The 55,715-nt window shown below is 63.8% G+C and carries 52 protein-coding genes; 24 read left to right on the top strand and 28 right to left on the bottom strand.

What is annotated here, in order from left to right; translation table 11 throughout:
* Positions 1-207 precede the first annotated feature (207 nt).
* From H2O77_RS00510 to H2O77_RS00490, 5 genes are all read left to right on the top strand, one after another.
* A complete protein-coding gene (locus tag H2O77_RS00510; protein ID WP_153635052.1) occupies positions 208-852 on the top strand; it encodes a thiol:disulfide interchange protein DsbA/DsbL in 645 nt (214 codons plus the stop codon).
* A 92-nt stretch (positions 853-944) separates the two neighbouring features.
* Positions 945-1,682, top strand: coding sequence for an endonuclease/exonuclease/phosphatase family protein (locus H2O77_RS00505; protein ID WP_240548771.1), 738 nt, complete (start codon positions 945-947; stop codon positions 1,680-1,682).
* Positions 1,683-2,361: 679 nt separating this feature from the next.
* Positions 2,362-2,931, top strand: coding sequence for a TRAP transporter small permease subunit (locus H2O77_RS00500; RefSeq protein WP_215823688.1), 570 nt, complete (start codon positions 2,362-2,364; stop codon positions 2,929-2,931).
* Positions 2,931-4,337 carry a TRAP transporter large permease subunit gene (locus H2O77_RS00495; RefSeq protein WP_043333325.1) on the top strand — a complete coding sequence of 469 codons (1,407 nt, stop codon included), beginning with the start codon at positions 2,931-2,933 and terminating at the stop codon, positions 4,335-4,337. The genes H2O77_RS00500 and H2O77_RS00495 overlap by 1 nt, the downstream gene beginning before the upstream one ends.
* A gap of 260 nt (positions 4,338-4,597) precedes the next feature.
* Positions 4,598-5,644: a TRAP transporter substrate-binding protein gene (locus H2O77_RS00490; protein ID WP_240548770.1), complete on the top strand. Its 1,047-nt coding sequence runs from the start codon at positions 4,598-4,600 to the stop codon at positions 5,642-5,644.
* A gap of 100 nt (positions 5,645-5,744) precedes the next feature.
* Here H2O77_RS00490 and dtd read toward each other — a convergent pair whose 3' ends face one another.
* From dtd to H2O77_RS00475, 3 genes are all read right to left on the bottom strand, one after another.
* Complete coding sequence (gene dtd / locus H2O77_RS00485; RefSeq protein ID WP_131431125.1) at positions 5,745-6,194, bottom strand: D-aminoacyl-tRNA deacylase; 450 nt, start codon at positions 6,192-6,194, stop codon at positions 5,745-5,747.
* 155 nt (positions 6,195-6,349) lie between these two features.
* Complete coding sequence (locus H2O77_RS00480) at positions 6,350-7,624, bottom strand: TRAP transporter large permease (RefSeq protein WP_215823686.1); 1,275 nt, start codon at positions 7,622-7,624, stop codon at positions 6,350-6,352.
* Between the two features lie 78 nt (positions 7,625-7,702).
* Entirely contained in the window at positions 7,703-8,365 is a 663-nt protein-coding gene (locus H2O77_RS00475; RefSeq protein ID WP_159055814.1) for a TRAP transporter small permease, read from the bottom strand.
* 443 nt (positions 8,366-8,808) lie between these two features.
* Here H2O77_RS00475 and dctP point away from each other — a divergent pair, with 443 nt between their 5' ends.
* Entirely contained in the window at positions 8,809-9,900 is a 1,092-nt protein-coding gene (dctP, locus tag H2O77_RS00470) for a TRAP transporter substrate-binding protein DctP (protein ID WP_234368071.1), read from the top strand.
* 242 nt (positions 9,901-10,142) lie between these two features.
* On the opposite strand, the gene H2O77_RS00465 is transcribed toward dctP, so the two are convergent.
* Together H2O77_RS00465 and thiD are read right to left on the bottom strand one after the other, a co-directional pair.
* On the bottom strand, positions 10,143-10,817 hold the full coding sequence (locus tag H2O77_RS00465; RefSeq protein ID WP_215823685.1) for a chalcone isomerase family protein: 675 nt from the start codon (positions 10,815-10,817) through the stop codon (positions 10,143-10,145).
* Positions 10,818-10,910: 93 nt separating this feature from the next.
* Complete coding sequence (thiD, locus tag H2O77_RS00460; protein WP_192839067.1) at positions 10,911-11,711, bottom strand: bifunctional hydroxymethylpyrimidine kinase/phosphomethylpyrimidine kinase; 801 nt, start codon at positions 11,709-11,711, stop codon at positions 10,911-10,913.
* Positions 11,712-11,854: 143 nt separating this feature from the next.
* Between thiD and H2O77_RS00455 the strand changes: the two genes are divergently transcribed.
* Both H2O77_RS00455 and H2O77_RS00450 read left to right on the top strand, forming a co-directional pair.
* Positions 11,855-12,286, top strand: coding sequence for a YqaA family protein (locus H2O77_RS00455; protein ID WP_215824431.1), 432 nt, complete (start codon positions 11,855-11,857; stop codon positions 12,284-12,286).
* 384 nt (positions 12,287-12,670) lie between these two features.
* Positions 12,671-13,903 (top strand): patatin-like phospholipase family protein, encoded by a 1,233-nt coding sequence (locus H2O77_RS00450; RefSeq protein WP_131431122.1) that lies wholly within the window; start codon positions 12,671-12,673, stop codon positions 13,901-13,903.
* Between the two features lie 121 nt (positions 13,904-14,024).
* On the opposite strand, the gene H2O77_RS00445 is transcribed toward H2O77_RS00450, so the two are convergent.
* Both H2O77_RS00445 and H2O77_RS00440 read right to left on the bottom strand, forming a co-directional pair.
* Complete coding sequence (locus H2O77_RS00445) at positions 14,025-14,789, bottom strand: pseudouridine synthase (protein WP_215823684.1); 765 nt, start codon at positions 14,787-14,789, stop codon at positions 14,025-14,027.
* A gap of 3 nt (positions 14,790-14,792) precedes the next feature.
* Positions 14,793-16,727 (bottom strand): ATP-binding cassette domain-containing protein, encoded by a 1,935-nt coding sequence (locus H2O77_RS00440; protein WP_107335718.1) that lies wholly within the window; start codon positions 16,725-16,727, stop codon positions 14,793-14,795.
* A 207-nt stretch (positions 16,728-16,934) separates the two neighbouring features.
* Between H2O77_RS00440 and H2O77_RS00435 the strand changes: the two genes are divergently transcribed.
* Positions 16,935-17,540 carry a TIGR02444 family protein gene (locus H2O77_RS00435; RefSeq protein WP_215823683.1) on the top strand — a complete coding sequence of 202 codons (606 nt, stop codon included), beginning with the start codon at positions 16,935-16,937 and terminating at the stop codon, positions 17,538-17,540.
* A gap of 139 nt (positions 17,541-17,679) precedes the next feature.
* Entirely contained in the window at positions 17,680-18,387 is a 708-nt protein-coding gene (locus tag H2O77_RS00430; protein WP_043333314.1) for an FKBP-type peptidyl-prolyl cis-trans isomerase, read from the top strand.
* 538 nt (positions 18,388-18,925) lie between these two features.
* On the opposite strand, the gene H2O77_RS00425 is transcribed toward H2O77_RS00430, so the two are convergent.
* Both H2O77_RS00425 and H2O77_RS00420 read right to left on the bottom strand, forming a co-directional pair.
* Positions 18,926-19,642 (bottom strand): SCO family protein, encoded by a 717-nt coding sequence (locus tag H2O77_RS00425; RefSeq protein WP_215823682.1) that lies wholly within the window; start codon positions 19,640-19,642, stop codon positions 18,926-18,928.
* A 63-nt stretch (positions 19,643-19,705) separates the two neighbouring features.
* Complete coding sequence (locus H2O77_RS00420; RefSeq protein ID WP_215823681.1) at positions 19,706-20,299, bottom strand: hypothetical protein; 594 nt, start codon at positions 20,297-20,299, stop codon at positions 19,706-19,708.
* 267 nt (positions 20,300-20,566) lie between these two features.
* Between H2O77_RS00420 and H2O77_RS00415 the strand changes: the two genes are divergently transcribed.
* A complete protein-coding gene (locus H2O77_RS00415) occupies positions 20,567-21,496 on the top strand; it encodes an AEC family transporter (RefSeq protein WP_215823680.1) in 930 nt (309 codons plus the stop codon).
* Positions 21,497-21,758: 262 nt separating this feature from the next.
* Here the strand turns inward: H2O77_RS00415 and H2O77_RS00410 are convergent, their stop codons facing one another.
* The 4 genes from H2O77_RS00410 to thiS form a co-directional block, all read right to left on the bottom strand.
* Positions 21,759-22,676, bottom strand: a complete 918-nt coding sequence (locus H2O77_RS00410; RefSeq protein WP_240548659.1) for a putative RNA methyltransferase — start codon at positions 22,674-22,676, stop codon at positions 21,759-21,761.
* A gap of 189 nt (positions 22,677-22,865) precedes the next feature.
* Positions 22,866-23,705: a tRNA (guanosine(46)-N7)-methyltransferase TrmB gene (trmB, locus tag H2O77_RS00405; protein ID WP_215823679.1), complete on the bottom strand. Its 840-nt coding sequence runs from the start codon at positions 23,703-23,705 to the stop codon at positions 22,866-22,868.
* A gap of 60 nt (positions 23,706-23,765) precedes the next feature.
* Positions 23,766-24,599, bottom strand: coding sequence for a thiazole synthase (locus H2O77_RS00400; protein ID WP_052384900.1), 834 nt, complete (start codon positions 24,597-24,599; stop codon positions 23,766-23,768).
* Between the two features lie 79 nt (positions 24,600-24,678).
* A complete protein-coding gene (gene thiS, locus H2O77_RS00395) occupies positions 24,679-24,879 on the bottom strand; it encodes a sulfur carrier protein ThiS (protein WP_215823678.1) in 201 nt (66 codons plus the stop codon).
* Between the two features lie 99 nt (positions 24,880-24,978).
* Between thiS and H2O77_RS00390 the strand changes: the two genes are divergently transcribed.
* Entirely contained in the window at positions 24,979-25,398 is a 420-nt protein-coding gene (locus H2O77_RS00390; protein WP_043336980.1) for a DUF423 domain-containing protein, read from the top strand.
* Between the two features lie 38 nt (positions 25,399-25,436).
* Here the strand turns inward: H2O77_RS00390 and H2O77_RS00385 are convergent, their stop codons facing one another.
* Together H2O77_RS00385 and H2O77_RS00380 are read right to left on the bottom strand one after the other, a co-directional pair.
* Positions 25,437-25,853 carry a PaaI family thioesterase gene (locus tag H2O77_RS00385; RefSeq protein WP_043336979.1) on the bottom strand — a complete coding sequence of 139 codons (417 nt, stop codon included), beginning with the start codon at positions 25,851-25,853 and terminating at the stop codon, positions 25,437-25,439.
* 197 nt (positions 25,854-26,050) lie between these two features.
* Complete coding sequence (locus H2O77_RS00380; RefSeq protein WP_215823677.1) at positions 26,051-28,231, bottom strand: malate synthase G; 2,181 nt, start codon at positions 28,229-28,231, stop codon at positions 26,051-26,053.
* Between the two features lie 462 nt (positions 28,232-28,693).
* On the opposite strand from H2O77_RS00380, the gene H2O77_RS00375 reads away from it, so the two are divergent.
* From H2O77_RS00375 to H2O77_RS00360, 4 genes are all read left to right on the top strand, one after another.
* Positions 28,694-29,632 carry an alpha/beta hydrolase gene (locus H2O77_RS00375; protein WP_240548769.1) on the top strand — a complete coding sequence of 313 codons (939 nt, stop codon included), beginning with the start codon at positions 28,694-28,696 and terminating at the stop codon, positions 29,630-29,632.
* Positions 29,629-30,156 (top strand): hypothetical protein, encoded by a 528-nt coding sequence (locus H2O77_RS00370; protein WP_215823676.1) that lies wholly within the window; start codon positions 29,629-29,631, stop codon positions 30,154-30,156. The genes H2O77_RS00375 and H2O77_RS00370 overlap by 4 nt, the downstream gene beginning before the upstream one ends.
* Before the next feature lie 98 nt (positions 30,157-30,254).
* Positions 30,255-31,406 carry an aminotransferase class I/II-fold pyridoxal phosphate-dependent enzyme gene (locus tag H2O77_RS00365; protein ID WP_215823675.1) on the top strand — a complete coding sequence of 384 codons (1,152 nt, stop codon included), beginning with the start codon at positions 30,255-30,257 and terminating at the stop codon, positions 31,404-31,406.
* 24 nt (positions 31,407-31,430) lie between these two features.
* Positions 31,431-32,516: a DUF4105 domain-containing protein gene (locus H2O77_RS00360; protein ID WP_215823674.1), complete on the top strand. Its 1,086-nt coding sequence runs from the start codon at positions 31,431-31,433 to the stop codon at positions 32,514-32,516.
* A 33-nt stretch (positions 32,517-32,549) separates the two neighbouring features.
* Here the strand turns inward: H2O77_RS00360 and H2O77_RS00355 are convergent, their stop codons facing one another.
* Positions 32,550-34,094, bottom strand: coding sequence for a YifB family Mg chelatase-like AAA ATPase (locus H2O77_RS00355; RefSeq protein ID WP_131431108.1), 1,545 nt, complete (start codon positions 34,092-34,094; stop codon positions 32,550-32,552).
* A gap of 1,164 nt (positions 34,095-35,258) precedes the next feature.
* Here H2O77_RS00355 and H2O77_RS00350 point away from each other — a divergent pair.
* Positions 35,259-35,537: a hypothetical protein gene (locus H2O77_RS00350; RefSeq protein ID WP_043331581.1), complete on the top strand. Its 279-nt coding sequence runs from the start codon at positions 35,259-35,261 to the stop codon at positions 35,535-35,537.
* 94 nt (positions 35,538-35,631) lie between these two features.
* On the opposite strand, the gene H2O77_RS00345 is transcribed toward H2O77_RS00350, so the two are convergent.
* Entirely contained in the window at positions 35,632-36,006 is a 375-nt protein-coding gene (locus tag H2O77_RS00345) for an accessory factor UbiK family protein (RefSeq protein WP_215823673.1), read from the bottom strand.
* 437 nt (positions 36,007-36,443) lie between these two features.
* Between H2O77_RS00345 and H2O77_RS00340 the strand changes: the two genes are divergently transcribed.
* From H2O77_RS00340 to glnK, 3 genes are all read left to right on the top strand, one after another.
* Positions 36,444-36,782, top strand: a complete 339-nt coding sequence (locus tag H2O77_RS00340; protein ID WP_043331582.1) for a P-II family nitrogen regulator — start codon at positions 36,444-36,446, stop codon at positions 36,780-36,782.
* 31 nt (positions 36,783-36,813) lie between these two features.
* On the top strand, positions 36,814-38,061 hold the full coding sequence (locus tag H2O77_RS00335) for an ammonium transporter (RefSeq protein WP_043331583.1): 1,248 nt from the start codon (positions 36,814-36,816) through the stop codon (positions 38,059-38,061).
* 149 nt (positions 38,062-38,210) lie between these two features.
* Positions 38,211-38,549, top strand: coding sequence for a P-II family nitrogen regulator (gene glnK, locus H2O77_RS00330; RefSeq protein WP_024951507.1), 339 nt, complete (start codon positions 38,211-38,213; stop codon positions 38,547-38,549).
* A 162-nt stretch (positions 38,550-38,711) separates the two neighbouring features.
* Here the strand turns inward: glnK and H2O77_RS00325 are convergent, their stop codons facing one another.
* Positions 38,712-39,488 carry a ferredoxin--NADP reductase gene (locus tag H2O77_RS00325; RefSeq protein ID WP_043331585.1) on the bottom strand — a complete coding sequence of 259 codons (777 nt, stop codon included), beginning with the start codon at positions 39,486-39,488 and terminating at the stop codon, positions 38,712-38,714.
* Positions 39,489-39,774: 286 nt separating this feature from the next.
* Between H2O77_RS00325 and H2O77_RS00320 the strand changes: the two genes are divergently transcribed.
* Positions 39,775-40,722 carry a LysR family transcriptional regulator gene (locus H2O77_RS00320; RefSeq protein WP_107335730.1) on the top strand — a complete coding sequence of 316 codons (948 nt, stop codon included), beginning with the start codon at positions 39,775-39,777 and terminating at the stop codon, positions 40,720-40,722.
* A 146-nt stretch (positions 40,723-40,868) separates the two neighbouring features.
* Here H2O77_RS00320 and H2O77_RS00315 read toward each other — a convergent pair whose 3' ends face one another.
* Both H2O77_RS00315 and H2O77_RS17825 read right to left on the bottom strand, forming a co-directional pair.
* Complete coding sequence (locus H2O77_RS00315; RefSeq protein ID WP_043331587.1) at positions 40,869-41,297, bottom strand: host attachment protein; 429 nt, start codon at positions 41,295-41,297, stop codon at positions 40,869-40,871.
* A 255-nt stretch (positions 41,298-41,552) separates the two neighbouring features.
* The gene (locus tag H2O77_RS17825; protein WP_240548658.1) at positions 41,553-43,496 is read right to left on the bottom strand and encodes a methyl-accepting chemotaxis protein; all 1,944 of its coding nucleotides are present in this window, start codon (positions 43,494-43,496) and stop codon (positions 41,553-41,555) included.
* 335 nt (positions 43,497-43,831) lie between these two features.
* Here H2O77_RS17825 and H2O77_RS00305 point away from each other — a divergent pair, with 335 nt between their 5' ends.
* Entirely contained in the window at positions 43,832-44,380 is a 549-nt protein-coding gene (locus tag H2O77_RS00305; RefSeq protein WP_215823672.1) for a hypothetical protein, read from the top strand.
* A gap of 143 nt (positions 44,381-44,523) precedes the next feature.
* Here H2O77_RS00305 and H2O77_RS00300 read toward each other — a convergent pair whose 3' ends face one another.
* The 7 genes from H2O77_RS00300 to hemE all read right to left on the bottom strand — a co-directional run bounded on the left by H2O77_RS00300 (position 44,524) and on the right by hemE (position 52,155).
* Complete coding sequence (locus H2O77_RS00300; protein WP_043331784.1) at positions 44,524-45,252, bottom strand: amino acid ABC transporter ATP-binding protein; 729 nt, start codon at positions 45,250-45,252, stop codon at positions 44,524-44,526.
* A 78-nt stretch (positions 45,253-45,330) separates the two neighbouring features.
* Positions 45,331-46,455: an amino acid ABC transporter permease gene (locus H2O77_RS00295; protein ID WP_043331588.1), complete on the bottom strand. Its 1,125-nt coding sequence runs from the start codon at positions 46,453-46,455 to the stop codon at positions 45,331-45,333.
* A gap of 10 nt (positions 46,456-46,465) precedes the next feature.
* Positions 46,466-47,656: an amino acid ABC transporter permease gene (locus H2O77_RS00290; protein ID WP_043331589.1), complete on the bottom strand. Its 1,191-nt coding sequence runs from the start codon at positions 47,654-47,656 to the stop codon at positions 46,466-46,468.
* A gap of 283 nt (positions 47,657-47,939) precedes the next feature.
* Positions 47,940-48,965: an amino acid ABC transporter substrate-binding protein gene (locus tag H2O77_RS00285; RefSeq protein ID WP_215823671.1), complete on the bottom strand. Its 1,026-nt coding sequence runs from the start codon at positions 48,963-48,965 to the stop codon at positions 47,940-47,942.
* A gap of 430 nt (positions 48,966-49,395) precedes the next feature.
* A complete protein-coding gene (gene speE / locus H2O77_RS00280) occupies positions 49,396-50,259 on the bottom strand; it encodes a polyamine aminopropyltransferase (RefSeq protein WP_043331591.1) in 864 nt (287 codons plus the stop codon).
* 287 nt (positions 50,260-50,546) lie between these two features.
* Positions 50,547-50,933 carry a VanZ family protein gene (locus H2O77_RS00275; protein ID WP_215823670.1) on the bottom strand — a complete coding sequence of 129 codons (387 nt, stop codon included), beginning with the start codon at positions 50,931-50,933 and terminating at the stop codon, positions 50,547-50,549.
* A gap of 124 nt (positions 50,934-51,057) precedes the next feature.
* Positions 51,058-52,155 (bottom strand): uroporphyrinogen decarboxylase, encoded by a 1,098-nt coding sequence (hemE, locus tag H2O77_RS00270; RefSeq protein ID WP_215823669.1) that lies wholly within the window; start codon positions 52,153-52,155, stop codon positions 51,058-51,060.
* Between the two features lie 324 nt (positions 52,156-52,479).
* Between hemE and ribA the strand changes: the two genes are divergently transcribed.
* Together ribA and H2O77_RS00260 are read left to right on the top strand one after the other, a co-directional pair.
* Positions 52,480-53,115 (top strand): GTP cyclohydrolase II, encoded by a 636-nt coding sequence (ribA, locus tag H2O77_RS00265; RefSeq protein ID WP_043331593.1) that lies wholly within the window; start codon positions 52,480-52,482, stop codon positions 53,113-53,115.
* 134 nt (positions 53,116-53,249) lie between these two features.
* Positions 53,250-54,074 carry a hemolysin III family protein gene (locus H2O77_RS00260; protein ID WP_215823668.1) on the top strand — a complete coding sequence of 275 codons (825 nt, stop codon included), beginning with the start codon at positions 53,250-53,252 and terminating at the stop codon, positions 54,072-54,074.
* A 143-nt stretch (positions 54,075-54,217) separates the two neighbouring features.
* Here the strand turns inward: H2O77_RS00260 and H2O77_RS00255 are convergent, their stop codons facing one another.
* Entirely contained in the window at positions 54,218-55,519 is a 1,302-nt protein-coding gene (locus H2O77_RS00255; RefSeq protein WP_215823667.1) for a DUF4172 domain-containing protein, read from the bottom strand.
* Positions 55,520-55,715 lie beyond the last annotated feature (196 nt).

The following is a 55,715-nucleotide window of genomic DNA, read 5'->3' as shown; positions in this document are numbered from 1 at the left end:
GCGTGTTCGAGCGACGCCTTGTTCTGGGCGTGATCGAACGGCGTTCATCCAACGGTCAACCTTGTCACGCTAGGCTGGCCCGAGAGTGATCCGCCGTGTCCCGCCCGGCAGTCTCGACAGCAGTGGTGGCTGACACGCATACTCGATGCATCACTAATGTTGCCGGGTATCATGCCCGGGCATGCCTCAATCCGATGGAGATGTTCCATGAAGTGGAAACCCCTACTGACTCTGGTGGCGGGCCTTGGCCTGTCAGCAAGCGTGTTCGCCGCTGAAGCTGGCAAGGACTATCAGGTACTCGACGAGCCGGTGAAGACCGACGCGCCGGCGGGCAATGTCGAAGTGGTCGAAGCGTTCTGGTATGGCTGCCCGCACTGCTACAAGCTGGAATCCAGCCTCGAGCCGTGGGTCGATGAGCTGCCGAGTGACGTGACCTTCAACCGTCTGCCGGCCACCATGGGGCAGGACTGGGTCAAGCACGCCTATGCCTTCTATGCCGCCAAGGACCTGGGCATCCTCGACGAGACCCACAAGGCCTTCTTCGATGCCATCCATCAGGACCACCAGCGCCTGACCGATCCGGATGATATCGCCAAGTTCTACAGCGACTACGGCGTCAGCGAAGAAGACGCCAGGAAGTCGCTGACCTCCTTCGGCGTGAAGAGCCAGGTCAATCAGGCCCACGCCCAGATGCGCGCCTACAAGATCATGGGCGTACCGGCACTGATCGTCGATGGCCGCTATGTCATCTCGCCGAGCACGGCTGGCTCACTGCAGAACATGCTCAAGATCACCGACGAGCTGGTCGAGCAGGTGCGTGAAGAGAAAGCCGGCAGCAAGGACGCCGCTTGATGGCAGCGGCTGCTGACCCAGTGGCCGCCAGCGCCGCGGGAGGTGCCGGACTCGACGAGACGGCACCTCCCCTGCGTCTGCTGACCTTCAACATGCAGGTCGGCATCCATACCGCGGCGTGGCATCACTATGTCACCCGCGGTTGGCAGCATGTGCTGCCACACCCGATGCGTCGCAAGCGTCTGGAGCTGATCGCCGCCGCCATCACGCCCTACGATATCGTCGGGCTGCAGGAAGTCGACGGCGGCAGTTTCCGCTCCGGCAACGTCAATCAGGTCGATTCACTGGCCGAGACGGCCGAATTCCCGCATCGCTATCAGCAGCTCAACCGCAACCTGGGCCGCCTGGCTCAGCACAGCAACGGCCTGCTGTCGCGCCTGCCGATCAGCCATCTCGAGGAGCACAGTCTGCCCGGTACCCTACCGGGACGCGGGGCCATCCATGCCCGCTTCGGCGAGGGCGAACACGCCCTGCATGTCTTCGTGACCCACCTGGCACTCGGCGCCCGTATCCAGCATCGTCAGCTGCAGTACCTCGGCGAGCTGATCGCGCCCCTCAAGCATGTCATCGTGATGGGCGACCTCAATTGCACGTTGTCCCAGCTTCGTCAGCACAAGGCGTTCAGCGAGGCACTCGACTCCCGTCCCAGCAAGGCCATCAACAGCTACCCAGCCTGGCAGCCACGCCGTGGGCTCGACCATATCCTGGTCTCCTCGACGCTGCGCTTGAGCAACCCGACCACGCTGTCGCACCTGTTCTCCGACCATCTGCCGCTTGCGGTAGAAGTCCATCTGCCAGCCGCATGCCGCAAGGCGATCGGGCTCGCCTGACGCCTGCCTCTCTTGCATAAGCATCCCTGACGCCTGCCCCTCGGATATCGATCCCTCGCATATCGCCCCTCTACTGCCTGGCTCTCCCGCCTGGCTTTCTCGCCTGGCTTTCCCGCCTGACTTTCCCGACCCAGGCTTCCCTCAGCTACGGCTTGCCGGCAGCTGTCTGCGCCATGATGCTCACCCCTGCCGCCGCGTCTGCGACGCATCGCTTGCGGACTGTTGGATGCGCATAACGCGATCTGCCGCGCCCTTACTTGTCCGTTTCCTTGCCTGCCTGCCGGTATTTCTTCGCCTATCTCACTGTAAGCAAAGACAAAAACCGCCTGTCAGACCAATGATCCATTTGTTGTTGCGGCGCCGCTCGCTACTCTTTGTCTGCCAATGACGTGGATTAATCGTTGACTTAGCGATGACTGATGGCATGCCGCATCCGAGCGACGTCACTTACAGGGATGAAGCGTGGAATAGCGTTGTTCAAAGCGATGCCATCACGGCTTGCTGGACGCCGCGACTGACCACAACATGAGCAACATCTGAATTGGCGACCTTGCCAGCAATCGCTTGCAACACAACTGCTTGCAACACAAGCGCTTGGCAAAGACACAGCAGACGCTGTCGGCAAAGCAACAACAACACCAACAATCATCACCTGCTACCCGCAGGCCAAGGGGACTCCATGTCTGCCAATGCCTCTACCCCCGGCTGGCTCACAGGGCTCGACCGCATGACCGAGGGGCTGGGACGCTGTGTGTCCTGGCTGGTCGTCATCATGATGCTGGTCGAATTCACCATCGTGATGCTGCGCTACGCCTTCAACATCAACAGCATCCCCATGCAGGAATCCGTGATGTACATGCACGCGGCCGTCTTCCTGCTCGCCGCCAGCTACACGCTCAAGCACGACGGCCATGTGCGGGTGGATATCTTCTATCAGCGCATGTCGCACCGCGGGAAGTCGTGGGTCGATCTCGGCGGCACCCTGTTCCTGCTGTTCCCGGTGATGACCTTCATCCTGCTCTCCAGCCTCGGTTACGTAGGCGATTCCTGGGGCATCAATGAAGCCTCACCCGAATCCGGCGGCCTGCCGGGCGTCTACCTGCTCAAGACCCTGATTCCGGCCATCGCCATCCTGATGATGCTGCAAGGCGTGGCGGAAGCCGGCCGCCATCTGCTGTTCCTGATGGGCCGCCTGCCCTCTCCGCATGCGAGCGATGACACCCCTGACCACGATGAGGAGCTGGTGTAATGCTCGAGATCATGCCACTGCTGCTGTTCGTGTGTATCTGTATCGTCTTGATGCTGGGCTATCCGGTGGCGCTGTCACTGGCCGGTACCGCGCTTGCCTTCGCCGGACTCGGCATGGGGCTGGATGCGCTGGGCATTACCCAGGGCGTATTCGATGCCAGCTTCCTGTCCGCGATGCCCAACCGCCTCTACGGCACCATGACCAATCAGACCCTGCTGGCCGTGCCATTGTTCGTGTTGATGGGCGTGCTGCTGGAGAAGTCCAAGGTCGCCGAGACGCTGCTCGACGCCATGGCGCTGATGTTCGGCTCGCTGCGTGGCGGGCTGGGGATTTCCGTGACCATCGTCGGCATGCTGCTGGCCGCCTCCACCGGTATCGTCGGCGCGACCGTCGTCACCATGGGCCTGCTGTCACTGCCGACCATGCTCAAGCGCGGTTACGACCCGTCACTGGCCACCGGCGCCATCTGTGCCACCGGCACCCTGGGGCAGATCATTCCCCCGTCCATCGCGCTGGTCCTGCTGGGCGACGTGCTGTCTTCCGCCTATCAGCAGGCGCAGCTGTCGATGGGCATCTGGAGCCCGAAGACCGTCTCGGTAGGCGACCTGTTCATCGGCGCGCTGATTCCGGGCCTGATCCTGGTACTCGCCTATATCGTCTACATCGCCATGGTCGCCTGGCTGAAGCCGGAGAAGGCGCCGGCCGTCGATCGTGATGCGCTGATGGAAGAGCTCGGACATACCGGCAGCATCTTCTGGCTGCTGATGAAGGGGCTGGTGCCGCCGATCGTGCTGATCGTCTGTGTGCTCGGCTCGATTCTCGGCGGTCTGGCGACCCCGACCGAAGCCTCTGCCGTGGGTGCCTTCGGTGCGCTGATGCTGGCCCTCGCCAACCGCAAGCTGAGCCTAAAGACCCTGACGGAAGTGGTGCGCTCCACCACCAATGTCACCTCGATGGTGTTCCTGATCCTGATCGGTGCGGCGCTGTTCTCGCTGGTGTTCCGCGGCTTCGGCGGCGAAGAGGTCGTCACCGAGATCTTCGAGAACATGCCCGGCGGCGTCATCGGTGCCACCCTGGTGGTGATGCTGGTGATCTTCCTGCTCGGCTTCATCCTCGACTTCATCGAGATCACCTTCGTGGTGGTGCCGATCGTCGGTCCGGTGCTGCTGGCCATGGGCCTCGACCCGATCTGGCTGGGCATCATGATCGCCATCAACCTGCAGACCTCCTTCCTGACACCACCATTCGGGTTCGCGCTGTTCTACCTGCGCGGCGTGGCCCCCAAGGAAGTCAGCACCAAGCAGATCTACAAGGGCGTCATCCCGTTCATCCTGATCCAGCTGTGCATGCTGGGAGCACTCGCCGCCTTCCCGGGCTTGGCCACCTGGCTGCCGGCCCAGTTCTAGACGACGACTAACGGGCCAGAACCAAGAGCAGGACAAGAAACAGAACAAGGACAGAGCAGCAACTGAATTGGCGGGGCCTGCCCCGCCAGCTGATGGGAGAGCCGCCAGCCGGCTCATGCAGATGCATCATTTCCGGGGGTCGTTCGCGGCCCACCTCTTGCCCAGCGCCAGTTCATGACCGGTGCACAACAACAATCGGGCACTTCAAGGAGCATGCCATGCAACTCAACAAACTCGCCTTCGGCATCGCCGTCGGCACCATGACCGCCATGGGTACCCTGCCGGCCGTCGCCAATGCCGCCGATACCTTCACCTGGAAGATGGTCACCTCGTGGCCGAAGAACTTCCCGGGGGTGGGCCAGGGGCCGGAACGCCTCGCACGTCTGGTCGATGAGATGTCCGACGGCCGTCTCAAGATCAAGGTCTATGGCGCAGGCCAGCTGGTCCCGGGCTTCGAGGTCCTCGACTCCGTGTCTTCCGGTACCGCGCAGATCGGTCACTCGGCTTCCTACTACTGGAAAGGCAAGGCGCCGGAAGCCCAGTTCTTCGCCGCCGTGCCCTTCGGCATGACCGCGCAGGAAATGAACGCCTGGCTGCATTACGGCGGCGGTCTGGAGCTGTGGAACGAGGTCTACGACAAGTTCGGCGTCGAAGTCATGGCGGGCGGCGCCTCGGGCGTGCAGATGGGCGGCTGGTTCAACAAGGAGATCAACTCGGTCGCCGACCTCGATGGCCTGAAGATGCGTATCCCGGGTCTGGGTGGCGATGTCATGCAGCAGATGGGCGTGGCGACGGTCAGCATGCCCGGCGGCGAGATCTTCACCTCGCTGCAGTCCGGGGCCATCGATGCCACCGAGTGGATCGGGCCGTACAACGACCTGGCCTTCGGTCTCTATCAGGCCGCCAAGTACTACTACTATCCGGGTTGGCACGAGCCGACCGTCACCTTCGAGGCCATCGTCAATGACGACGCCATGGCCGAGCTGCCCAAGGACCTGCAGGCCATCCTGCGTTCCGCGGTACGTGACGTGAACCAGGACATGCTCGACGAGTACACCGCGCGCAACAACGACGCCCTCGAGACACTGCTCAACGAGCACAAGGTCGAGCTGCGCCGTTATCCGCAGGACGTGCTCGACAAGGCGCGTGAGCTGTCCGGCGAAGTGGTCAAGAAACTCGGCGACTCCAACGATCTGGCCGGCCGCATCTACGAGTCCTACACCACCTTCGAAGGCAAGGTCGAGAAGTGGCATGAGGTCTCTGAGCAGGCCTACCTGAACGCACGCAATCCGGAAGGCGTGCAGTAAGACTGCGTTACCTGCGCCGCGCTCCCGCGAGACGGCGCAGTCCCGTCATCCAATGCTTGCAGCCGCCCCCCTCGGGGGCGGCTTTTTTGGGCCTGCGCGATCAGCTCTCGAGCAGGAAGGTCACCGGCCCGTCATTGAGCAGCGAGACCTGCATGTTGGCACCGAAGCGTCCGGTCTCGATCCCTACGCCCAGTTCTCGCCCGCGCTCACGCGCCTTGTCGACCAGATAGGTGAACAGCCGCTCGCCCTCCGCCGGTGGCGCCGCCGAGGAGAAGCTGGGGCGCATGCCGCTGCCGGTGTCCGCCGCCAGCGTGAACTGCGAGACCAGCAGCAGACTGCCGCCCGCCTGCTGGACGTTGAGGTTCATCTTGTCGTTCTCGTCAGCGAAGACGCGGTAATGCAGCAGCTTGTGCAGCAGCTTGTCGGCACGCGCCTCATCATCGCCCTTCTCGACGCCCACCAACACCAGCAGACCGCCCTCGATGGCGCCGACGCTCTCGTCCTCGACCACGACTTCTGCCCGTGTGACGCGCTGGATCAATGCTCGCATGCCGCTTGCTCCTTCAAGAGATGGATGATGTTCATGACATTTCGTGTTCGGGAGCATACCAGACGCGAACGCCCCGCAGACTGAGCCTGCGGGGCGCGACAGGTGCTACTTGAGCGGGCGAGCTGCCAGTTGGCGAGCTTCTAGTTGACGAGCTGCTAGTTGGCGAGGCCGGGCAGGAACAGCGCGATCTGCGGGAACAGCATCAGCAGCACCGTGGCCAGCAACAGCAGGGCAATGAAGGGCGGCGTCCCCCGGATGACCTCCATGTAGGGTTTTCGGAACACCGCCACCGCCGTGAAGATGTCGCAGCCGAAGGGCGGGGTCGCCGAACCTATCGCCGCCTGCAGGGTGACCAGGGTGCCGACCAGCACCGGGTCCAGCCCGGCGGCATCGACTGCCGGCGCAAACACCGGCGCCAGAATCAGGATCACCACGATGGGGTCCACGAACATGCAGCCGACGAAGTAGGCCGCCGCGATCACCGCCAACAGCGCCAGCGCATGCTCCGACAGGTAGGGGATGTAGCCGCCGAGGATGGCATCCGGAATCTTGGCGAAGGAGATCATCCACGAGAAGCCCGCACCCGCCGCCACCAGGATGAACACCACCGCGGTGATCAGCCCCGTGGAGAAGGCCACACTGGGCAGGTCCTTCAGGGTCACGCCGCGATAGATCAGCATCTCGAGAATCAGCGCGTAGATCACCGAGACCGTGGCGGCCTCCGTCGGCGAGAACATGCCCGAGTAGATGCCGCCGATGATGATCACCGGGAAGCCCGCCGGCAGGCTGGCGCGCTTCAAGGCCTTGAGGCGTGCGGGCCAGTCCGCCTTGGGCTGCGGGGCGATGCCCAGCTTCCACGACTTCCACATGCAGTAGAGCGAGAACAGCACCAGGATCATCAGCCCCGGGCCGATACCGGCGATGAACAGGTCACCCACCGAGGTACCGGTCGCGACGCCATAGATGATCATGCCGATGGAGGGCGGAATCAGCAGCGCGATATCGGAGGCATTGATGATCAATGCGATAGTGAACTTGTCACTGTAACCGGCTTCCAGCAGCCGCGGGCGCAGCGGGCGCCCCATCGCCACCACCGTGGCCTGGGTGGAGCCGGACACCGCGCCGAACAGGGTGCAGCCCAGCGCGGTGGTCACCGGCAGGCCACCGCGCCAGTGGCCGACGAAGCGCTCGACCAGATCCAGCAGGCGCTGGGCAGTAGAGCCCTTGAGCATGATATCGGCCGCCAGAATGAACATCGGCACCGCCGTCAGTACCACCGGCTGCAGGCCACCGATCATCTGCTGGATCACCAGCTCCGGCTTGAGGAAGGGAAAATCGCTGAACAACAAGAAAAAGGTGCCGACGCTCAATGGCACCATCATGGGTACCCCAAGCAACAGCAGCCCCACCATCACGAGCAGAATCCACATCGCAGCTTCCGTCCCTGGGTCAATGAAGTGTGATCAATCGTCTATCGAGGCATCGAGAAGACATTCCCGACGCAGTGGCTAGAGCGCGCCGCTGCCGTCGACTTCCTCGTTCTCGTCCATCTCCGCCGTACGCCATGACAACCAGGCGCCCTGCGCCAGCAGGTTGCGCAGAATCGCCATCAGGTACTGGAGCGCCCCGAGCGCCAGTCCCAGCGGGACCACGGCATAGAGCGCCGCCAGCGACCAGCGCAGCGACGGCGTGACACGCCCGGACTTGGCCAGGCTCTGCAGGTAATCCACCGCCAGCCAGGCGAGGTAGGCCAGCAAGGCACAGGTGATGACCTGTCCGGCGATCAGCAGCACCTTGCGCAACCACGGCGGCATGAAGTCCAGCAGCGCCGTCACGCGGATATGACGCCCGGCGCGCGCGCCGTAACTGATGCCGAGGAAGGTCAGCCACAGCTGCAGGATCTGCATCAGCTCTTCGGTGAACGGCAGGCTGTAGTTGAAGACGTTGCGCCCGATGACGTTGGCGATGCTGGCCGTCGCCATGCCCAGCACGCACAGGGCGATCAACCAGCGCTCGACATGCGCCAGGCCCTGATCACCACGTTCGAACCAGGCGGCCAGACGGCGCAGCGGCGCAGGCAGATGTGCGAGGGGGTCCTGAGCGCCATTCGTCTCGGCCGGGGCAGGGCGGGTCTCGTCAGCGGAGGGAGACTTGGAGGGGGGCGAGTTCATGAAGCGGCTTCCTGTTGATGTGGCATCCTGCCAGATAGGCTTTCTACCAGACGTCATGAGCGCAGTGGTTTGCGCCAGACGGCCTGCATTTGCCAGTACGATCCATTGAAATTATCCACGGCGCCGCCGTGATTTTCACTTTGGCTACTCTTGTTCTAGCTTTATTAGCGGTGCTTGAAATCAGTATGCGGCCGACGCGCGGCATGTCGGTCTGGCGAGCGACGGACAGAGCCTCAAGTACCCGAACTCAAGCATCAGAGCTCGAGTACCAGAGACTCATGCGCACAGGCTCAGCTTATTCATAATAAATTCTAATCATACTATCCAATTTGGTAATTTTTTTATTATATTAAGAATGGCAATATTATCTAAATGATGCAAGTTGCACGCCGGGTATGCCCAGAGCCGCCCGACGCTGATGGAAACCACACAAGGAGAACAAGATGACGATGCAATGGAACCCGTCACCCGAGCAGAATCGCGAGACGTCCAGGACTCCTGTTCCCCTTTCTCGTCTCGCCGCGTTCATCAAGGGAGGCGCCCTCGCGTCCGGCCTGGGCATGGCGGCGCTGGCCTCCGCGGGCGTGCAGGCGGACACCTGGCGTTTCGCGCTGGAGGAGGTCTCCGGCAGTGTGCAGGATGCCTACGCCCAGGAATTCAAGAAGCGCATCGAAGAGGCTTCCGGTGGTGACATCGATGTCGAGATCTATCCCTACGGTGCACTGGGTACCTCCTCACAGCTCACCGAACTGGTGCAGAGCGATGCCATCCAGCTGACCTTTGCCTCACCGGGTCACCTGGCCTCGGTGATTCCGGAGTCGGGCGTCTTCACGCTGCACTTCCTGTTCTCCGACGACAATGCCGTCAATGAAGAGGTACTCGGCAACTCCAAGGCCATCGACATGCTGTCCGAGGCCTACACCGAGCAGAATCTCCAGCTGCTGGGCGTGATTCCGGAAGGCTGGATGGTGTGGACCGGCAACCGTGACATCAAGACACCCGAGGACATGGAAGGCTTCAAGATCCGCACCATGACCTCGCCGATTCTGGTCGAGAGCTATCGCGGCTACGGTGCCAACCCGACGCCGATGCCCTATTCCGAGGTCTACTCCGGCCTGCAGCTGGGCCAGATCGACGGCCAGGTGAACCCGGTGTTCGCCATCCAGGAAATGAGCTTCTACGAAGTTCAGGACTACATGATCCAGGCCAAGCAGGCGCAGTTCATCACCACGCTGGTGGCCTCCAGTGACTTCTATTCCGGACTGGATGACGAGCAGCAGCAGATGCTCGACAAGGTCACCAACGAGATGCGTCCGTACATCTTCGAGAAGCAGGAGGAGTACAACGCCGACCGTCTGGAGAAGATCAAGGAAGACAGCGACATCGAGATCATCACGCTGACCGATGAGCAGCGCGAAGCCTTCCGCCCGGTCGGCGAGAAGGGCTGGGAAGTCTATCGTGAGCAATCCGGTGAGCGCGGTAGCAAGATCCTCGACACCCTGCAGGCCGACATCAAGGCTGCCGAAGGCAAGTAAGCCCAGGCAAGCGCGTCAGCCCCGCCAGGTAGATAGCAAGGATCGAAAGAGTGATGCAAAGTTAGAAAGTTAGAATGTTAGAAAGAGAGAAAGACGAGCATGAAAAAACGCCCCTGCCGGGACTCCCGGCAGGGGCGTTTTTCGTGGTGTCTCGATAGGGGCGCGATAGAGGCGCAAGGCGAGAGCGATACCGCGACAGATGGGCCAGATAGGCTAGAGAGGGACCAGATGGAGAGTGCGCGCTACTGCCCCAGCAGCTGGGTACGGAAATCCTGCTGGGCCGGCTCGTCGCCAAGCCAGATCGCGAACAGGCCATTGGCCAGCGCCAGTGAATCGCTTTCGAAGATGACCTGCCCGTTCAGCACCAGCGACAGCGTGCCTCTGCCCCCACCGGCGGGCAGCCATTGCAGCGCATAGCGATCCCCCGGCACGACGTCCTGATAGGCACGATTGAAGCGCGTCAATTCAGGCTCGATCGCCGCGAAATCCGCCGCTGACAGGTTCTTGCGCACGCCCTTGGTGGTCGCCTTGGCGAAGTCCTCGGCATCGATGGCATGGAAGTACTCCAGCACCAGACGGCGCGAGACATCCTTGAGCGGCGCCGGGCGCGGGCGACGCGCATCCTGATAATAGGCGCCGACATAGGCGTCCCACAGCAGGTAGGTGAAGAGCCCACTGCCAATCAGCGTCAGCGGCTGGCCGGACTGCGTGGTCACCTGATCCGCGAAGGTCACCCCCTTGATCTCGACGGCGAGCGCCGCCGGGCTGGTGGTGGCAAGCAGCGCCCCCATCACGCCCGCGGCCAGCCAGCGCGGCGCACTCACCACCGGCAGGCTGACGACACGACAGGCGGCGTTCAGGCAGCAAACGGCGCCACGGACAGCAGACACGGACAAGCGATAAAGCGATATAGGCATGGCATCTACTCGTTGGCTGGCAGTGATCAAGGGGGAGCTTGCGGGGTTCATCACTCCTGCAGACTGGGTTACACAGGCCTGGCTCTGACTGGCTTACCACAGGGCGTGGAAATGATGCACCGGCCCACGGCCCTTGCCGACGCTGAGCTGGTCGGAGGCGCGCAGCGCGCCCAGCAACCATTCGCGCGCCTCGACCACCGCCTGCGGCAACGGCAGGCCGTTCGCCAGTCGCGCCGTGATGGCGGAAGACATCGAGCAGCCGGTGCCGTGCAGGTTGTCGGTCTCGATACGCGGTGCGCACAGCCATTGCTCGCCGGCATCGCTGACCAGCAGGTCATCGCAGGCCTGCCCCTCAAGCGCCCCACCCTTGATCAACACCGCCTTCGCGCCTCTGGCACGCAGCTCGCGGGCGACCTCAGGCATGTCGGAGCGCCCGATCAGGCGCCGCTCTCCAAGCAGCACGGCCGCCTCGTGCAGGTTGGGCGTGATGATGTCGGCCAGCGGCACCAGGTGCTCGGCCACCGACTGGATGGCAGCATCATTGACCAGCGCATCGCCACTCTTGGCGACCAGCACCGGGTCCAGCACGACCCAGCGCGGGCGACGCTGCTGAAGGCGGTCGGCGAGCATTTCCACCACCAGCGGATCGGCCACCATGCCGATCTTGGCGGCGCGGATATCGAGATCATCCAGCACGGCGTCCAGCTGTGCGGCGATGAATTCCCGCGAGACCGCCTCCACGCTGCGCACGCCGCAGGTATTCTGCGCCGTCAGCGCCGTGATCACGCTGGCCCCGTAGGCGCCCAGCGCAGAGAATGTCTTGAGGTCCGCCTGAATGCCGGCTCCCCCGGAGGGGTCTGAGCCCGCTATCGTCAGGACGCACGGAATATGCATGCAGGAAGCTCCCGAAATATGGCTTTGACGTGCCAACAGCATACCCGAGCTGAGGAGGGAAGAAAGCCACCCCCAGCGCCCTGCCACCGTGAAAAACAGAAGAAAGTGATATGAGTGAAGTGGCCCTACTGTCATTGCCGGCATTGACCTCGCTCGCCGTGATCTCGCTGGCCAGCGCCACCCTGCTGCCCGGCGGATCGGAGGCGGCCTTCGCGGGGCTGTGGTGCCAGGGACATGCGCCCTGGGCGCTGTGGGTCGCGGCGACGCTGGGCAACACGCTCGGCAGCCTGGTCAACGTCGCCCTGGGGCGTGGCGCCCGTCGTCTGCGCACACGGCGCTGGTTTCCGGTCTCGCGGCGCGCATTGGCGCGCGGCACCCTGTGGTATCGCCGTTTCGGCGCCTGGAGCCTGCTGCTGAGCTGGGCCCCGCTGATCGGCGACCCGCTGACGGTGCTGGCAGGCGTCTTCCGGCTGGCGTGGTGGAAGAGCATCGTCCTGATCGTGATCGCCAAGGGCGGACGCTATGCCCTGTTGTTGCTGGCAGCCGACCTGTGGCTGACGCCCTGGTGCCAATGACCGCCGCACGGCTGCTGCCCCTGCTCCTGCTCCTGCTCCTGCTCCTGCTCCTGCTCCTGTTCCTGTTCCTGACCTCTCCCTCGTCTTTTCCCCTGCCGCCTCAGTCAATCGCTTGAATGAGATCGCAGACACGCAAGGCGAGGATGCGTGCTATGCTGACAAGCGCCATGCTGCACTGCACAATAAAAGCACTTCGATTGCTTTTCACCAGTGCCTCATTGCCTTGATCAGGTGCTTCGCTGCCCTTGATATGCACCTCGTCACCCTTTCGCCGCCTCCACGAGCCCACGCCTCCCCCATCACATGGCGTCACGCTCGCGACGGTCCCCCTGACCTCGGGCATTCCTCGGCGGAGTGCTGCACTGCTAGAGAGGAGAAGGTTTCATGCGTGATACATCCTGCGACTTCTGCGCCGATGCGCTCAATATTCTGGTGCTGCAAGGCGGTGGCGCGCTCGGCGCCTACCAGATCGGTATCTTCGAGGCGCTGGCCGAAGCCGGCATCCAGCCCGACTGGGTGGTCGGCACCTCGGTCGGCGCCATCAATGGCGCCCTGATCGCCGGCAATCCGGAGGGCGAGCGCCTCAAGGCCCTCGAGTCATTCTGGTATGGCATCGCCCAACCCGCTGCCAGCATGGGCCCCGCCTTTCATCCGTGGGAGCGCAGTGTCGCGCGCACCTCCGCCATGCTATGGGGCATTCCAGGCTTCTTCCGCCCGCGCCCACTGTGGACGGTACCAATCTGGCAGAGCTTCTTCGGCGAGCCGCCCAGCCTCTACGACACCGAGCCGCTGGGCGACACGCTCAATCGGCTGGTGGACTTCGAGCGCCTCGATGCCCGCCACCCAGAGAACGTTCGCCTGTCGGTCGGGGCGGTGAATATCGGCAGCGGCGCGCTGCGCTACTTCGATTCCTCGCATGAAGCGCTGGACCACCGCCATATTCTGGCCAGCGGCGCCCTGCCACCGGCCTTCCCGCCGGTGTGGGTCGATGGCGAAGCCTATTGGGATGGCGGCCTGTACTCCAATACGCCCGTCAGCTGGGTGCTGTCGGAGCGTCCGCATGGCGAGACGGTGGTCAACTGCTACGTGATCGACCTGTGGAGTGCCGATGGCAAGGTGCCGGAGACATTGCAGGAGGCGCAGCTGCGCGAGAAGGATATCCAGTATTCCAGCCGTGCCGGCGAGCACCTCAATCTGCTGGAAGAGAATCAGGCGCTGCGCATGGGAATCGAGAATCTCGCCGACCATCTGCCGGAGGAGCTGCGCCAGTCGCCGAAGATCCAGCGCATTCTCGCCATGACCCAGCAGCCCTCGATCAACGTGGTGCGTCTGCTGGCCTCGGCGCGCCCGGGCGAGACCTCACTGAAGGATATCGACTTCTCGCGCGCGACCATCGACTCGCGTCGCGACAGTGGCTATCAGGACATGCAGGAAGTGCTGAGCCGCTGCAGCCAGTTTGCGCCGCTGCCGGAGGATATCGGGGTCATCGTGCGCAACTTCACGCGCAACGCCGAGGGCGAGCTGGTCAGCCTGTCGACGCCTGATGCCAGCCCCGTCGACGATGACCAGGCGAGCATCACGGCAGAGGACCTGCCCAGTCAGGCGACCGGCAGCTGAGCAGCGCTGACGACGATTCAGAACGATCTATCCACACCCCATCGCAGCCGTCACGCGCTGGCGGCGCACCAGGCGGGTGTGGATAACCCGGTGTCGGCAAGACGCCACCCGCCGGGTGGCCTCACCCGCGAGGCTGCGCGGCCCCCAGCCGTGAACACTCCTCGCGGGTAAGCTCGCGCCACTCCCCCGGCGCCAGCCCCTCGAGACTCAAGCCCGCCACCGACTCACGGTGCAGCCACACCACGCGATTGCCCAAGCTACGCCACAGTCGCTTGACGTGGTGATGGCGTCCCTCGTGCAGCGTCAGGCGTGCCTGGTTCGCGGTGAGAAACGCAAGCTTTGCCGGCAGTGTCGGGCGCGGATCATGTTCGAGCAGCACCCCCTGGCGAACCTGTGCGATGGCGCTTTCCTGTTCGGCCTCCGTCAGGGGCCGCTCCAGCCCCATGCGATAAAGCTTGGCGGGGCCCTCGAGCCCGGCATCGCTGATGCGCGCCGAGACATCGCCGTCGTTGGTCAGCAGCAGGGCACCAGTCGTCGCACGGTCGAGACGCCCGACATGGTGGATCTCGGCCAGCCAGCCGCTGTCCTCGCCGCGTGCATTCAGCGTGTCACGCAGCACATCGATCACGGTGGGGTGTTCGGGGTCATGACAGGCCGTCACGACCCCGGCGGGCTTGTTGAGCAGGATATGACGCGGACGCCGCGCGATCTGCAGGCAGATGGTCGCGTCAGGCGCTGACAGGTGGATGTCATCGAAGGGGCCGACCTCATGCAGCGGGTCACTGATCGTCGCGCCGTTGACCCGCACGCGCCCCGCCGCCAGCGCCGAGAGCGCATGACGACGGTTGAGCTGTGGCTGACGTGTCAGCCAGCGGTCCAGCCGCATGACCTAGTCCGCCGCCTTGAGCTGGGCTTCCATCTCTTCCAGCGCTTCCTGAGCCTCGAACCATTCGGCTTCGGCCTCATCAAGGCGACTCTTGATCTCGCCCTGGCTGGCCAGCAGCTTGGTCAGCTCCGCCTTGCGGTCCGCCTCGTAGAGCGTGGCATCGCCCAGCGCTTCCTCGATCTTGTCCAGCTCGCCCTGCGCCTTGCTCATCTTCTGCTCGGCCTTGTCGCTGACCTTCTTGAGCGGACGCAGCTTCTCGCGCAGTTCAGCCGCCTGACGGCGCGCTTCCTTGCGGTCCGGCGTGCGCGTGCTGTCTGTCCCCGCATCGGCATCCTTCTGGGCGCGCGCTTCCCGCCGCTCGCCCTCGACCCGCGCCTTGAGCCAGGCACGGTAGTCATCCAGGTCACCATCGAAGGGCGTCACGCGGCCATCGGCGATGCACCAGAATTCATCGACACAGGCACGCAGCAGGTGGCGGTCGTGGGAGACCAGAATCACGGTGCCCTCGAAGGTCGCCAGTGCATCGGTGAGCGCCTCGCGCATGTCGAGGTCCAGGTGGTTGGTCGGCTCATCCAGCAGCAGCAGATTGGGCTTCTGCCACGCGATCAGCGACAGCGCCAGACGCGCCTTCTCGCCACCGGAGAACGACTCCACCGTGGCGTAGACCTCATCGCCGTGGAAGCCGAAGCTGCCGAGGAAGGTGCGGATCTCCAGCTCGCCCGCCGACGGTGACAGGCGCAGCACATGATTGAAGGGCGTCGAGGACAGGTCGAGCCCGTCCACCTGATGCTGGGCGAAGTAGCCGATGGCCAGATGCTCGCCGGCGGTCCGCTGGCCCTCGACCAGCGCAAGCTCGCCGGTGAGCGCCTTGATCAGCGTCGACTTGCCGGCGCCGTTGGGGCCGAGCAGACCGATGCGCTGTCCCGGCAGCAGCGAGAAGCGCACCCCGGAGAGCTGCGGCGGCTGACCGGGATAGCCGATCACCGCGCGGTCCAGCCCCAGCAGCGGATGCGAGATCTTGTCGGAGCACGGGATGGTGAAGTGGAACGGGGAATCGGCCTTGACCGCCGCCGTCTCTTCCATGCGCTCCAGCATCTTCATGCGACTCTGGGCCTGACGCGCCTTGGTGGCCTTGGCCTTGAAGCGGCGCACGAAATCCTCGATCTCGGCGCGCCGCGCCATGGTCTTCTCGTGCTCGACCTGCTCGCGCACCAGGCGCTCGGAACGCGTGCGTTCGAAGCGGCTGTAATTGCCCTTGTAGACCACCAGCTTGCGGCGATCGAAGTGGATGATGTGATCACACACCGCATCGAGGAAGTCGCGGTCGTGGGAGATCAGCAGCAGCGCGCCGGGATAACGCGCCAGCCATTGCTCCAGCCACAGCAACGCATCGAGATCCAGGTGGTTGGTCGGCTCATCCAGCAGCAACAGGTCAGAGGGCGTGAACAGGGTGCGCGCCAGATTGGCACGCATGCGCCAGCCACCCGAGAAGGCCGCCAGCGGCTGACTGAGCTGCGCCTGACTGAAGCCGAGGCCGACCAGCAGCTGCTCGGCACGTGCCCGCGCGGTGTAGCCATCGAGGGTGTCGAAGTGGGCGTGCAGCTCGGCCTGACGCTGGTGCTCGCCGCTCTCTTCGGCGGCTGCCAGGGCGCGCTCGGTCTCGCGCAGCGCGTGGTCCCCGTCCATGACGTAGTCGACGATCGGACGCTCCAGCGCATCGATTTCCTGCGCCATGTGCGCGACACGCACGCCACCGGCCAGCGATACCGTGCCGCTGTCGGGCGTCAGCTCGCCGAGGATCAGGCCGAACAGGCTCGACTTGCCGGCGCCATTGGGGCCGACGATACCGGCCTTGTGACCGGCATGCAGCGTCAGGTCCGCTTCGTCGATCAGCGGTGCTCCGCCGCGTTGCAGGGCGAGCTGGCGCAGTGCAATCATGACAACCTCGATCAGAAAATACGGGGGACGTCGGGCTCCCGTTCACCGCCACCGACACGAGCGCTACGACTCAGCAAGCTGCTGGGCGCGACTCGCGCAGAGACATCATCAGTGGCACGTGAAGAGACATCATCCGTGACACATGAAGAGACATCATCCGCGACACACGAAGAGACATCATCCGTGACACACGAAGAGGCCGACTTGATGGGCGCATATTCTATCGGATTGTGGGACTACGCGCTGTCTCTGTATGCCCTGCCCGGCGAGGTCGGCTCTGCGGGCAACCCTCAGCCGACGCCGGACATGATGAGTACCTGCCTGCTGCTGCAGGACGAGGCAGGCCTCGATGTCTGCGAGCTGCTGTGGATTCACTGGCTGTCCGCCCACGGCATCGCCCTCGCCGCCTCGCCCACTCGCCTGCTGGAAGACGTGCGCGACTGGCAGGGCTGGATGACCGGCATGTTGCGCGAGCGCCGCCGCCAGCTGAAGCAGGAGCTGACGACGCTGCCCGCCACCCAGGCCCCGGCCGCGGTGCAACGCCTGGAACGCCTCTATCAGCAGCTCAAGGCCTGCGAGCTTTCCGCCGAGCAGGAGACCCTCGCCCAGCTGGAAGAGCTGAGCCCTGCGCTGTCGTCAGCCGAAGGCGCGACCGGCCTGCGGGCGCCCTTCGCGCATGTCGCGGACCCGCTGCAGGCCTTTCAGCAATCGCTGGCCCTGCTGAGCGGCAAGACGACCCTCACCGTGGGGGACCACCCGTCGGCACGTGCCCTGCGCAGACTGGCACTGGCCCGCGTGCCCGCCGGCGCCTGACAACGCCAGCGAGATGCGGAACTTGTACGCGGCTGGTAGAGTCGGAGTAACACTAGTGCCCGAGGCAGGCCATGCCGCCTCGGTGCCAATTGCGTGTTTCGGGCCCGTCTCAGGCCCATTCCATCCTGAAGGAGTTTTCATGAAACAGCTGGTCAGTGCCGTCGCGCTCGGCGCCCTCCTGGTCACCCCGTTCAGCTTTGCCGCCGATGACAGCCTCGCAGACGAGCAGGCACAGCTCAGCTATGGCATCGGCGCAACTCTGGGCAAGAGCCTCTCCCAGGACATCACCGATCTGGATCTCGACGCCTTCACTCAAGCCGTGCGTGATGTCTACGCCAAGGGCGACATGAAGATGAGCGACCAGGAAATCGCGGATTCGCTTTCCCGCTTCCAGCAGAAGAAGATGGAAGAGCAGAAGAAGATGGTCGAGCAGGAAGCGACCGACAACAAGGCAGAGGGTGACAAGTTCCTCGCCGACAACGCCAAGAAGGACGGCGTGAAGACACTGGATTCCGGCCTGCAGTACAAGGTGCTGGAATCCGGTGACGGCGCGACCCCGTCCGCTGAAGATACCGTCAAGGTGAACTACGAAGGCAAGCTGCTGGACGGCACCGTCTTCGACAGCTCCTACCAGCGTGGCGAGCCGGTCAGCTTCAAGGTCAACCAGGTCATCAAGGGTTGGCAGGAAGCACTGCAGGAAATGAGCGTCGGCGACACCTGGATGCTCTACGTCCCGGCTGAGCTTGCCTACGGCAAGGCTGGCACCGGCGGCCCGATCGGCCCGAACGAGACGCTGACCTTCAAGGTCGAGCTGCTCGACGTGACCAAGGCCGACGCCAAGCAGTAATGGCGGCGTGAGCCTCCCCTGCTGGCAACCGGCAAGCACTGCTGCCGGTAGCAACGAAAGAGCCGCCCATCGGGCGGCTCTTTGCGTTTCTGGCAAGGCCGGATGAGGGCCAGCGGCAAGCTCATCCAGGCGCATGCTGCGCACAGGACAACGGTGCATGCCATCACTACAGCAATGGCTGATGTCCGCTGATTCTCCCCTCCAGAAGGCCCGGTGCGGACGCCGCCAGCCTGTGGATAAATCTGTGGGGAAGCTATTGACCACAGGTTGACAACCGGCCTTTCTGGTGCCTGTCGCGGCAGTGATGCTGGTTGAACGCAAAGCAACCACTGACTTGATATTTTTAGTCGATATCGCGTAACAGTTTGTTTTTACTAGTCTTTATAAATCAGCACTTGACGGCACTGCGTTGCGCGTTCGAGGCGTCATGATTATCCACAAAATTTTCCTCGAGCGCTTGCCAACTTGTGGACAATGTGTATTTCACCTCTGAGAAAGGCCTCAAGAGGCGGCGCATTCAGTGGGTGCCACACAGCGCTCAATCAGCGGTCGCGCTCAGGACGCGCGTCACGCCAGCGCGAACACCGGCCGGCCCCGGCGTGAACGGAATGCGATCGTAGATGCGCCCCTGGGCAGAGACGAGATAGAGCGCGGCGCCATGATCGATGGTGTAACCCAACGCGGAGTCCTGCGCCTCGACACGCAGATAGCTGACGCCATAGCGCCGCGCCACATCGGCGAGTGCCGCCTGACTGCCGGTGATGCCCTGAAAGCGTGGCCCGAAGTGCCCGGTGTATTCGGCCAGCCGAGCAGGGGTGTCGCGCTCGGGGTCCAGCGAGACCATCACCGGCACCACGCGCGCCGCCGCCTGGGGTGGCAGTTCAGACATCACCTGACGCAGCGCCGCCAGCGTCATCGGGCAGACATCCGGGCACTGGGTATAACCGAAGTAGAGCGCGACGACCGGCGTGGCCTGCGCGTCTGCGGCCTCGCCCATCGTCACCTCCGCGAGCGTGAAGTCACCCTGCTGTGATTCGAGCTGGATGGGGCCGCCCAGGCTGGCCCAGGCCTGCATGCCCGCGACCGGTGCCAGGTCCTGCTGCGCCTGCTGCCAGGCGACACCGGCACCGATCACGGCCGCCAGGCCGACGGCACCCAGCAGCCACCAGCGTCTGGCGACGCCCTTGTCCAGCTGATGGCTCTCTTGTCGGCGAGTGCCTGCCTGCCCGTCCTGTGACTTTCGCTCTGCGCCCATCCCTGCCTCCCGGTGCCTTCTGCCTGAAACGACGTCCCTGCCGGCCGGGCTCAGCGCCAGCGGCTAGCTGCCCTGATGCGGCGGGCGGGTATCACTGCGAAACAATTGATCGACCGAGCTTTCGAGCTGCTCCGCCGTGGTGGCCTGCGGGTGGCTATCGAAATCGAACCAGCTGCCCAGTCGGCCACGCTCGGTAGTCACGATCACCTGCGCACGCCACGCCATGGTCGCGCTGCTGCAGAACCCCAGCTGCCCTTCCCCCTGCCAATGCTGGCGCTCGAGGCTCTGGGCATCGGTGGTGTTCAGCACGCTGCGCTTCACGCCCATATCCATGTGGCGGCCGATGAAGTCCACCTCGACCCCCTCCGGTGAGACGCCTTCCGTCATCACGCGAATGCCCAGCGGCGTCAGCGGACTGATATCGCCCTCCAGCGCCAGGGTAATACGCCCGAAGCGGCCCAGCTCGGCAGTACAGGGGGCATGATTGAGCTCGCAGGACTGATTGGGCGCAAACCAGGTCACCTTGCCGTTGCTGCCGTCGCGTACCAGGTAATAGTCGATCAGGTAATACAGCGAGACCACGATGGTGATCAACGTGACGATGATCAGCAGATTGAGCAGCCGCGGGCGGGCATTGTCTTCTTCTACGCGATACATGGCAGTTCCGGCAACGGTCCGGCAGCGCATCGACAGGCAAGGCGCCCCGAATGGGAAAGAAAGTGACTTGATGGGAATGGTCTGCGCTCAGCCACGACATGACGCCAGCGCGTGACCGGCGAACAAGACCTGAGTCCAAGTGCAGCGCTGAGCGAGTCATGACAAGCTTACCAGCCCGCCTCACCGCGGCAGCAGGCGAGACATCATGTCACGCGCACGCCACATCGCTCTCAAGGCATTCGCACTCAGCCCCGACAAGGAGTCAGCATGGCAAGTGTACAGCAGGCGCTCGGCCCCCTCTTCCTGTTGATCCTCGCGGGGGCATTGCTCGGGTGGAAGCGCTTCCCCGGCGAAGGCTTCTGGAGTGAACTGGAACGCCTGATCTATTACGTGCTGTTCCCCGCCATGCTGGTGTCCACGCTGGCACGCGCCGACATGGCCAGCGTGCCGGTCGTGGCGCTGGCCAGCGTGATGCTGGGCGCGATGCTGCTGTTCGCCGCCGCGCTATGGCTGAGCTGGCGTCACGCGCCGGACTGGCTGAGCCGTCATATGGGCGACGCCGCCTCCTTTACCTCGCTCTTCCAGGGCAGCATCCGCTTCAACAGCTACGTCGGTGTGGCCGGGGCAGCAGCGCTGCATGGCAGCGCCGGGGCAACCGTCGCGGCCGTGGCGCTGGCGCTGATGGTGCCTGCCGCCAACCTGCTGTGCGTGATGGCCTTCATCGGGGCAGGCACCCTGGGCGAAGGCGGCCTGCTGCGCTCGCTCAAGGCGCTGACCCGCAATCCGCTGGTGCTGGCGTGTCTGGCCGGCACGGCGCTCAACCTGAGCGGCATCGGCTTGCCGGGCTGGAGTGGCGATGCCATCAGCCTGCTGGGGCGCGCCGCCTTGCCGCTCGGCCTGGTCGCGGTAGGCGTGGCACTGCGTCCGCGTGTACTGGTGAGCAGTGGCAGCGTGGCGTGGCTGGCAAGCCTGCTGAAGCTGCTGGCGATGCCGGCACTGGTGGTCGTGCTCTGCCGGTGGTTCGGCCTTGAGGGAGTGGCGCGCGATGTGGCGATTCTGTTCGCGGCGCTGCCCACCGCGACCTCCGCCTATATTCTGGCCCGCCAGCTGGGCGGCAATGCCGAGCTGATGGCGGCGTTGATCACCGCCCAGACGCTGCTGGCGATGCTGACCCTGCCCCTGTGGCTGTCGACCTGAGCTCCTGTCGAGCTGTCGAGCTGTCGACCGCACATCCGAACGCGATGTGAGAGTTCGCAGCGTGCGTAGCGCACAACAAAAAGGACATCCCCAGATGAGGATGCCCAAGACCGTGACTAGCTTGATGAGGAGAAACACCGTAGCGGGGGCCTGACTCCGCCGCTACGGCTGGGCTTGCGCCCTGCGATGTCTGCCCGGACACCGCACAGATAAGATAATCATTCTCATTTGCTTTTGCAAGGCAAATGCGAAGAATTTCTATTTAAGCTTTATCTTGTGCACCCTCGAGCGAGAACACCCTCAGCTCCGCATGCAATTCGACCTCCAACGCCGTCATGGCTTCCGCACGCGCCAGGCCATCACGCTCGGCGCGATACAGGTGCGGGGTCATGGTCAGCAGGTCCCGAATCTGCTCATTGCTGGTCAATGACAGCCCCGCATGCAGATGCTCGACCTCGCCACTGATGGCGAAGCCAGCGGACTCGGCAGCGCTCAGTCCGGCCTCGCCACGCGCGGGCTTCAGCTCACGGTAGAGAATCTTGCGCAACGCCAGCAGATGCTCGGCCCCCGCTTCCAGCAGCACGACGTGGCCACTGGGCTTGAGGACACGCGCGAATTCCTGCCAGACAGGGAAGCCGAAGGCGCAGATGACGACATCCACACACGCATCCTCCAGCGGCAGAGCGGCGTTGGTGCCCACCAGCCAGGCGGCATCACGTGACTGCTTCGCCGCGGCCAGCACCGCGTGCTTGGAGATATCCAGCCCCGCCGCCGTCAGCGAGAGATTCTGCTCACCGGCAGCGCACGCCAGCTGACGCAGATAGAAGCCTTCGCCGCAGCCGGCATCCAGCACGGCCAGCGGCGCCTGAGTCGACTGGGCCGCTGCCAATGCCAGCACACGACTGGCCAGGGCCGCCGCCAGCGGCTGATAGCCGCCCAACGCGAACAGACGCTGGCGGGCACTGACCATCGCCTTGCTGTCGCCGGGGTCCAGGCTGCGCTTGCGCTGCACCGGCAGCAGATTGACATGCCCCTGGCGTGCGATATCGAAGCGATGCCCGTCGGCACAGCACCAGCTCTGGCCGTCATGTACCAGCGGCTGGGCATCCAGCGGACAGGTCAGGGCCGTCAGCGGGGTCATGGTCGGGCGATCAGCCGAATCGGCGGTAAGCGTCGTCATGGTCAGCAACTCTCGGGACGAGGAAAGAAAGGGACAGCAAACACAGCAAGCGGCACAGACCGCCACGCAGGCAAATGGCCTTGGCACGCAGAACCGCGCCATGGCGATGGGCCTCACACGCAAGCGGCCACCCGAAGGCGGCCGCGATGCAGCGTCATGAAGACGCCGCCACTGCGCACGAGGCGCTGATCAGTCCTGCTTGACGAAGATCAGGTCCCACACGCCGTGGCCGAGACGCTCGCCGCGCTGTTCGAACTTGGTCAGCGGACGGAAGTCCGGACGCGGCACGTAGGGTGCGGTTTCCGCCGGAGCGGTGTTGGCAAAGCCCGGTGCTTCGGCCATCTCTTCCGCCATCGCTTCGGCGTAGTTGGCCCAGTCGGTCGCCATGTGGAAGTGGCCGCCCGGCTTGAGCACACGACGCACCAGCTCGACGAAGGCCGGCTGAACGATACGACGCTTGTGGTGCTTCTTCTTCGGCCACGGGTCCGGGAAGAACAGCTGGAAGGTGTCGGCGCAACCGGCCGGCACGCAATCCGCCAGCACTTCCAGCGCGTCGTGACGATAGACACGCAGGTTGGTCAGGCCCAGCTTGTCGACATCATCCAGCAGCTTGCCGACGCCCGGCGCGTGCACTTCGATGCCGATGAAGTCGGTGCCCGGGTTGGCCTGCGCCTGTTCACACAGTGACTTGCCCATGCCGAAGCCGACTTCGATCACCAGCGGTGCCCGACGCCCGAACAGCGCTTCGAGATCCAGCTCGCCCTGCTCGTGACGCAGGCCAAGGCGCGGGAAGACCTCTTCGAGCCCGCGGGTCTGGGCCTGGGTCATGCGGCCACCACGAATCACGTAGCTCTTGATGCCACGCTTGCGGGCGACGGCTTCATCGGCAACGGAAGGGGTCGCTGGCGCGCTTTCGGTCTGCACGCTCTCGGGCTGCGCGCTCTCGTTCTGCACACTTTCTTGCTGCGCGTCGTCAGCGGGAGCAGAAGTGGACGTGTCGTCCTGCGGCTTGGAAGTCTCGTCAGTCATGGGGTCGTCTTGGTCTTTGCATGAACGATGCGCAAGCATCGGATTCGAATGTTTCAGGGCTCAGCCGGTGATCAGGCCAGCGCCCGGTGAAGAAGCACGTGCCGTCAGGCGCGTCGGCATGCGGCCGGCCAGGAAGGCGCCACGGCCGGAAATCACGGCCTGACGCATGGCATCTGCCATCAACAGCGGCTGGCGTGCGTGGGCGATGGCGCTGTTCATCAGCACGCCATCACAGCCCAGTTCCATGGCGAAGGCGGCTTCTGACGCCGTACCCAGACCGGCATCGACCAGCACCGGCACATTGGCGCGCTCGATGATCAGCGATAGGGTGTGCGGGTTGAGAATGCCGAGGCCGGAACCGATCAGCGAGCCCAGCGGCATGATGGCGCAGCAGCCGATTTCCTCGAGCTGGCGCGCGACGATGGGGTCGTCGGAGGTATACACCATCACGTCGAAGCCATCGGCGACCAGCTCTTCAGCGGCCTTGAGCGTCTCGACGATATTGGGATACAGCGTGTCCTGATCGCCCAGCACTTCCAGCTTGACCAGGTTGTGGCCATCCAGCAGTTCACGGGCCAGCTTGCAGGTACGCACCGCGTCACGCGCGTTGTAGCAGCCGGCGGTGTTGGGCAGGAAGGTATAGCGATCCGGTGACAGCACGTCGAGCAGGTTCGGCTCGTCAGCGTTCTGACCCAGGTTGGTACGGCGGACCGCAAAGGTGACCACTTCCGCGCCGGACGTCTCGATGGCGGAGCGTGTCTCGTCCATGTCCTTGTACTTGCCGGTACCGACCAGCAGGCGCGAGGAGAACTCGCGACCGGCGACGATCAACGGGCTGTCGCCGGCGACCTGGGTGACGGGGTTGTTCAATGTCGGGGCAGAACTGTCTGTCATGATGACCTCATCGAGCTGGACGTGAACGCGCTGAGCGCGAGCGAGTAGTGAAAAGTGTCAATCCTGGAAACAGGACGGATCAGCCACCACCGATGGCATGGACGATCTCGATGCGGTCACCGGCATGCAGACGGGTGTCGGCGTGCGCGCTACGTGGCACGATGTCTTCATTGCGTTCCACTGCCAGTCGGCGGCCCTGAAGACCGAGACTCTCGACCAGAGCGGCAATCGTCGTGGCGTCCGCTACCACGTGGTCTTCACCGTTGAGCTGTATCTGCATGCTGTCCTCCCGCGAAAAGAGGCCGCTATTGTAGCGGCTTTACGTGGACAGGCGTAGGCACATCGTGCCGCGCCACCTGCCCTCAAGGAATTATTGTCTATGCGTCACAACGACTCCCACTCCCGCCACTGGTGGCTGGCCATGGGACTGGCCGGCATGTCCACCGTCGCGCTGGGTGCCTTCGCCAGTCATGGTCTGCGCGGCACCCTGAGCGCGGACATGCTGCGCGTGTTCGAGACCGGCGTCCGCTATCAGATGTGGCACGTGCTGGCGGCGGTCGGGGTACTCGCCTGGCGCTCGGTGCAGCCGCTGCGCGGCCAGATGCTGACGCTGGGGCTGTGGGCCGCAGGCATCCTGATGTTCTCGGGGTCGCTGTATGCCCTGGCGACCACGGCGCGCACCCAGCTGGGCATCATCACGCCCATCGGCGGCCTGCTGCTGATCGCCGGCTGGCTGAGCCTGGCCGTCACCGGCTGGCGTCAGCGCGGCAGCGAAGAGAAGGATATCAACAAGCTGTAGCGGGCTGGCCCACGGCGTTGCCCACGACCGTTCCGGAGTCAGTCATCGCTGTCCGGCAAGGTATAGGTCGCGGTCACGATGGCGACCGGGTCCGTATCACCGTGGCTGAAAAGCTCGATCTCGCCGACGGCCAGTCGCCGGCCCAGCTTGCGGATACGCGCGGTGGCCATCAGGTCGCGGTCGCCGCGCGCGCGACGCAGGAAGTGGATGCTGAGGTCACTGGTGACGGCCATCGGCTCCGGGCCGATCTCGCCGAGAATCGCGACATACAGGCAGACATCCGCCAGCGCCATCATCGTCGGTCCGGACACACAGCTGCCGGGACGCAAGTGCTCGTCCTCGATGGCCAGCCCCATGGTCGCCCAGCGATCGCCGACGGCCTCGATGGTACCCAGACGCTGGGGGAAGACTTCATCGAGGAAATCCTCGATGGCGGCGGCGCTCATCACGGGCATGACATTCTCCTCGACACACTGGGTCCGATCGCGCGGTTACGCGGTTTCTGGGGCAAGGCTAGCGGCAAATGCGGCCTCGGGAAACATGCGCCTGGCAAAATAGTGGCCGGGCAATTCCTGCTCGGCGACAGACGACAACGGCGACCCAAGGTCGCCGTTGTCGTGCTCAGTGTTTCCTCAAGCCAGCCGCCCTGCGATCAGCGCGCCTGCTGCTTTTTCTCGAGACGACGGCGATGCAGGACCGGCTCGGTGTAGCCGCTTGGCTGCACGCGACCCTGGAAGACCAGCTCGCAGGCGGCCTGGAAGGCGATGGAGCCCTCGAGGTCATCCGTCATCGCCTGATAGCTGGGGTCCGCGGCATTCTGGCGGTCCACCACGCCGGCCATGCGCTCCAGCGTGTCCTGCACCTGAGCGCTGTCGACGATGCCGTGATGCAGCCAGTTGGCGATGTGCTGGCTGGAGATGCGCAGCGTGGCGCGGTCTTCCATCAGGCCGACATCGTGGATGTCCGGCACCTTGGAGCAGCCGGTGCCGTGATCGATCCAGCGCACCACATAACCGAGGATCCCCTGGGCATTGTTGTCCAGCTCGGCCTGGATCTCCTCGGCACTCCACTGGGGGTCGAGCTCCAGCGGGATGGTCAGCAGGTCATCGAGGCTGGCACGCGGACGGCTGAGCAGATCATGCTGCACGTCCTTCACCGAGACCTGATGATAGTGCAGCGCATGCAGCACGGCGGCGGTCGGTGACGGCACCCAGGCGGTGTTGGCACCGGCGCGCGGGTGGCCGATCTTCTGTTCGAGCATCGCGGCCATCAGGTCGGGCATGGCCCACATGCCCTTGCCGATCTGGGCGCGGCCCCGCAGACCACATTCCAGGCCGACATCCACGTTCCATTTCTCGTAGGCCTGAATCCAGGCGGCGCCCTTCATGTCGCCCTTGCGCAGCATCGGGCCGGCTTCCATCGAGGTGTGCATCTCGTCACCGGTGCGGTCCAGGAAGCCGGTGTTGATGAAGGCCACGCGGGAACTGGCGGCCGCGATGCAGGCCTTGAGGTTGACGGTGGTGCGGCGCTCCTCATCCATGATGCCCATCTTGAGCGTGGAGTCCGGCAGCCCCAGCAGCTGCTCGACCCGCGCGAACAGCTCATCGGCGAAGGCGACTTCCTCGGGGCCATGCATCTTGGGCTTGACGATGTAGACGGAGCCGGTGCGCGAGTTGCAGATGCCGCCGCGGGCCTGCTTGTCGCCCTTGAGGTCGTGCAGCGCGATCAGGCTGGTGAAGATGGCATCCATGATGCCTTCCGGCGTTTCGCTGCCGTCCTCGAGCAGGATGGCCGGGTTGGTCATCAGATGACCGACGTTGCGAATCAGCATCAGCGAGCGACCATGCAGCACGCGCGTGGTGCCATCGGCGCCGGTGTATTCGCGGTCCGCATTCAGCTTGCGCGTCATGCTGCGGCCATTCTTCTCCAGCGTCTCGGTCAGATCGCCCTTCATCAGGCCCAGCCAGTTGCGATAGACCGTCACCTTGTCTTCGGCATCGACGGCGGCTACCGAGTCCTCGCAGTCCATGATGGTGGAGAGCGCGGCCTCCATGATCAGGTCACTGACATTGGCGGGGTCGGTCTTGCCGATGGGGTGCTCGGCATCGATCACGAGCTCGGCGTGCAGGCCGTTGTGGGCGAAGATGATCGCGCTCGGCGCGCTTTCATCGCCGCGATAACCGAGGAAGCGTTCCGGCGACTTGAGGCTGAGGTCACGTCCTCCGGCACGCACCAGCAGATGACCATCACGAATCGTGTAGCCTTCGCTGTCGTGGTGACTACCACCGGCCAGCGGCGCGATGGTATCCAGCACCTGGCGCGCATAGGCGACGACCTTGGCCCCGCGCGCCGGGTTGTAGTCCTTGCCACGCTCGGCGCCATCTTCCTCGCTGATCGCGTCGGTGCCGTAGAGCGCATCATAGAGGGAGCCCCAGCGCGCATTGGCGGCATTCAGGGCGTAGCGGGCATTCATCACCGGTACCACCAGCTGCGGGCCGGCCTGCTGGCAGATCTCGCTATCCACGAAGGCGGTGCTGGCTTCGACCGTATTCGGCTCCGGCAGCAGATAGCCGATCCTGTGCAGAAATGCCTTGTAGGCCTCGAGGTCTACCTTGCCCGGATGCTCGCGGTGCCAGGCATCGATCTCGCTCTGCAGCTGCTCGCGGGTCGCCAGCAGTTCGCGGTTGCGCGGCGCCAGTTCGTGCAGCAGTGAATCGACACCCGCCCAGAAGGTCTCCGGCGCGATCCCTGTGCCCGGCAGCGCTTCCTGCTCGATGAAGCGGTGCAGGCTGGCGTCGATGGCCAGGCGCTGAAGTTGAATACGGTCGGTCATGCGTTTGCTCTCCCTGAAAACGAATCGCTGGAAACCCTCAACGGCTGACAACACTGCAAGCAGTGGTGTTCAAAAGGATTTTCGCCAGACGGCACTCACTGGCGCGGCGTTTGACGCGACTGCTGACGCGCGACTGCCCGACCAGCGTGAGCCATCGAGGTGCCGGGCAGGAAGACGCTGTCACCTGCCCGGCGGGGACGAATCCCATCACCATACCCGATGGCGAGGCCGGCGAAAGGACTGCTATGACCAATGAACAAGCTCATGGAGCCCGATTACCCGCCCAGCGTTGATTCCGCGTCGCTGTTGTTGCTCGGCGACAGGCGGGGAAAACAGTGAAGAAACACTGTTCTTTGTGTAGCTCGCAGCCGCGCCAGCCGCTAGCATGGCAGCATTATGGAGATGACCATGCCCGATTTCAGTGAACTGCTCGACCACGGCCCCTTTATCCGCCTGCCTGACATGCTGCCGGGCCAGACGTCCAGTCCACTGGAGCGTTACCTGGGCCATTATGGTCTCGATGCGCTGCGCAGCGAGGACATCGCCGTGCATGCCGGCCACCTGGAGGCCGGAGGCTTTCGCCTGTGGGCCCAGCTGTGGACACCGCGCAAGCCGCGCGGCACCGTCTTCGTGGTCCACGGCTACTTCGATCACCTCGCCCTCTATCGCCATCTGCTGGCGCACCTGCTGCGCAACGGCTGGCAGGTCGCCTTGTGGGACCTGCCGGGCCATGGCCTGTCATCCGGCGAGCCCGCCTCCATCGATGACTTCGGCGACTATGTCGGCTGCCTGCAGGCCTTCCAGGATTACCTGGAAGACCACAGCCTGGCGCCGCACCCGTGGTTCGGCATCGGCCAGAGCACCGGCGGCTCGGTGCTGGCTACCGACGCCCTGATGCGTGGCGATGAATCGCGCTGGCAGGGTATCGCCCTGCTCGCACCGCTGGTGCGGCCGTGGGGCTGGTCGCAGTCACGCTGGCTGCACAGCATGGCGCGCCCCTTTATCGATTCCATTCCACGCAAGTACCGCGCGAATACCAATGACGTGGCCTTCTACGAGTTTCTCAGCACCAATGATCCGCTGCAGGCCGATCGCCTCGCGGTGAAGTGGGTAACGGCGATGCGGGAGTGGATTCCCCGTCTGCGCGCCCTGCCCCCTTGCTCACTGCCGACCCTGATCCTGCAGGGCGAGCAGGACACCACCGTCGATTGGCAGTGGAATCTCGGCGTACTGGCCAGCAAGTTCCCCAATGCGCGCATCTACCGCCATCCCGAGGCCCAGCACCATCTGGTCAATGAAGCCGAGCCGATTCGCCAGGAGCTGTTTGCCGAGCTGGACGCCTTCCTCGATGCCCTGTCGCAGCGCCCGTCAGACCTGCCGCAGCAGGGGCGCACGGCATGATGGCCATGCATCGCCAGCGCATGCTGGCCGCGACCCTGCTACTCTCCACGCTGGCGGGCTGCATGAGCCTGGACCAGGTGCCGCGTGCCGAACGCGACCCCATCTATGGTCTCGGCCAGAGCGCGGCGCGCCTGATCGCCGAGCAGCCCTGGACACCCCCGCTAGAGCAACAGGTATTGCTGCTCGCGCCGCCCGAGGTGGATGCCACGCTGCAGGCCAACCCGGGCGCGCTGAACGAGGCGCTGACCCGCGCACTGCTGGCGCTCAAGAACGGGCCTCAGGTGCTCAACTGGAGCACTGACCGCCCCGCCGTCGACAGCCGCCAGTGGCGTCTCGAGACCACTCTCGAGGCCAGTGGCGTCGCACTGACCCTGTCAGACCGCACGCTGCAGCCGTATCAGCTGCAGCTGACGCTGGTCCGCAGCGCCAGTGCCGAGCGCAATGAGACGCGCACCTTCACCCTGAGCGGTGCCTTCGACCAGGCGGCCCTCGAGTCGCTGGCGCGCAATCACCCTGCGCCCTGAGCTGTGAGCCCTGAGTCCTGAGTCTTGCGCCCAGCTGCGCCGAGGTCCCCGCCACCCCTGATTCACCCTTTACCGTTTTCTGCTTTTCCGGAGCCAACATGACCACCGCCAGTCCCCGTCGCTTTCTTGCCCACCTCTATCAGGATGGGCCGCATAACCCGTTCCCCGGCATCAAGGCGCTGGAACGCAGACTGGGACACGCGCTGCCATATCAGTATGGCTCCAACGAAGGGCTCGACATGCCGCACCACACGCTGGGCGGCACGCTGGGCACTGCCCTGGCCGACCTGAGCCGCAGCTATGCCGACGCCGATGCCTGGCAACTGCGCCAGCAACTGGCTGAGCGCCTGGGAGTCGCCTACGAGAACCTGCTGGTCGACGCCGGTGCCGACAGCCTGCTGGCACTGGTGATGCGCGCCACCGTCTGTGCGGGCGAGCGCGTGATCACCAGCGCCGGCACCTATCCGACCCTGGCGTACTTCGCCCGCGGGCTGGGTGCCGAGGTCATCGAGGTGCCCTACAGCGAGAGCTTCGCCACGGCCGATGACGCCTCATCGTCGCGACTGGCACCGGACCTCGCGGCGCTGCTCGCCGCGGCAAGGCAGCATGAGGCCCGCGTCGTCTATCTCGCCAACCCCGATAACCCCAGCGGCCACCTGCATTCTGACGCCGATGTGCGCGCTCTGCGCGACGCCCTGCCGGATAACTGCAGCCTGCTGCTGGACGAGGCCTATCACGACTTCCGCCCGGACGCCGCCCACGCCGACCATGCGCCGATGGCACGCACCTTCCGCCTGCGTACCTTCTCCAAGGCCTATGGGCTGGCGGGCCTGCGTCTCGGCTTCATGATCGCCGAGCCTGACGATGTCGCCATGCTGACCAAGGTGCGGATTCACTTCGCGGTCAGCGCCCCGGCAATGGCGGCAGGTGAGCTGCTGCTGGCGCACCCTGAAGAGGCGGCAGCGCACGTCGCCGGCGTGATCGACTGTCGCGACCGTCTCGCCGAGCACCTGCGCTCGCTGGGCGCGGAAGTGCTGCCCAGCGCGACCAACTTCCTCTGCGTGCGCCTCAAGAGCGCCGAGCTGGCAGCGCAGGTGCAGCAGCAACTGATGGCTCAGGGCGTGCTGATCACTCGCTCCCCGCATCCTTCACTTGGCCATATCCTGCGCATCTCGACACTCGAGGACAGCCTGGTGCCGGGCCGTCTGGCGCGTCTCGAGCAGGCCATCGCCGAAGAGCGCCGTTCATGAACGATTTATCGTGAGGGCCTCGCGATGACGCTGGTCAGCCTCGCGGCCCGCGCCTTGAGCAGCCTCGCCGTGGTGGGCGCGAGCCTCTGGCTGGTGCCCGCACTGTGGTTCCGCCTGCCGGGGCCGGAAGGGCTGCGCACCACCGTGGCTGCTCTCGCAGCGGTGCTGGGCCTCGTGTGCGTGATTGTCCTGTGGTGGCCGCAGGCCAGCGCGATGCGATGGCGGCTGATGGGCAGCTACCTGATGCTGCTGGTCGCAAGCCTTGCCTGGTGGGCCAGCATCACGCCACGGGCGGACCGCGACTGGGCGCCGGAGGTGGCACATCTGGTCGAGGGGCAGGTGGTCACGCCAGCACGGCACGAGGCATCGCCGGCAAGCGCCAGGACCGAGGCTGCCACGCAGGGTGAAGTGCTGCATCTCGAGCAGGTACGCAACTTCGTGTGGCACAGCGCCGAGGATTACACGCCGCGCTGGGAAAGCCGCGACTATCCGCTGGAGGAGCTGACCTCGGTGGACCTGCTGACCAGTCACTGGATGGGCCCGCAGATCGCCCATACGCTGGTCAGCTTCGGCTTTGCCGATGGTCGCTATCTGACCTTCTCGGTGGAGATCCGCAAGGAGCGCACCGAGCAGTTCTCGACCCTCGGCGGCATGTTCAAGCAGTACGAACTGGCGGTGATCGCCGCCGACGAACGCGACATCATCCGCGTGCGCAGCAACGTGCGCGGCGAGCAGGTACACCTCTATCGGGTGCAGATGCCGCGCGAGATGATCCGCGAGCTGTTGCTGGCCTACGTCGACGAAGCCGAGACATTGCGCACTCAGCCACGCTTCTACAACACCGCCACCAGCAACTGCACCACCCTCGTCTACGCGATGATGACGCGCCTGACTGACGGTCTGCCGCTGGACTACCGTCTGCTGCTCTCCGGTTATCTGCCGGAATATGTCGCGGACCAGGACGCCCTGAGTGACGCTGCGCCCTTCGCGGAACTCAAGGCCAGCAGCCTGATCAATCCCGCCGCCATCGCCGCCGACGAGCATCCGGACGGCGACTTCTCACGTCTGATTCGTGAGGGCATTCCCGGCGCGGACAGACCCTCCTACTGAGCCCGTGCAGGGCTGACGTCCTGCCCCCCGGCATCAGGCGCTGCGCTGCTGGGCACCGGCGCCCGGGCGAGCCGGATCCCTGCCCATCATGCGGTCCAGCTGGCGATAGCCGATGGCCTCCATCAGCTGCGGCCGCTGCACACCGTCCTGGTCGATCAGATCACTCAGTGTCAGCGCGACACGCAGCACCCGGTGATAGGCGCGCGCCGAGAGATTGAGGCGTGACAGCACACCGGCCAGCCACTGGCGCTCGCCGTCTTCCAGCTGACAGGCGGCTTCCAGCGCGTGGGTATCCAGATGAGCATTCAGGCCGCCGCGTGCCAATTGGCGCGCGCGAGCGGCCAGCACTCGTTCGCGCACGCCGGCCGAGGCCTCGCCGGGAGTGGCGGACGTCAGCTCCTCGGCGGGCAGGCCCGGCACCTCGACCTGCAGGTCGATGCGGTCCAGCAACGGGCCGGACAGACGCGCCTGATAGCGCTGGATCTGCGCCGGGGTGCAGCTGCAATTGCGGCGGCTGTCACCGAGGTAGCCACAGGGGCAGGGGTTCATCGCCGCGACCAGCTGGAAGCGCGCCGGGAAACGGCGTTGATGGCTGGCGCGCGAGATCAGGATACGGCCACTCTCCAGCGGCTCGCGCATCACTTCCAGCACGCCACGGTCGAACTCCGCCAGCTCATCCAGAAACAGCACGCCATGATGCGCCAGCGACACCTCGCCCGGACGCGGCTTGGAGCCACCTCCCACCAGCGCGACCCCACTGGCCGTGTGGTGCGGGGCGCGGAAAGGCCGCTGACCCCAGCGCTCCATGATCGGCAGACCACATACCGAACGCACCGCCGCGACTTCCAGCGCCTCACCTTCGCCCAATGGCGGCAAGATGCCGGACAGGCGACTGGCCAGCATCGTCTTGCCGGTGCCCGGCGGACCAGCGAACAGCAGGTTGTGGCCGCCGGCCGCGGCGATCTCCAATGCCCTGCGTGCCTGATGCTGGCCACGCACCTCGCTCAGGTCGGGCTCCGGCAGGCGCGCCTGGGGAATGATCGAACACACATGCGGCGTGAGGCGCTCGCGCCCCAGCAGGTGAGCCACCAGCTCCAGCAGATGGCCCACCGCCAGTACTTCCAACTCCTCGGCGAGTGCCGCCTCGTCGGCATTGCCGCGCGGCACCACCAGCGTCCGCCCCGCCTTGCGACAGCAGAGTGCGGCTGGCAGCACGCCGGTCACGGCACGGATGCTGCCATCCAGCGCCAGCTCGCCGAGGCACTCCATCGCTGCCACGGCCTCTTCCGGTATCTGCCCTGAGGCGACCAGAATCCCCAGCGCGATGGGCAGATCGAAGCGTCCGCCTTCCTTGGGGAGGTCCGCTGGCGCCAGATTGAGAGTGATGCGTCGCGCCGGAAACTCGAACCCGGCATTGAGCAGCGCACTGCGCACCCGCTCGCGGCTCTCCTTCACCGCCGCTTCCGGCAAGCCGACGATGGACAGCCCCGGCAAGCCGTTGGAAAGGTGTACCTCCACCTGAACTTCCGGTGCCTCGAGACCAAGTGACGCGCGCGTGCGCAACATTGCCAATGACATGAGCCTTCCCTGCGTGATGCCGCCTCTCAGTTGCACGGCGCAATCGGAGCAGGCACTGGCCTGCCATGAGCGCGAAGGCACACACCGCTGCCAACCCTCCCAGCATGGCAAACCTCATACTCCCCAGAAGGCGAGCGCCTCAACGCTCGGGCGCTCGACAATTGCCGCAAGGCTTCGCATACCCCCACGACACTGCCATGCGCCGCCTGGAAATACGTGTTCAGGTGACGATTCTCGCGTCTATAACGTAAATTTCCTTACGCCCCAGACTCGCGCAATTACTGGATACGTAACAAACAGACAGGCTGTGGATAAGATTACATAATCATTGCGTGTGGACATTTCTTGAGCGCTCAAAACTTCATCATTCGAGGCACTGATGCCATCGATGATCAAGCGAGCCAACGTCGGACCAGGACACCCACAGCCCGATCTCAACTCACAGGCACCAACAAACAGAAATTAAACTCAATAACTGCAGGCAGGGTACTTCGACGATCGACTCAGTCGAGTGATGAAAGCCATGTCAGAGATCAGATTGAGCCAGAGGAGCTCATGAGGCGCCTGGCGGAAAGGAGTCAGAGAAGGTGCATGCGCTGCGTTCGAGGACTTTGCACGAGCATCGGGTCGTTGATGCCGGGGGTTGGCGCCTGAGGGCCTGGCGCTGGGTGACGGCTTATTGCTGCCTGGTGATTGAGAGCGTCTGGTGCCCTGAGGCTGCGGCTGCCATTCAGCTTCACCCACAGCGGCGCGCCCAGGTGCTGACGCTGCGATCACTCACCGGCATGATGCTTACGCTGCCAGCATTGCCGACAAACGCTCGCGGCGAGTTAAAAGTAGCGGTTTTGGCAGCATTTTCCACGCAAAAGCGCCTGTTTTGGCGCCTTTCAGCGCCACCATTCGTCACATGGGCAAGGTGTGAGACCAGCTCGAGACCTGCCTGCACCAAGAAAGTGCTCATACAGGGGCGATAGCGCCCTCGAGAGAGCCACAAGAGTGCCGCCGGACGGGGACTGCTGTATATTTGATCGGTTGTCCCGGCCTTGCCGGGATGACCGCCAAGCTGTCTCACGGAACGCCGCCGCTGCGCGGCAGAGAATCGTCCAACCCACGGAAAGGGCCAGCCATTCAGGACGACTTCGGCTTGTTTCAGGAGCACTACCCATGCAAGACATGCTTGCCCCGCTGGCATCCCTGGCGGATGTGATCGGCATGCTAGGCACCACTCTGGTCGTCGGCGCCTTCTTCCTGCTGCAGATCGGCAGACTCGATGCCCGCAGCCTGACCTACAACCTGATGAATCTGAGCGGGGCGATCCTGCTGTTGATCAGCCTGTGCATCAATTTCAACCTCGCCAGCTTCGTGATCGAGATCTTCTGGATCATCGCCTCAGTGGTAGGTCTGGTGCGCTGGATGCTGGGCACTCGTCCCCAGACTGCCTGAGGCCGCTCCTCAGAATCAGCGGCGCCCATGACGCAAAAAACCGCCACGCCCCGAAAGGGCGTGGCGGTTTTGGTTCAGCCGTCACCTGACGGGATCAGGCGTCGCGCTGGCGCTCGATTTCCGCGGCGTGACTGGCGGCTTCACGCTTCGCTACCGCGGCTTCCCCCTCGTCATCCACTGGCGTGACGGGCTCGGCAGCCGGCGCGTTGCCCGCTACCAGCCCCTGCTTTTCCAGCAGTGCCTCGAGGGCGATGACCTGCTTTTCCAGCGACTCGACGCGGCTGCGCGTACGCGTCAGCACATCCATCATGATGTCGAAGTCTTCACGCGAGACCAGTTCCATGCGGTCGAAGGCACCGCGCATCACCCCTTGCACGGACTTCTGCAGCTCTTCCGGGCCATGCGAGGCATCCTGCAGGCGCTCACCGATCTGCTGGGCCATACGCCCGATGACGTCATTCTTGAACATGCTGCACCTCAGCCGTTGCGGGCCGGCAACCGCGTCGTGCGGACTGCCGGTCAGAAAATGATGACACCCCTGTACATGGGGCCGTCGTGTCCTGCTGCAAGGATACGCAACCCTGGAGTCGGGTGCATGCCCCGCATCGTCCTGCACCAGACAATCCTCATCGGCAGGCACACACCTGCACCACATTAGCACTTGCCCCCACACCCAAAGGCGCAGAAACAGCACCATTACGGTGCATGCCAGGTGACCTTCGGATTCAGCCATCTTTGCACAGGCCGAAAGACTGTCAGCCAACCTGCGATAACCAGATGAGTTACAAGGATTTTCAGCCGCATGGCACATCTCGTGCGATGCACTTGTCAGGAACAGGCCGCCAGCTCATCTGACTGGCCATGCTTAACAAGAATGATCATTCCGGTAGCGAACGGGGGCAGCACATGAAACTGATCACCGCCATCATCAAACCCTTCAAGTTGGACGACGTGCGAGAAGCACTGGCCGACAACGGCGTGCAGGGGATTACCGTCACCGAAGTGAAGGGCTTCGGACGTCAGAAGGGGCACACCGAGCTGTATCGCGGTGCCGAGTACGTCGTCGACTTCCTTCCCAAGGTCAAGATTGAAGTGGCTGTCGATGACAGCAGTGTGGAATCGGTACTGGACGCCATCACCCAGGCGGCCAACAGCGGCAAGATCGGCGACGGCAAGCTGTTCGTCACTCCGCTGGATGATGTCATCCGTATCCGCACCGGTGAACGCGGCGCCGACGCTGTCTGAGCCCCGCGCACAATAACAAGGAGAACCCCGCATGAACGAGATCATCGAGGTCAAGTACGCACTTGATACCTTCTACTTCCTGGTCTGTGGCGCCCTGGTGCTATGGATGGCAGCCGGCTTTGCCATGCTCGAGGCCGGTCTGGTCCGCGCCAAGAACACCACCGAGATCCTGACCAAGAACGTGGCGCTGTTCGCCATCGCCTGCACCATGTACATGGTCGTCGGTTACCACATCATGTACTCGAGCGCCGAAGGCGGCTTCCTGCCGAGCCTGGGCTTCCTGATCGGTGCCGAGAATACCGCTGAGGAAGCGCTCGCTTCCGGTGGCGACATCTACTACAGCGCACGTTCCGACTTCTTCTTCCAGGTGGTGTTCGTGGCTACCGCCATGTCCATCGTCTCCGGTGCGGTCGCCGAGCGCATGAAGCTGTGGGCCTTCCTGGCCTTCGCCGTAGTCATGACCGGCGTCATCTACCCGGTGCAGGGTTACTGGACCTGGGGTGGCGGCTTCCTGAGCGCAGCGGGCTTCAGCGACTTCGCCGGTTCCGGCATCGTGCACATGGCCGGCGCTTCCGCCGCCCTGGCAGGCGTGCTGCTGCTGGGCGCTCGCAAGGGCAAGTACGGCAAGAACGGCGAGATCAATGCCATCCCGGGCGCCAACCTGCCGCTGGCCACGCTGGGTACCTTCATCCTGTGGCTGGGATGGTTGGGCTTCAACGGCGGCTCCGAGCTGGTGCTGTCCAACATCGATGAGGCCAACGCGGTCGCTCAGGTCTTCGTCAACACCAATGCCGCTGCCTGTGGTGGTGTCATCGCCGCGCTGATCCTCGCCCGTCTGTGGTTCCGCAAGGCTGACCTGACCATGGCCCTCAACGGCGCGCTGGCTGGCCTGGTCGCCATCACTGCGGGTCCGCTGGCACCGAGCGTCGGTGCTGCCACCCTGATCGGTGCCGTCGGCGGTCTGCTGGTCGTGTTCTCCATCGTCGGTCTCGACAAGCTGAAGATCGATGATCCGGTCGGCGCCATCTCCGTGCACGGTGTGGTCGGTCTCTGGGGTCTGCTGGCCGTGCCGCTGACCAATGACGATGCCACCTTCTCCGCACAGCTGCTGGGCGCCGCCTCCATCTTCGCCTGGGTGTTCATCGCAAGCTTCGTGGTGTGGCTGATCATCAAGGCCATCATGGGGATTCGCGTCAGCGAGGAAGAAGAGTACGAAGGTGTGGATCTGGCCGAATGTGGTATGGAGGCCTATCCGGAATTCACCTCCAGCCGCAAGTAAACCTGGACGCGACAGCACCTGCAGCATCAAGACTCCCGCCACCTGGCGGGAGTCTTTTTTCCTGACTGGATAAGCGGTGTATGCTTGAGTCAGAGACCGGCGTGACGAGCAGGCCTCGTTACCCGCACCATCACCCAAGGAGAGACACGATGAAACTGGTCACTGCCATCATCAAGCCATTCAAGCTCGACGACGTGCGCGAATCCCTGTCGGAGATTGGCGTGCAGGGTATCACCGTGACCGAGGTCAAGGGATTCGGCCGCCAGAAGGGCCACACCGAGCTGTATCGGGGTGCCGAGTACGTGGTCGACTTCCTTCCCAAGGTGAAGCTGGAAGTCGCGGTGGATGACGCCATGATCGATTCCGTGATCGAGGCGATCACCAATGTCGCCAACACCGGCAAGATCGGCGACGGCAAGATCTTCGTCTCGCCGCTGGAGCAGGTCATTCGCATCCGTACCGGCGAGACCGGCAAGGACGCCGTCTGAGCCTCTGGCGCAAGCCCCTGGCACTGACGTGCTGCCCCGACGGGTGACATGAGCACAAAAAAACCGCAGGCCATCGGCCTGCGGTTTTTTTCGTTTCAGCACTTGCCATTCATGCGTGATGCTCGCGGGTCATGCTCTGCTGAGCCTCACTGCTCGACAAGCTTACTTCTCGACGAAGGCACGCTCGATCACATAGTCACCCGGCACGCCCATCTTCGGCGAGATGGCGAAGCCGCGCGCATCCAGCATGGCGCTGATGTCGTCGAGCATCGCCGGGCTGCCGCAGATCATGGCGCGATCACGCTTCGGGTCCAGCGGCGGCAGGCCGATGTCCTCGAACAGCTTGCCGTTCTCGACCAGATCCGTGATGCGGCCCTGGTTGCGGAACTCCTCGCGCGTCACGGTCGGGTAGTAGATCAGCTTCTCGGCGATCTCTTCGCCCAGATACTCGTGCTTGGGCAGCTCTTCCGCGATCATGTCGGCATAGGCCAGCTCGGAGACATGGCGCACGCCGTGCATCAGGATGATCTTGTCATAGCGCTCATAGGTTTCCGGGTCCTGGATGACGCTCAGGAACGGCGCCAGGCCAGTGCCGGTGGAGAACAGGTAGAGGTTCTCGCCCGGCAGCAGATCGTCCAGTACCAGCGTGCCTGTCGGCTTGCGAGAGACCATGATCTGATCGCCCGGCTGCAGGTGCTGCAGGCGTGAGGTCAGCGGGCCGTCCTGCACCTTGATGGAGAAGAACTCGAGGTGCTCCTCGTAGTTCGGGCTGGCGATCGAGTAGGCGCGCATCAGCGGCTTGCCTTCGACTTCCAGGCCGATCATCACGAACTGGCCGTTCTTGAAGCGCAGGCTGTCTTCACGCTGAGTGCGGAAGCTGAACAGCGAATCGTTCCAGTGATGGACGTCGATGACTTCGGTTGTGGTCAGACTGCTCACCTGATGGCCTCCCGGGGCGTGGCCCCTCGAATTCGATATTCTCTATTGGCATAAACAAATAACAGCTTATGACCCAATGAACTATGCAGCGATTGTAGTCACTGTAGGGTTATGCGTTAAATGGTTTATCTGGATATAGGTTATCTAGTTTACCAATATTGGTTGCGAATGAATCGCATTTCAACCTTGATCGTGCAGGGACCGCCCGCTCTGACGGCGAATCCTGCGTTGCGTTCACTTTCGCCTCCTCATCTCTGCCCCTTCACTGCATGCCCCGGGAGGTCGAATGCGCTACAGCCTTCGCCAGCTGGCCGTCTTCGTGGCGGTCGCGCGGCATGACAATGTCTCGCTGGCCGCCGACAGTCTGGCCATGTCGCAATCAGCGGCCAGTACGGCACTGGCCGAGCTGGAGCGTCAGTTCGATTGCCGGCTGTTCGATCGCCATGGCAAGCGCCTGCGGCTCAATGGCCTGGGGCGTGAGCTGCTGCCCAAGGCGATCGCGCTGCTGGACCAGGCCGAGGAGCTGGAGCAGCTGCTCGGTCAGCAGGACGCCACCGGCTCGCTGGAGATCGGCGCGACGCTGACCATCGGCAACTATCTGGCGCCTCAGATCATCGGTGACTTTCTGCACCATCACCCCGCCAGCCGCGTCGAGCTGCACGTGCACAATACCCATCAGCTGATCGACAAGCTGGTGCACTTCGAACTGGATATCGGGCTGGTGGAGGGCGAGGTGGAGCACCCGCTGCTGGAGGCGACCCACTGGGTCAGTGATCGGCTGAGCATCTTCTGTGCGCCGTCACACCCGCTGGCACAGGGCGAGGTCACGCTTGAGCGCCTGCTGGCGGCACGCTGGATCATGCGCGAGCGTGGCTCCGGCACACGCGGCACCTTCGAGCAGGCATTGCGCCCACATCTGGACGGGCCTTCGACCAGCGTCTCCCAGCGCCTCGACATCATGCTGGAGCTGGAACACACCGAAGCCATCAAGCGTGCCGTGGAAGCGGGGCTCGGCATCGGCTGCATCTCGCGCCTCGCGCTGAGAGATGCCTTTCGGCGCGGCAGCCTCGTCGAGCTGCCCACTCCATGGCTGGAGCTGACGCGCGCCTATCGCTTCGTCCACCATCGTGATCGCTTCATCACCCAGGCGATGCGCGAATTCGTCGCCGGTTGCCGCAACCTGAGCGGCAGCGCCTCACGCAGTGACGAGATCATCCTGCCGCAGGTGCCGTGATTCGCACATGCACGGCCTTCAGCAACCGAGCCTGATGGCACTATTTCCTCACGTCATGAGGCTCACAAGAATAGCGAGCACTCACACACAGACGCCGCCAGCGTTTCCGCTGGCGGCGTCCTGGTCTCTGCATGACGGGGGAGTGATCAGTGAGTCAAGCCGGTGAAACGTGCCTTGATCTCATCAGCGCTCTCATGGGAGAGGTCCTTGTCGACGGTTTCCGTCACCAGCTTGGCGACCGGCTTGTCGAGCTTGTCGCGCAGCGCCCCCAGGAACTTGGGCGCGGCGGCGATGATCAGCTGATCGAACTTGCCGTCATTGGCCGTCTGCTTGAGGTATTGCGCGACTTCCTTGGCGAAGAAGTCCTGATGCTTGTCGGAGGTCGCGCCATCATCGCCAGTCTGATGCAGGCTGCCGTGCCCGCCGCTGGATTCACCCTTGCCACCGGTTCTCAGGTCACCGGTATGCTGGCGGCTTTCAGGATGTACGAGACTTTCCACTTCGGTGACCTTGCCAGCGGCACGGGCAAAGATACGTGCACGTGCGGCGTCGGCAGCAACGATGTAAGTAACCATTTACACACTCCCTGTCTCTCGTGAGGCGTCGTTGATGAAGAATGACGATCATCGCTTCGCTTTCAATTGACTACATGCTGGCACCCTTGCGCACATTCAACCCTTGCCGCTCATTTCCCGTACACCACCCCGCCAGCCCGACGCTTGAAGGTCGAAAGGAAAGCAGACAACCAAAAACGCCAGGGCCGCCCCGAAGGGCGGCCCTGGCGTCTGATGCCTGTCACTCGCGACTGACAGGCCCGCGTGCTGACGGCCTTACCAGGCTTGCCAATCCAGCTCCTCCGATGCGACGGGTCTGGCAGCGCGGGGACTGGAGCCCTGTGAGGCCAGGGTGCCTGCGCTGCGCGGCGCCATTGCGGGCGGCTGTGCAGGGCCATCCAGACGGAAGCGGCCCACCATCTCGGCCAGACGCGCCGACTGCTCGGAGAGCGCATCCGCTGCCGCGGCGGATTCCTCCACCAGCGCCGCATTCTGCTGTGTCACCTGGTCCAGCTCGGCCACGGCGCTGGAGACCTGTCCGACACCGTGATTCTGCTCCTGGGTGGCATGGCTGATCTCGCCGATCACCTCACTGACACGCATGACGCTGGCGACGATCTCGTTCATGGTGCTGCCGGCCACCCTGACCTGTTCGGCACCATTGCGCGTGCGCTCGTTGGCGGAGCTGATCAGCGTGGCGATTTCCCGCGAGGCCTCGGAAGAGCGCTGGGCGAGGGTACGTACCTCACCGGCCACCACCGCGAAGCCACGTCCCTGCTCGCCGGCGCGGGCCGCCTCGACGGAGGCATTCAATGCCAGCAGGTTGGTCTGGAAGGCGATGGAGTCCATGACACTGACGATCTCGGTGATCTTGCGCGAGTCGTCATCGATGCCCTGCATGGTGGTGACGACCTCTCCGATCACCTCGCCGCCGCGACGCGCGACCTCACTGGCCGACTTGGCCAGCCCGTCAGCTTCATGTGCGGAGTCCGCGGACTGGGCGACGGTGCCGGAAATCTGCTCCATCGAGGCCGAGGTTTCCTGCAGATTGGCCGCCGCCTGCTCGGTACGTGACGACAGATCCTGACTGCCCTGGCTGATCTCGGCGGCGGCGGTCTGCACCGCACCACTGGCGAGACGAATCTCGCTGAGCACGCCATTGAGGGTCGAGACGAAGCGATTGAAGGCATTGCCGATCTCGGCGACTTCATCACGCCCGCTGACTTGAATGCGCCGCGTGAGATCGCCCTCGCCTGCAGCGATATCCACCAGCGCATCACGCACCAGTGCCAGGCCGCGCAGACTGCGGCTGGCGATCCACGACATCACGGCGGCCGCCCCCAGCAACACCAGCAGCGTCATGGCCAGCGTGGTCCACAGCTGGGCATAAAGCGGTGCATCCGAGTCGGCCACATCCAGGGCCAGCGCCAGACGCCAACCGGTGTCTCCCAGCCCTGCCGAATCCAGCTCGGCACTGAACATGCGGTAATCACGCTGCTGGATATCGACCACCAGTGCCGACTGGCCAGCGGCCACCAGGCGATTGCTGCTGGCCAGGGTCTCGGGCGTCAGGGCCGATGCGAGTGCACTCATCGGCTTGAGCACCAGGGCATCATCCGGGTGGGCGATCAGCGTGCCGGTATCGTCGATCAGGAAGGCGAAGCTGTTGGGCGTCGGCGAGAGTTCGGCGACCGTTCGGGTGATGAACGCCAGCGGCAGATCACCACTGACCACGGCGACCAGCCGTGAGCCGCGATAGACCGGCGCCGCCACACTGATTTCCAGTTCGCCACTGGTGGCACCGACATAGGGCGCCGTGATGACGGGCTTGCCGGTCGCCACCGCCGCCTGATACCAGCCACGTTGGCGCGGGTCATAACCTGCCCGCCCCGGGCGCCCATCGAAGTAACGGAAACGACCATCCGGGAAGCCGACATAGGTCTTGCTGAAGTCGCCCTGCTTCATCGCCTGGGTCAAGGCGGCATCGGGGAAGTTCTCGAGGCTATTGGCCGCGATGCCACTCACCGCGTTGATATGCACGCTGAACCACTGGCTCAGCTGGGCGGCGTTCGATCTCAGCAACTGTTGCTGGTAGTCGCTCTCATCGGCATGCGTATTGCGAAACGTGGTCCAGGCATTCAGGCTGCTGACGACCACCAGCGCCACCAGCACTATCGCCACACAGGCTAACGTGATGCGCGCACGTAACGAGGCAAACATCGCCACTCCTTGGTTCAAATCCATCGGGAAGGGGGCCGGGGGCGCCAGCGCAAAGCGCGTCGGTCTGCCCCTCGGTGGCAAGGCATGCAGGCATGCGGTGTACCGGCGTCATCATCGGTACGTGCCGCCCTCTGTATCGGCATGCCCGGCCTTTCCTTTACCCCGCCAGCCACATGCAACGCTCCTCCATCGTTGCCGGAACCGACACTGGCGTCGCGACTCCCGGACATGACGTCGATGGCGAAGTGCGTGCTAACATCCGCCCAACGCGGGGTGCCGCCTGCCCGTCTGCCACCGCTCCCCTCATCCTGTGGTCTTTTCTCGGAGAAGTTTCGATGCGCAATCTGCTCCTGATGCGCCGCCCGCTGCCCCGGCGCGTGCTGGTCACCGCTCACCTGATGCTGCAGCTGGGATTGCTGGCGGCTGCCAGTGGCTGGACGCTGCAGCACTTGACGCCCATCGGGCCTGACAATTCGCTGGTCGCGCAGTGGCCGGTACTGGCGCAGGGTGTCGGCGGCTTCCTGCTGGCCTTCGTGATGACGCGCCTGCTGTTCGAGTTGCTGATGGCGCCGCATCACCTGCTGAGCATTCGCGGGGGCGACCACACCCTGGATGCCGCGGCGCTGGTGACGCGCTCCATCTCGCGCCGTCCGGCGGTGCACGACAATGACGACAGCTGGGTCGGCAAGCCACGCAGCGTCACCTGGCCGCGCGAAGGCGAAGAAGCCCCCGCTGCCACAGCGGCGACGGCGACATCTGCCGATACACCTGCCGCTGCCTCGCCCAAGGCCGCGGCCAAGCCGCAGGAGCCAAGCCTGGGCAGCGATGAAGAGCTGCCAGACACCAACAGCAGCGAAGTACGCCGCACCGAGCCCAGCCTCTAGGCGAGCCTCTTTATTCAGCGGAATGAGTTGATAGTGAGCACCCACTGATTGCCTTTCGGCTCACACACGAAAACGCCCCGCGTGATGGAAATCACGCGGGGCGTTGTCTTTTTCGGCTTACAGCATCCGATCAGTCCGTGGCCTCAATGCCCCAGAATCTGGCTGAGGAACAGCTGGGTCCGCTCGGACTGCGGATTGTTGAAGAACGGTTCCGGCGCGTTCTCTTCGATGATCTGGCCCTGATCCATGAAGATGACGCGGTCGGCGACGGTCTTGGCGAAGCCCATCTCGTGGGTCACGCACAGCATGGTCATGCCTTCATTGGCCAGTTCGACCATGACATCCAGCACTTCCTTGATCATCTCCGGGTCCAGCGCCGAGGTCGGCTCATCGAACAGCATCACTTCCGGGCTCAGACACAGCGAGCGCGCGATCGCGACACGCTGCTGCTGGCCGCCGGACAGCTGGCCGGGGAACTTGTGGGCCTGATCGGCGATACGCACGCGCTCCAGGTACTTCATGGCTTCGGCCTCCGCCTCGCGGCGCGGTCGCTTCTGCACCCAGATCGGCGCCAGACAGCAGTTCTCCAGCACCGTCAGATGCGGGAACAGGTTGAAGTGCTGGAACACCATGCCGACGTTGCGACGGATCGCCTCGATCTGCTTGATGTCCTGGGTCAGCGGCATGCCGTTGACCACGATATCGCCTTCCTGATGCTCCTCGAGATGATTGATGCAGCGGATCATCGTCGACTTGCCGGAGCCCGAAGGGCCACAGATGACGATACGTTCGCCCTTGCGCACGCTCAGGTTGATGTCACGCAGCACGTGGAAGTCGCCGTACCACTTGTTGAGGCCCTTGAGCTCGATCATCGGGCGCTCATCGGCGCCGATGTTGCCCTGCGAGGCGGATGTTGTCGTTGTCATGATGAAGATTCCTTGGCGCCGTGATCAGCGCTTCTTGTGACCGGTATGCAGCAGGCGCTCGAGATACTGGCTGTAGCGCGACATGCTGAAGCAGAAGACCCAGAAGACCAGCGCCACGAAGGCGTAGCCCTCGATGGAGTAGCCCAGCCATTTGGGGTCGGCGAGACCGGCCTGCACGATGGCGAGCAGATCGAAGAGCCCGATGATCAGTACCAGCGAGGTGTCCTTGAACAGGGCGATGAAGGTGTTCACGATGCCGGGAATCATCAGCTTGAGCGCCTGGGGCAGCACGATCAGCCCCATGTTGCGCCAGTAGCCCAGCCCCAGCGCCATGCCGGCCTCGGTCTGTCCCTTCGGGATCGCCTGCAGGCCACCACGCACCACTTCCGCCATGTAGGCACTCTGGAACAGGGTGATGCCGATCAGCGCGCGCACCAGCTTGTCGAGATTGACCTCGCCAGGCACGAACAGCGGCAGCATCACCGAGGCCATGAACAGCACCGTGATGAGCGGCACACCGCGCCAGAACTCGATGAACACCACACAGATGCTCTTCACGATCGGCATCTCGGAGCGACGCCCCAGCGCCAGCAGGATCCCCAGCGGCAGTGCCGCCACGATACCCACCACCGCCAGCACCAGTGTCAGCATCAGACCGCCCCACTCGTGGGTACCGACGATCTCGAGGCCGAAGCTGCCGCCATGCAGCAGGAAGTAGGCGATGAAGGGGAACACCGCCAGGCTGACGATGGCGACCCAGCCCTTGGCCGGCAGCTTCGGAATCGCCAGCCAGGCGATCAGGGCCGCAAAGACGGCGAAGACGATATCGACCCGCCAGGTTTCCTCGCTCGGGTAGAAGCCGTAGATGAACTGATCGAGACGCGCACTGATGAAGACCCAGCAGGCGCCCTCCCCCGTGCAGTCCTCTCGTGAGGTGCCGCTCCAGCTGGCATCGATCAGCGCCCACTGCAGGCTGGGCACCACCAGCAGATAGACCAGATACAGCGCGAACAGCGTGAACAGCGTATTGATCGGTCCGGCGAACAGATTGCTGCGCAACCAGGCCACCGCGCCGATGCTGTCGCTCGGCGCCGGACGGGAATCGATCATCTTCTCGGTGACCCGTGACAGGGTCTTTTCAATCGACATGGGCAGACCCTCAGCGCTCGACCAACGCCATGCGGGCGTTGAACCAGTTCATGAACATGGAGACCAGCAGACTGATGGTCAGATAGACCAGCATCGTCATGGCGATCACCTCGATGGCCTGACCGGTCTGGTTGAGCGTGGTACCCGCGAAGACCGAGACCAGATCGGGATAGCCGATGGCCGTAGCCAGCGACGAGTTCTTGATCAGGTTCAGGTACTGGCTGGTCAGCGGCGGGATGATGACGCGCAGCGCCTGCGGCACCACCACCAGACGCAGTGTCATGCCACCGGACAGCGACAGCGCCCGTGACGCTTCGGTCTGGCCGTGCGGTACCGCTTCGATGCCGGAACGCACGATCTCGGCGATGAAGGCAGCGGTATAGACCGACAGCGCGACCCACAGGGCGAGGAACTCGGGGACGACCGTGATGCCGCCACGGAAGTTGAAGCCCTTGAGTTCCGGCAGCTCCCAGCTCAGCGGCATGCCCATCGCGAAGTAGGCCAGCAGCGGCGCCACGATGATCAGACCGAGCGAGATCCAGCCCGCCGGCAGGCGCTGACCGGTACGGGCCTGACGCTGGCGGTTCCAGTAGCTGAAGATGCCGCTGGCGACGACGGCCAGCACGAACACCGCAATCACCACCGAGAAACCGCTGGAAGTGATGGGAGCCGGCACGAACAGACCGCGCACGTTGAGGAAGAACGCCTCGCCCAGCGACAGCGAGCCACGCGGACTCGGCAGGGTTCTCAGGACGGCGAAATACCAGAAGAAGATCTGCAGCAGCAGCGGGATGTTGCGGAAGACTTCGATATAGACCGCCGCCAGCCGCGAGATCAGCCAGTTGGGGGACAGACGCGCGACCCCCATGACGAAGCCGATCACGGTCGCGGCGATGACACCCAGTGCGGATATCAACAAGGTATTGAGCAGGCCGACGATGAAGGTATCGCCATAGGTGGATTGCTCGGAATAGTCGATCAGGCTCTGCAGGATGCCAAAGCCTGCGGTGTTGTCCAGAAAGGCAAAGCCGGTGGTGATGCCACGGCTTTCGAGGTTGGTCAGGGTATTGCTGACGATGATCGCCAACACACCGAACACGCCTGCCAGCATCAATAGCTGGAAGATCAGTGCCCGCTTGGCCGGGTCACGCCAGAATGGCGGCTTGACCGTGGCCGGCGGGCGAGAAGCAGGTTGTGTCATACAGGCAATCTCCGCCGGAAAGCTATGCGACTTCCGCCTGCCGTCCTATCGAACGGCAGATCAGTTATCTCTCGGCACTCGATGAATGGGTCACGAGGAACAGGCTGGGCCTCACAGGCTGGGGCACATAAGCTAAGCCGCTGGGCGGGGCCTCTTGTTGCCGGGCCCCACATGACGCTGGCCAGAGGAAGTGGAGCAAGACGCTCACTCCCCCTGGCCAGCGTCCTTGCTCAGCCTGTCATGAGGGGCAAGGCCCACCCGCAGTACAGGGCGAGCCCGCGCATCAGCGAACCGGCGGGGCGTACTGGACGCCGCCATCGGTCCACAGTGCGTTCAAGCCGCGCTCGATACCCAGTGCGGAGCCGGTACCGACGTTGCGCTCGAACACCTGGCCGTAGTTACCGACCTGCTTGATGACCTGGTAGGCCCAGTCAGCCGGCAGCCCCATGGCTTCCCCGTAGTTGCCATCGGCACCGACCAGGCGCGCGACGTTCGGGTTGGTGTCCGACTTCTTCTCTTCGATGTTGTCGGAGCTCAGCCCCATCTCTTCGGCGTTGATCTGGGCGAACAGGGTCCACTTGACGATGTTGAACCACTGGTCATCGCCCTGACGGACGACGGGGCCCAGCGGTTCCTTGGAGATGACTTCCGGCAGCACCATCGCAGACGCCGGATCGGAGAGCTTGATACGCAGCGCGTAGAGCTGGGATTGGTCGGAGGTCAGGACGTCACAACGACCGGCTTCGAAACCCTTGACGGTCTGGTCGGAGGTATCGAAGACGACCGGCTCGAAGGACATGTCGTTCAGGCGGAAGTAGTCCGCCAGGTTGAGCTCGGTGGTGGTGCCGGACTGGATGCAGACGGCTGCCCCGTCCAGCTCCTTGGCACTGGAGACGCCCAGGTCCTTGCTGACCATGAAGCCCTGGCCGTCGTAATAGTTCACGCCAGCGAAGTTGAGGCCCAGTGAGGTGTCACGGGTCGCCGTCCAGGTGGTGTTGCGGGACAGGACATCAATCTCGCCGGACTGCAGCGCGGTGAAACGCTCCTTGGCTGTCAGCGGCACATAGCGCACCTTGCTGGCATCGCCCAGCACGGCTGCCGCGACGCCGCGGCAGACGTCGACATCGAGGCCCTGCCAGTTACCGGCGTCATCCGGTGCCGAGAAGCCCGGCAAGCCGGTGCTGACGCCACACTGGACAAAGCCCTTTTCCTTGACGCTATCCAGGGTAGCGGCACTGGCGCCTGTCGCCATGGAGGCGGCCAGGACAGCGGCGCTAGCGATCAGCAGTGGCTTCTTGTTGTTATGCATCGTGATTCCCTCGCGAAAGTCTGGAGTCCGCTCGATCAGCCTCGAGTCAGAAGTGGTGCAATGCATTGCATGGCACCTACCGACAATAGCAAGCCGCGTTCCAATTTCCGCCTATCGCGTGATCCGCTGTGTTCAACGCTGAAAAAAGCGCTAAAACCCAGTGATATAGGCCAAAGCCTCGGAGTGAGGCGGCGGATCATTCCGCGCGATTGCCGCGCAGTTAGGCTCATGGCGAGACCAGTTCGCCTCATATCGGTGCAAAATAAAAACGGCCGTTTCATTGCGAAACGGCCGTTGGCGGTGCAGCGATGTGGCGCGAGTGGCAGATTGCGACCAATGTCTCGGTCTGCCTGACTCAACGCTTGTTCATCCCGTCAGGCACGTTTTCGTGCCTGACGGGACTCCCTTGCCACTGCAAGGTGCATGCAAATCACTTCTCCAGCAGGCGCTGCATGAAGGGCGGCAGCACCAGGGCGGCGCGATGGCCTTCGACGGTATAGAAGTCACGCGCGAAGGTGGCGGCAGCGGCATCTTCCTCGCGGAATGACTTCACGTCACAGCCCTTGCCCGCCAGGGTGCAGCTCCACCAGCCGGACGGATACACCGGCTGCGGGAACGGCAGGGTCGCGACGCTATCAAAGCCCGCTTCGCCCATGTCATTGCGCAGGTCCTTGATGATGGAATCGGTGTGATAGAGCGGAGACTCGCTCTGCTGCACCATCAGGCCGCCCTGCTTGAGGATACGATGGCAGCGCTTGAGGAAGTCGGTCTTGAACAGACCTTCCGCCGGGCCGACCGGGTCGGTGGAATCGACGATCAGCACGTCGATGCTCTCATCCGGGCAGTTGTCGACCCACTTGACGCCATCCTCGAACAGCAGCTCGGCGCGCGGGTCGTCATTGGACTCGACCAGCGCCGGGAAGAATTGCTCGGAGGCACGCGTGACCGCCGGATCGATATCGATCTGGGTGACCTTCTCCACGCCCGGGTGCTTGAGCACCTCACGCAGGGTGCCGCAATCGCCACCGCCGATGATGACGACACGCTTGGGGTCTGCATGAGCGAACAGCGCCGGGTGCGACATCATCTCGTGATAGAGGAAGTTGTCACGGTCAGTCAGCATCACGCAGCCGTCCAGCACCATCAGGTTGCCGTAGGTCTCGGTGGCATAGACTTCGAGGTGCTGATAAGGGGTCTGCTCGTCATGCAGCTTGTGGCTGACCTTGAGCGAGAAGGCGCTGCCGTGGCGATCGAAGATTTCGGTAAACCAGGAGCCATCGAGACGTTCGGTCATGGGGGACCCTCGCATTGGATATCACAGACGGGATATCAAGGTATGGATAGAGACGGCACGATGGCCATCGGAAATTGCGCCAATCAGCACTGCGCCAGCGTCAGGCCGGCAGTTCACGGCCCGCATGACGCCCACGCGGCGTGATGTCGTGATACGCGACATGCCGGGCAAGCGCCAACATGGCGCAGGCGCTGCACCATAGCCAAAGACGGCCGGAGTGGAAAGTGTTGATGCATGACAATTTCAGACAGGCCGCGTATCGATGACACGCGGCCCGGGGGAGAGGCTCAGCGAGAAGCCGGCCCGAGGCGGACCAGATGGAGAATCAGTCTGACGCACTGAAACACTCCCAGCCCGATGAGGATGCCGGCGAGGTCCGCCAGCGCATCCAGCACCTCAGCGCCGCGATAGGGAATCGCCAGCTGCAGACATTCGATGGCGACGCCCAGCAGCAGCAGGAGCGGCAGGATGATCAAGCTGGTCAAGCCCGCCAGCCGTGTCGTCAGCGCCAGCAACGCGAAGGCGGAGAAATGCTGCAGCTTGTCCCAGGGGAAGGTCTGCTCCGGATGCGGCACGCCCGGGGAGAGCGTGCCGAACAGGATCAGCAACAGACACAGAAGCGCCACGAAGGCCCAACCGCGGCGCGGGATGAGACGCTGCTCGACCGGCGTCATGCTGACACCCCCGCTGCCCGGCACCCTTCTGCTTGCTGCCCTTCTGCTTGCTGCACTGCTACTTGCCACCTTCTATAGGCAGCAACAGGGGTGGCAGCAGAGAAGACCATGACGGGCTCTCCCATCAGCCGCGGGCGACCGGTGTCGCATTGGCGGCGTCATCCTGATGGTAGGCCGGGCTCAGCTCGTGCAGCGCATCCATCAGGGCATTGACGTTGCCCGGGTCGGTGAACTGGCTGATGCCGTGCCCCAGGTTGAAGATGTGGCCCGGGCCCTGGCCGTAGCTGTCGAGGATACGCGCGACTTCGGCACGAATGGCGGCCGGCGTACCGAACAGCGCATTCGGGTCCAGGTTGCCCTGCAGAGCCACACGATGGCCGACACGCTCACGCGCATTGGACATCTCGGTGGTCCAGTCGAGGCCGACGGCATCACAGCCGGTGGCGGCGATGTGTTCGAGCCATTGGCCACCATTCTTGGTGAACAGGATCACCGGCACACGGTTGCCTTCGCTGTCCGGCTTGAGGCCAGCGACGATCTGCTCCATGTAGCGCAGCGAGAACTCGAGGTAGGCCGGCGTGGACAGGGTGCCGCCCCAGGTATCGAAGATCTGCACCGCCTGAGCACCCGCGGCAATCTGGGCGTTCAGGTAGTCGGTAACGGCCTGCGCGAGGGTGTCGAGCAACTGATGCATGGCTTCCGGATTGGAATACATCAGGCCTTTCACGTGACGGAAGTCCTTGCTGGAACCGCCCTCGACCATATAGGTGGCCAGTGTCCACGGGCTGCCGGAGAAACCGATCAGCGGCACGCGGCCGTTCAGTTCACGGCGGATGGTGGACACGGCACGCATGACGTAATCGAGATCACGCTCGACATTCGGCACGCTCAGCGCCGCGATTTCCTCGGCAGTCCGCACTGTCTTGCGGAATTTCGGGCCTTCGCCAGTCTCGAAGTAAAGGCCCAGCCCCATGGCATCCGGGATGGTCAGGATGTCGGAGAACAGGATGGCGGCATCCAGCGGGAAGCGCTCCAGCGGCTGCAGCGTCACCTCGCAGGCACGCGCGGTGTCCATGCACAGGTCCATGAAGCCACCGGCCTGACCGCGGACTTCGCGATATTCCGGCAGATAGCGGCCAGCCTGGCGCATCATCCAGACGGGAGTACGGTCGACCGGCTGACGGGCCAGCGCGCGCAGGAAGCGATCATTCTTCAAGGTCATCGGAATCACACATCAGCTCGGGGAATGTCTCGGCATTCTATCAGAGCCTGAGAAAAATCCCGCCCATCGTGGTGATGCAACAAATGCATTGGCAAATCGCCCCACCTTTATAGTTCCTTTGCTGGCGTCATCCGACCATTGTGGTGGTGGCGGCAACAACGCTTTTCCATACAGAGCGATGAGTCATCGGCCACAGACTGGTAAACTCGCCACATGACTGCATGCTGGCCGCCGGTATCTCGAGCGACTCATCGAGACATTGCCGGACCACCGCATGCCCGCGCTTTTTCAGCCCGGCGATTGTCCGGGCGTTCGAGGTGAACAGTGACCATTCGATTCATCGCCGCCTCGCGGCTGCCAACGCCCTGGGCGACCTTCACCATGCACGGTTTCGAGGATGAGACCACCGGCAAGGACCACATCGCCCTGACTCTGGGCGACATCGATGACGGCGCGCCGGTGCTGGGCCGCGTGCATTCCGAGTGCCTGACCGGCGACGCCCTCTTCTCGATGCGCTGTGACTGCGGCTATCAGCTGCAGGAAGCGCTCAAGCGCATTGCCGCCGAAGGCCGCGGCGTGTTGCTCTATCTGCGTCAGGAAGGCCGCGGCATCGGCCTGCTCAACAAGATTCGCGCCTATGAGCTGCAGGATGGCGGCGCCGATACCGTCGAAGCCAATGAGCGCCTCGGCTTCGGGGCTGACATGCGCCGCTACGATATCTGTGTGCCGATGCTGGAGCATCTCGGCGTCAGCACTCTCAAGCTGATGACCAACAACCCGCGCAAGGTCGATGCCCTGACCCGTGATGGTGTCACCATCAGTGAGCGGCAGCCGATCACCACCGGCCTGAATCCGCACAACGAGCACTATCTCTCGACCAAGGCGGGCAAGCTGGGCCACATGATGGCACTGGATGATTTCACCCAGGCAAGCGACGTGGATATCGAGCGCAGCGAGTAGCCGCGCGCAGGGGGAGCCTGATGGGTTCCCCCTTCCTTTATAGGCAAATTGACTGGCTGGCGCAGCGAGCGTGACATGACGACGTCACCCGCCAGGGAGTAGGCTGGAGTCGAACCCGCGCCGGAGACATCGCCATGCGCAAAGACTCAACAGCTGCATCATCACAGCCTTCTTCATCACAGCCTTCTTCATCGCAACCTCAGTCATCACAGCCTTCGTCAACACGGCCCGCCTCGACACCTCCTCAGGCATCCCCCTCTTCCAGCGCATCGCCTGCCGATGACGCAGATTCACGCGACACCTCCGCGACGCCTGCTCTCTATACCCGGCTGGAGGAATGGCTGCACAGCGCCAGCCACGGCATCGGCGCCGTCATGGGCCTCGTCGGCATGATCGTGCTGATCGTGATGGCCAGTCTCGCCGCCGAAGTCGACCCCTGGAAGATCGTCAGCGTCAGCCTCTACGGCCTGACCCTGGTGGTGCTGTATGCGGCCTCGACGCTCTATCACGGTATCCGTCACCCACGCCTGAAATATGCCTTCCAGCTGCTGGATCACTGCGCCATCTATCTACTGATCGCCGGCACCTATACGCCCTTCCTGCTGGTCAATCTTCGCGGCCCGACCGGCTGGACGCTGTTCGCCATCATCTGGTCGCTCGCGCTGGGCGGCATCTTCCTCAAGCTGCGCTGGCCTGAACGCTTCAGTGCCCTGCGCGTGAGCGTCTATCTGCTGATGGGCTGGTTGATCGTGTTCGCCTCGCCGATGCTGGTCGAGAAGCTCTCCGAGACGGGGCTCATCCTGCTGGTCGCCGGTGGCATCACCTATACCCTGGGCGTGATCTTCTTTTTGATGACGCGCCTGCGCTATCACCACGCCATCTGGCACCTGTTCGTGCTTGGCGGCAGTACCTGCCACTTCTTCGCCATCTATACCGCAGTGCTGCCGTATTCCGTGTGACGTGATCGGGGCCGCCATGCTGGCCGGCGCTCTTGAGCACACCGGCTTGAGAACACGGCACTGAGAACACCGGCAAGCCACCTCAAAAAAGCGGGAAGGGTCGTCATGACCCTTCCCGCTTTTTTTCGCGATTTTTTGACGCTTCAGGGCTCGTCTCTCACAGGGCTATCTCCCTGAGGGGCGAAGACCGGCAAGCGATACCGGGTGCCACGCCCGACACCGTAACTTTCCAGTACCTGCTTGGCGGTCAGGTCGGCGAGATCGCGGGCGGCGGTAGGGTCGGAGGTATCGACCAGGGCGCGGTATTCGGCGCGCCCCACGCCCTCTTCGTCATCTCGCTCCAACAATGTCAGTACCAGCTCGCGCTGGCGGGCATTCAGCGGCGTACGCGCGTGCTCCAGCCACAGTCGCTCGGCGCGCTGGACGCGCTGGTAATGGAAGGCCGTCCGACGACCGGCGTCGCGCAGACGCAAAAGCCACCACTCGGCCCAGACATTCATGTCACCGGGCGCTGCATCCTCCACCTCACCATTGAGCGCGCGGTCCAGCTGCGGCGGCAGCTGATGGCCGCTGGCCGAGGTCTGAGGCTTGCCGAGATAACGCTGCTCCAGCTCGCGCAATTCATCCTGATGCTCGAGCACCACAGAGAACAGCGCCTGGCGGCGCCAGCAGAGTTGCTCCAGCGCTTCCGGCTCCCAGCGCTCGGCGACCTTGCCGACAAACTCGCCCTGCTGCTGCAACGCGGCCAGGGCATCGATTCGTGTCAGCCAGCGCATCAGCAGCAAGCGCCCGATCAAGCCGTTGCCCAAGGCCAGCGGTGCCAGCGCCTGCCAGTGCGCATGCAGCTGCAGGGCATTCAACACCCCTGAGTTATCCACATCCGGTTCTTCCATCGCCAGACGCTGCCAGAAGACATCCAGCTCCCGGTCCAGCGCATCGGGGTTCTCCGCCGGGGCGCGATAGCGCAAGCGCTTGAGGCCATAACGACCGCTGACGGCTTCGTAGCGCGCCTCGCGCCATGCACCGAGTGGCTGACCACTGCTGCGCGGCAGGAAAGGCCCCAGACGCCGATGCCACTCGAGCACCTGTTGGCGGGTCAGCGGCTGGAATGCCGTACGCACGACTTCCAGCGTCACATCCACGAAGACGTCGACGCCAGGCGCCGGCCCGCGCGGTGACTCCTGATGGCCGGACTCCAACCCCAGCGCCTGATACAGCGCATCACGCAACGCCGCCCGCCCGAGCACCACGCCGGACAGCTGGGCACTGGCTTCCATCTCTTCGCTGAGGAGCGTCGCCTCGAGACGCAGGCGTTGTCGGGGATAGAGATTCTGCCCCTGAGCGACCAGCGGCGACATCACCGCCTGGGTCGCCGCCAACTGCCCCATCAAGGGCATGACCTCCAACCGCCCCCGTGGCCAGTCAGGCTGCTGCCAGATCCACATAAGTTGTTATTCCCATTGAGGTTTTCATCAACATCTTATCAAAAAGATCCGCAATAAACCACATATCGAATCATTGAGTGATGCGCAAGATAGGCAAGATGCGATCATCGCTTTTGCTTTGATCAATATCATGTCATGAAAATCTAATAAACCTCTCAACCCCATGATTTCCATCGGATATGTCGCCACTCACATC

This window comes from Cobetia sp. 4B, assembly GCF_018831605.1.
Classification (GTDB): Bacteria; Pseudomonadota; Gammaproteobacteria; order Pseudomonadales; family Halomonadaceae; genus Cobetia; species Cobetia amphilecti.
This window is presented reverse-complemented; position numbering and strand designations above follow the sequence as displayed.

What these genes read in the sequence shown, in the direction of transcription:
- H2O77_RS00510 (WP_153635052.1), top strand. Translation starts at nt 208, where the DNA reads ATGAAGTGGAAACCCCTACTGACTCTGGTGGCGGGCCTTGGCCTGTCA.
- H2O77_RS00505 (WP_240548771.1), top strand. Translation starts at nt 945, where the DNA reads ATGCAGGTCGGCATCCATACCGCGGCGTGGCATCACTATGTCACCCGC.
- H2O77_RS00500 (WP_215823688.1), top strand. Translation starts at nt 2,362, where the DNA reads ATGTCTGCCAATGCCTCTACCCCCGGCTGGCTCACAGGGCTCGACCGC.
- H2O77_RS00495 (WP_043333325.1), top strand. Translation starts at nt 2,931, where the DNA reads ATGCTCGAGATCATGCCACTGCTGCTGTTCGTGTGTATCTGTATCGTC.
- H2O77_RS00490 (WP_240548770.1), top strand. Translation starts at nt 4,598, where the DNA reads ATGACCGCCATGGGTACCCTGCCGGCCGTCGCCAATGCCGCCGATACC.
- dtd (WP_131431125.1), bottom strand. Translation starts at nt 6,194, where the DNA reads ATGCGAGCATTGATCCAGCGCGTCACACGGGCAGAAGTCGTGGTCGAG.
- H2O77_RS00480 (WP_215823686.1), bottom strand. Translation starts at nt 7,624, where the DNA reads ATGTGGATTCTGCTCGTGATGGTGGGGCTGCTGTTGCTTGGGGTACCC.
- H2O77_RS00475 (WP_159055814.1), bottom strand. Translation starts at nt 8,365, where the DNA reads ATGAACTCGCCCCCCTCCAAGTCTCCCTCCGCTGACGAGACCCGCCCT.
- dctP (WP_234368071.1), top strand. Translation starts at nt 8,809, where the DNA reads ATGACGATGCAATGGAACCCGTCACCCGAGCAGAATCGCGAGACGTCC.
- H2O77_RS00465 (WP_215823685.1), bottom strand. Translation starts at nt 10,817, where the DNA reads ATGCCTATATCGCTTTATCGCTTGTCCGTGTCTGCTGTCCGTGGCGCC.
- thiD (WP_192839067.1), bottom strand. Translation starts at nt 11,711, where the DNA reads ATGCATATTCCGTGCGTCCTGACGATAGCGGGCTCAGACCCCTCCGGG.
- H2O77_RS00450 (WP_131431122.1), top strand. Translation starts at nt 12,671, where the DNA reads ATGCGTGATACATCCTGCGACTTCTGCGCCGATGCGCTCAATATTCTG.
- H2O77_RS00445 (WP_215823684.1), bottom strand. Translation starts at nt 14,789, where the DNA reads ATGCGGCTGGACCGCTGGCTGACACGTCAGCCACAGCTCAACCGTCGT.
- H2O77_RS00440 (WP_107335718.1), bottom strand. Translation starts at nt 16,727, where the DNA reads ATGATTGCACTGCGCCAGCTCGCCCTGCAACGCGGCGGAGCACCGCTG.
- H2O77_RS00435 (WP_215823683.1), top strand. Translation starts at nt 16,935, where the DNA reads ATGGGCGCATATTCTATCGGATTGTGGGACTACGCGCTGTCTCTGTAT.
- H2O77_RS00430 (WP_043333314.1), top strand. Translation starts at nt 17,680, where the DNA reads ATGAAACAGCTGGTCAGTGCCGTCGCGCTCGGCGCCCTCCTGGTCACC.
- H2O77_RS00425 (WP_215823682.1), bottom strand. Translation starts at nt 19,642, where the DNA reads ATGGGCGCAGAGCGAAAGTCACAGGACGGGCAGGCAGGCACTCGCCGA.
- H2O77_RS00420 (WP_215823681.1), bottom strand. Translation starts at nt 20,299, where the DNA reads ATGTATCGCGTAGAAGAAGACAATGCCCGCCCGCGGCTGCTCAATCTG.
- H2O77_RS00415 (WP_215823680.1), top strand. Translation starts at nt 20,567, where the DNA reads ATGGCAAGTGTACAGCAGGCGCTCGGCCCCCTCTTCCTGTTGATCCTC.
- H2O77_RS00410 (WP_240548659.1), bottom strand. Translation starts at nt 22,676, where the DNA reads ATGACGACGCTTACCGCCGATTCGGCTGATCGCCCGACCATGACCCCG.
- trmB (WP_215823679.1), bottom strand. Translation starts at nt 23,705, where the DNA reads ATGACTGACGAGACTTCCAAGCCGCAGGACGACACGTCCACTTCTGCT.
- H2O77_RS00400 (WP_052384900.1), bottom strand. Translation starts at nt 24,599, where the DNA reads ATGACAGACAGTTCTGCCCCGACATTGAACAACCCCGTCACCCAGGTC.
- thiS (WP_215823678.1), bottom strand. Translation starts at nt 24,879, where the DNA reads ATGCAGATACAGCTCAACGGTGAAGACCACGTGGTAGCGGACGCCACG.
- H2O77_RS00390 (WP_043336980.1), top strand. Translation starts at nt 24,979, where the DNA reads ATGCGTCACAACGACTCCCACTCCCGCCACTGGTGGCTGGCCATGGGA.
- H2O77_RS00385 (WP_043336979.1), bottom strand. Translation starts at nt 25,853, where the DNA reads ATGCCCGTGATGAGCGCCGCCGCCATCGAGGATTTCCTCGATGAAGTC.
- H2O77_RS00380 (WP_215823677.1), bottom strand. Translation starts at nt 28,231, where the DNA reads ATGACCGACCGTATTCAACTTCAGCGCCTGGCCATCGACGCCAGCCTG.
- H2O77_RS00375 (WP_240548769.1), top strand. Translation starts at nt 28,694, where the DNA reads ATGCTGCCGGGCCAGACGTCCAGTCCACTGGAGCGTTACCTGGGCCAT.
- H2O77_RS00370 (WP_215823676.1), top strand. Translation starts at nt 29,629, where the DNA reads ATGATGGCCATGCATCGCCAGCGCATGCTGGCCGCGACCCTGCTACTC.
- H2O77_RS00365 (WP_215823675.1), top strand. Translation starts at nt 30,255, where the DNA reads ATGACCACCGCCAGTCCCCGTCGCTTTCTTGCCCACCTCTATCAGGAT.
- H2O77_RS00360 (WP_215823674.1), top strand. Translation starts at nt 31,431, where the DNA reads ATGACGCTGGTCAGCCTCGCGGCCCGCGCCTTGAGCAGCCTCGCCGTG.
- H2O77_RS00355 (WP_131431108.1), bottom strand. Translation starts at nt 34,094, where the DNA reads ATGTCATTGGCAATGTTGCGCACGCGCGCGTCACTTGGTCTCGAGGCA.
- H2O77_RS00350 (WP_043331581.1), top strand. Translation starts at nt 35,259, where the DNA reads ATGCAAGACATGCTTGCCCCGCTGGCATCCCTGGCGGATGTGATCGGC.
- H2O77_RS00345 (WP_215823673.1), bottom strand. Translation starts at nt 36,006, where the DNA reads ATGTTCAAGAATGACGTCATCGGGCGTATGGCCCAGCAGATCGGTGAG.
- H2O77_RS00340 (WP_043331582.1), top strand. Translation starts at nt 36,444, where the DNA reads ATGAAACTGATCACCGCCATCATCAAACCCTTCAAGTTGGACGACGTG.
- H2O77_RS00335 (WP_043331583.1), top strand. Translation starts at nt 36,814, where the DNA reads ATGAACGAGATCATCGAGGTCAAGTACGCACTTGATACCTTCTACTTC.
- glnK (WP_024951507.1), top strand. Translation starts at nt 38,211, where the DNA reads ATGAAACTGGTCACTGCCATCATCAAGCCATTCAAGCTCGACGACGTG.
- H2O77_RS00320 (WP_107335730.1), top strand. Translation starts at nt 39,775, where the DNA reads ATGCGCTACAGCCTTCGCCAGCTGGCCGTCTTCGTGGCGGTCGCGCGG.
- H2O77_RS00315 (WP_043331587.1), bottom strand. Translation starts at nt 41,297, where the DNA reads ATGGTTACTTACATCGTTGCTGCCGACGCCGCACGTGCACGTATCTTT.
- H2O77_RS17825 (WP_240548658.1), bottom strand. Translation starts at nt 43,496, where the DNA reads ATGTTTGCCTCGTTACGTGCGCGCATCACGTTAGCCTGTGTGGCGATA.
- H2O77_RS00305 (WP_215823672.1), top strand. Translation starts at nt 43,832, where the DNA reads ATGCGCAATCTGCTCCTGATGCGCCGCCCGCTGCCCCGGCGCGTGCTG.
- H2O77_RS00300 (WP_043331784.1), bottom strand. Translation starts at nt 45,252, where the DNA reads ATGATCGAGCTCAAGGGCCTCAACAAGTGGTACGGCGACTTCCACGTG.
- H2O77_RS00295 (WP_043331588.1), bottom strand. Translation starts at nt 46,455, where the DNA reads ATGTCGATTGAAAAGACCCTGTCACGGGTCACCGAGAAGATGATCGAT.
- H2O77_RS00290 (WP_043331589.1), bottom strand. Translation starts at nt 47,656, where the DNA reads ATGACACAACCTGCTTCTCGCCCGCCGGCCACGGTCAAGCCGCCATTC.
- H2O77_RS00285 (WP_215823671.1), bottom strand. Translation starts at nt 48,965, where the DNA reads ATGCATAACAACAAGAAGCCACTGCTGATCGCTAGCGCCGCTGTCCTG.
- speE (WP_043331591.1), bottom strand. Translation starts at nt 50,259, where the DNA reads ATGACCGAACGTCTCGATGGCTCCTGGTTTACCGAAATCTTCGATCGC.
- H2O77_RS00275 (WP_215823670.1), bottom strand. Translation starts at nt 50,933, where the DNA reads ATGACGCCGGTCGAGCAGCGTCTCATCCCGCGCCGCGGTTGGGCCTTC.
- hemE (WP_215823669.1), bottom strand. Translation starts at nt 52,155, where the DNA reads ATGACCTTGAAGAATGATCGCTTCCTGCGCGCGCTGGCCCGTCAGCCG.
- H2O77_RS00260 (WP_215823668.1), top strand. Translation starts at nt 53,250, where the DNA reads ATGCGCAAAGACTCAACAGCTGCATCATCACAGCCTTCTTCATCACAG.
- H2O77_RS00255 (WP_215823667.1), bottom strand. Translation starts at nt 55,519, where the DNA reads ATGTGGATCTGGCAGCAGCCTGACTGGCCACGGGGGCGGTTGGAGGTC.